The organism is Pseudomonas sp. 2835, assembly GCF_050435905.1.
Lineage (GTDB): Bacteria > Pseudomonadota > Gammaproteobacteria > Pseudomonadales > Pseudomonadaceae > Aquipseudomonas.
Genome location: NZ_JBNDLE010000008.1, coordinates 56,415 through 111,991 on the forward strand (window position 1 = coordinate 56,415; position 55,577 = coordinate 111,991).

At 61.8% G+C, this 55,577-nt stretch carries 53 protein-coding genes (2 of these 53 cut by a window edge); 21 read left to right on the top strand and 32 right to left on the bottom strand.

What is annotated here, in order from left to right:
* Positions 1 to 1,018, top strand: partial view of an ATP-dependent DNA helicase RecG gene (gene recG, locus ABIE20_RS13635; protein WP_429505534.1) — the end only. It extends 1,058 nt beyond the left edge of the window; the window shows 1,018 of its 2,076 coding nt (coding positions 1,059-2,076); its start codon lies beyond the left edge, outside the window; its stop codon occupies positions 1,016 to 1,018.
* A 78-nt stretch (positions 1,019 to 1,096) separates the two neighbouring features.
* The gene (locus ABIE20_RS13640; protein WP_429505535.1) at positions 1,097 to 2,497 is read left to right on the top strand and encodes an aminoacyl-tRNA deacylase and HDOD domain-containing protein; all 1,401 of its coding nucleotides are present in this window, start codon (positions 1,097 to 1,099) and stop codon (positions 2,495 to 2,497) included.
* A 22-nt stretch (positions 2,498 to 2,519) separates the two neighbouring features.
* On the opposite strand, the gene ABIE20_RS13645 is transcribed toward ABIE20_RS13640, so the two are convergent.
* From ABIE20_RS13645 to ABIE20_RS13690, 10 genes are all read right to left on the bottom strand, one after another.
* The gene (locus tag ABIE20_RS13645; protein WP_045199547.1) at positions 2,520 to 2,894 is read right to left on the bottom strand and encodes a helicase; all 375 of its coding nucleotides are present in this window, start codon (positions 2,892 to 2,894) and stop codon (positions 2,520 to 2,522) included.
* A gap of 117 nt (positions 2,895 to 3,011) precedes the next feature.
* Entirely contained in the window at positions 3,012 to 3,350 is a 339-nt protein-coding gene (locus tag ABIE20_RS13650; protein ID WP_429505536.1) for a hypothetical protein, read from the bottom strand.
* A 41-nt stretch (positions 3,351 to 3,391) separates the two neighbouring features.
* Positions 3,392 to 4,399 (bottom strand): hypothetical protein, encoded by a 1,008-nt coding sequence (locus ABIE20_RS13655; protein ID WP_429505537.1) that lies wholly within the window; start codon positions 4,397 to 4,399, stop codon positions 3,392 to 3,394.
* Positions 4,396 to 4,926 (bottom strand): hypothetical protein, encoded by a 531-nt coding sequence (locus tag ABIE20_RS13660; protein WP_429505538.1) that lies wholly within the window; start codon positions 4,924 to 4,926, stop codon positions 4,396 to 4,398. The genes ABIE20_RS13655 and ABIE20_RS13660 overlap by 4 nt, the downstream gene beginning before the upstream one ends.
* A complete protein-coding gene (locus ABIE20_RS13665) occupies positions 4,923 to 5,303 on the bottom strand; it encodes a hypothetical protein (RefSeq protein ID WP_429505539.1) in 381 nt (126 codons plus the stop codon). Before ABIE20_RS13665 ends, ABIE20_RS13660 begins: the two co-directional genes overlap by 4 nt.
* A complete protein-coding gene (locus tag ABIE20_RS13670) occupies positions 5,300 to 5,632 on the bottom strand; it encodes a hypothetical protein (protein WP_429505540.1) in 333 nt (110 codons plus the stop codon). Before ABIE20_RS13670 ends, ABIE20_RS13665 begins: the two co-directional genes overlap by 4 nt.
* Positions 5,629 to 5,847 carry a hypothetical protein gene (locus ABIE20_RS13675; RefSeq protein WP_429505541.1) on the bottom strand — a complete coding sequence of 73 codons (219 nt, stop codon included), beginning with the start codon at positions 5,845 to 5,847 and terminating at the stop codon, positions 5,629 to 5,631. Before ABIE20_RS13675 ends, ABIE20_RS13670 begins: the two co-directional genes overlap by 4 nt.
* 181 nt (positions 5,848 to 6,028) lie before the next feature.
* Positions 6,029 to 6,304: an HU family DNA-binding protein gene (locus tag ABIE20_RS13680; protein WP_003213368.1), complete on the bottom strand. Its 276-nt coding sequence runs from the start codon at positions 6,302 to 6,304 to the stop codon at positions 6,029 to 6,031.
* A gap of 188 nt (positions 6,305 to 6,492) precedes the next feature.
* Complete coding sequence (locus tag ABIE20_RS13685; RefSeq protein WP_429505542.1) at positions 6,493 to 7,641, bottom strand: NAD(P)/FAD-dependent oxidoreductase; 1,149 nt, start codon at positions 7,639 to 7,641, stop codon at positions 6,493 to 6,495.
* Between the two features lie 34 nt (positions 7,642 to 7,675).
* Complete coding sequence (locus ABIE20_RS13690; RefSeq protein WP_030138222.1) at positions 7,676 to 7,843, bottom strand: rubredoxin; 168 nt, start codon at positions 7,841 to 7,843, stop codon at positions 7,676 to 7,678.
* A gap of 167 nt (positions 7,844 to 8,010) precedes the next feature.
* On the opposite strand from ABIE20_RS13690, the gene ABIE20_RS13695 reads away from it, so the two are divergent.
* Positions 8,011 to 8,574 carry a chorismate lyase gene (locus ABIE20_RS13695; protein ID WP_429505543.1) on the top strand — a complete coding sequence of 188 codons (564 nt, stop codon included), beginning with the start codon at positions 8,011 to 8,013 and terminating at the stop codon, positions 8,572 to 8,574.
* Positions 8,574 to 9,461, top strand: a complete 888-nt coding sequence (ubiA, locus tag ABIE20_RS13700; protein ID WP_429505544.1) for a 4-hydroxybenzoate octaprenyltransferase — start codon at positions 8,574 to 8,576, stop codon at positions 9,459 to 9,461. The genes ABIE20_RS13695 and ubiA overlap by 1 nt, the downstream gene beginning before the upstream one ends.
* A gap of 60 nt (positions 9,462 to 9,521) precedes the next feature.
* Here ubiA and ABIE20_RS13705 read toward each other — a convergent pair whose 3' ends face one another.
* Entirely contained in the window at positions 9,522 to 9,896 is a 375-nt protein-coding gene (locus ABIE20_RS13705) for a COG4315 family predicted lipoprotein (RefSeq protein WP_258608647.1), read from the bottom strand.
* Positions 9,897 to 10,042: 146 nt separating this feature from the next.
* On the opposite strand from ABIE20_RS13705, the gene phoB reads away from it, so the two are divergent.
* The 3 genes from phoB to ABIE20_RS13720 all read left to right on the top strand — a co-directional run bounded on the left by phoB (position 10,043) and on the right by ABIE20_RS13720 (position 13,605).
* Entirely contained in the window at positions 10,043 to 10,732 is a 690-nt protein-coding gene (gene phoB / locus ABIE20_RS13710; RefSeq protein WP_010225936.1) for a phosphate regulon transcriptional regulator PhoB, read from the top strand.
* A 144-nt stretch (positions 10,733 to 10,876) separates the two neighbouring features.
* On the top strand, positions 10,877 to 12,151 hold the full coding sequence (phoR, locus tag ABIE20_RS13715; RefSeq protein ID WP_429505685.1) for a phosphate regulon sensor histidine kinase PhoR: 1,275 nt from the start codon (positions 10,877 to 10,879) through the stop codon (positions 12,149 to 12,151).
* Between the two features lie 113 nt (positions 12,152 to 12,264).
* Complete coding sequence (locus tag ABIE20_RS13720) at positions 12,265 to 13,605, top strand: hemolysin family protein (protein WP_045199523.1); 1,341 nt, start codon at positions 12,265 to 12,267, stop codon at positions 13,603 to 13,605.
* A 6-nt stretch (positions 13,606 to 13,611) separates the two neighbouring features.
* Here the strand turns inward: ABIE20_RS13720 and ABIE20_RS13725 are convergent, their stop codons facing one another.
* The 8 genes from ABIE20_RS13725 to ABIE20_RS13760 form a co-directional block, all read right to left on the bottom strand.
* Positions 13,612 to 14,508, bottom strand: a complete 897-nt coding sequence (locus ABIE20_RS13725; RefSeq protein WP_429505545.1) for a peptidoglycan DD-metalloendopeptidase family protein — start codon at positions 14,506 to 14,508, stop codon at positions 13,612 to 13,614.
* Between the two features lie 244 nt (positions 14,509 to 14,752).
* Positions 14,753 to 15,649 (bottom strand): response regulator, encoded by an 897-nt coding sequence (locus tag ABIE20_RS13730; RefSeq protein WP_429505546.1) that lies wholly within the window; start codon positions 15,647 to 15,649, stop codon positions 14,753 to 14,755.
* A gap of 153 nt (positions 15,650 to 15,802) precedes the next feature.
* Positions 15,803 to 16,561: a phosphate signaling complex protein PhoU gene (gene phoU, locus ABIE20_RS13735; protein WP_010225942.1), complete on the bottom strand. Its 759-nt coding sequence runs from the start codon at positions 16,559 to 16,561 to the stop codon at positions 15,803 to 15,805.
* Positions 16,562 to 16,682: 121 nt separating this feature from the next.
* Positions 16,683 to 17,516 (bottom strand): phosphate ABC transporter ATP-binding protein PstB, encoded by an 834-nt coding sequence (pstB, locus tag ABIE20_RS13740; protein ID WP_038997984.1) that lies wholly within the window; start codon positions 17,514 to 17,516, stop codon positions 16,683 to 16,685.
* A gap of 97 nt (positions 17,517 to 17,613) precedes the next feature.
* Complete coding sequence (gene pstA / locus ABIE20_RS13745) at positions 17,614 to 19,230, bottom strand: phosphate ABC transporter permease PstA (RefSeq protein ID WP_429505686.1); 1,617 nt, start codon at positions 19,228 to 19,230, stop codon at positions 17,614 to 17,616.
* A gap of 71 nt (positions 19,231 to 19,301) precedes the next feature.
* On the bottom strand, positions 19,302 to 21,590 hold the full coding sequence (locus ABIE20_RS13750) for an ABC transporter permease subunit (protein WP_429505547.1): 2,289 nt from the start codon (positions 21,588 to 21,590) through the stop codon (positions 19,302 to 19,304).
* 139 nt (positions 21,591 to 21,729) lie between these two features.
* Positions 21,730 to 22,728, bottom strand: a complete 999-nt coding sequence (locus tag ABIE20_RS13755) for a phosphate ABC transporter substrate-binding protein PstS (RefSeq protein WP_123566981.1) — start codon at positions 22,726 to 22,728, stop codon at positions 21,730 to 21,732.
* Positions 22,729 to 22,889: 161 nt separating this feature from the next.
* Positions 22,890 to 24,179, bottom strand: a complete 1,290-nt coding sequence (locus ABIE20_RS13760) for an MFS transporter (protein WP_123566982.1) — start codon at positions 24,177 to 24,179, stop codon at positions 22,890 to 22,892.
* A 371-nt stretch (positions 24,180 to 24,550) separates the two neighbouring features.
* Here ABIE20_RS13760 and ABIE20_RS13765 point away from each other — a divergent pair, with 371 nt between their 5' ends.
* Both ABIE20_RS13765 and ABIE20_RS13770 read left to right on the top strand, forming a co-directional pair.
* A complete protein-coding gene (locus ABIE20_RS13765) occupies positions 24,551 to 24,952 on the top strand; it encodes an acyl-CoA thioesterase (RefSeq protein WP_009402429.1) in 402 nt (133 codons plus the stop codon).
* Between the two features lie 72 nt (positions 24,953 to 25,024).
* Complete coding sequence (locus ABIE20_RS13770; protein ID WP_429505548.1) at positions 25,025 to 25,921, top strand: D-hexose-6-phosphate mutarotase; 897 nt, start codon at positions 25,025 to 25,027, stop codon at positions 25,919 to 25,921.
* 10 nt (positions 25,922 to 25,931) lie between these two features.
* Here ABIE20_RS13770 and ABIE20_RS13775 read toward each other — a convergent pair whose 3' ends face one another.
* From ABIE20_RS13775 to ABIE20_RS13800, 6 genes are all read right to left on the bottom strand, one after another.
* The gene (locus tag ABIE20_RS13775; protein WP_429505687.1) at positions 25,932 to 27,689 is read right to left on the bottom strand and encodes a S8/S53 family peptidase; all 1,758 of its coding nucleotides are present in this window, start codon (positions 27,687 to 27,689) and stop codon (positions 25,932 to 25,934) included.
* A 66-nt stretch (positions 27,690 to 27,755) separates the two neighbouring features.
* Positions 27,756 to 28,289, bottom strand: a complete 534-nt coding sequence (locus tag ABIE20_RS13780; RefSeq protein ID WP_429505549.1) for a DUF3299 domain-containing protein — start codon at positions 28,287 to 28,289, stop codon at positions 27,756 to 27,758.
* A gap of 50 nt (positions 28,290 to 28,339) precedes the next feature.
* Positions 28,340 to 28,588 (bottom strand): GlsB/YeaQ/YmgE family stress response membrane protein, encoded by a 249-nt coding sequence (locus tag ABIE20_RS13785; RefSeq protein ID WP_045199503.1) that lies wholly within the window; start codon positions 28,586 to 28,588, stop codon positions 28,340 to 28,342.
* 93 nt (positions 28,589 to 28,681) lie between these two features.
* On the bottom strand, positions 28,682 to 29,764 hold the full coding sequence (locus ABIE20_RS13790) for a 5-(carboxyamino)imidazole ribonucleotide synthase (protein WP_429505550.1): 1,083 nt from the start codon (positions 29,762 to 29,764) through the stop codon (positions 28,682 to 28,684).
* A 10-nt stretch (positions 29,765 to 29,774) separates the two neighbouring features.
* Positions 29,775 to 30,266 carry a 5-(carboxyamino)imidazole ribonucleotide mutase gene (purE, locus tag ABIE20_RS13795; RefSeq protein ID WP_101293868.1) on the bottom strand — a complete coding sequence of 164 codons (492 nt, stop codon included), beginning with the start codon at positions 30,264 to 30,266 and terminating at the stop codon, positions 29,775 to 29,777.
* Between the two features lie 201 nt (positions 30,267 to 30,467).
* Complete coding sequence (locus ABIE20_RS13800; RefSeq protein ID WP_429505551.1) at positions 30,468 to 31,376, bottom strand: LysR substrate-binding domain-containing protein; 909 nt, start codon at positions 31,374 to 31,376, stop codon at positions 30,468 to 30,470.
* Positions 31,377 to 31,553: 177 nt separating this feature from the next.
* Here ABIE20_RS13800 and aspA point away from each other — a divergent pair, with 177 nt between their 5' ends.
* From aspA to ABIE20_RS13830, 6 genes are all read left to right on the top strand, one after another.
* Positions 31,554 to 32,978 carry an aspartate ammonia-lyase gene (gene aspA / locus ABIE20_RS13805; protein ID WP_045199650.1) on the top strand — a complete coding sequence of 475 codons (1,425 nt, stop codon included), beginning with the start codon at positions 31,554 to 31,556 and terminating at the stop codon, positions 32,976 to 32,978.
* 222 nt (positions 32,979 to 33,200) lie between these two features.
* Positions 33,201 to 34,610 (top strand): alanine/glycine:cation symporter family protein, encoded by a 1,410-nt coding sequence (locus tag ABIE20_RS13810; protein WP_429505552.1) that lies wholly within the window; start codon positions 33,201 to 33,203, stop codon positions 34,608 to 34,610.
* Between the two features lie 62 nt (positions 34,611 to 34,672).
* Positions 34,673 to 35,665: an asparaginase gene (locus tag ABIE20_RS13815; protein WP_429505553.1), complete on the top strand. Its 993-nt coding sequence runs from the start codon at positions 34,673 to 34,675 to the stop codon at positions 35,663 to 35,665.
* 60 nt (positions 35,666 to 35,725) lie between these two features.
* Entirely contained in the window at positions 35,726 to 36,718 is a 993-nt protein-coding gene (locus ABIE20_RS13820; protein WP_429505554.1) for an AraC family transcriptional regulator, read from the top strand.
* A gap of 141 nt (positions 36,719 to 36,859) precedes the next feature.
* Positions 36,860 to 37,906 (top strand): histone deacetylase family protein, encoded by a 1,047-nt coding sequence (locus ABIE20_RS13825; protein WP_429505555.1) that lies wholly within the window; start codon positions 36,860 to 36,862, stop codon positions 37,904 to 37,906.
* Positions 37,903 to 39,003: a polyamine ABC transporter substrate-binding protein gene (locus ABIE20_RS13830; RefSeq protein WP_429505556.1), complete on the top strand. Its 1,101-nt coding sequence runs from the start codon at positions 37,903 to 37,905 to the stop codon at positions 39,001 to 39,003. Before ABIE20_RS13825 ends, ABIE20_RS13830 begins: the two co-directional genes overlap by 4 nt.
* Before the next feature lie 49 nt (positions 39,004 to 39,052).
* On the opposite strand, the gene ABIE20_RS13835 is transcribed toward ABIE20_RS13830, so the two are convergent.
* Both ABIE20_RS13835 and ABIE20_RS13840 read right to left on the bottom strand, forming a co-directional pair.
* The gene (locus tag ABIE20_RS13835; protein WP_429505557.1) at positions 39,053 to 39,517 is read right to left on the bottom strand and encodes a hypothetical protein; all 465 of its coding nucleotides are present in this window, start codon (positions 39,515 to 39,517) and stop codon (positions 39,053 to 39,055) included.
* Between the two features lie 259 nt (positions 39,518 to 39,776).
* Positions 39,777 to 41,315 (bottom strand): PLP-dependent aminotransferase family protein, encoded by a 1,539-nt coding sequence (locus ABIE20_RS13840; RefSeq protein ID WP_429505558.1) that lies wholly within the window; start codon positions 41,313 to 41,315, stop codon positions 39,777 to 39,779.
* A gap of 90 nt (positions 41,316 to 41,405) precedes the next feature.
* Between ABIE20_RS13840 and ABIE20_RS13845 the strand changes: the two genes are divergently transcribed.
* From ABIE20_RS13845 to ABIE20_RS13855, 3 genes are read left to right on the top strand one after another with little or no spacing between them, the layout of a single operon-like run.
* Entirely contained in the window at positions 41,406 to 42,035 is a 630-nt protein-coding gene (locus tag ABIE20_RS13845) for an FMN-binding negative transcriptional regulator (protein WP_429505559.1), read from the top strand.
* Between the two features lie 12 nt (positions 42,036 to 42,047).
* Positions 42,048 to 42,494, top strand: a complete 447-nt coding sequence (locus tag ABIE20_RS13850) for an N-acetyltransferase family protein (RefSeq protein WP_429505560.1) — start codon at positions 42,048 to 42,050, stop codon at positions 42,492 to 42,494.
* A gap of 17 nt (positions 42,495 to 42,511) precedes the next feature.
* A complete protein-coding gene (locus ABIE20_RS13855; RefSeq protein WP_429505561.1) occupies positions 42,512 to 43,183 on the top strand; it encodes a GNAT family N-acetyltransferase in 672 nt (223 codons plus the stop codon).
* A gap of 117 nt (positions 43,184 to 43,300) precedes the next feature.
* Here ABIE20_RS13855 and oadA read toward each other — a convergent pair whose 3' ends face one another.
* Together oadA and ABIE20_RS13865 are read right to left on the bottom strand one after the other, a co-directional pair.
* Positions 43,301 to 45,109: a sodium-extruding oxaloacetate decarboxylase subunit alpha gene (gene oadA, locus ABIE20_RS13860; protein WP_429505562.1), complete on the bottom strand. Its 1,809-nt coding sequence runs from the start codon at positions 45,107 to 45,109 to the stop codon at positions 43,301 to 43,303.
* Positions 45,110 to 45,207: 98 nt separating this feature from the next.
* Positions 45,208 to 46,623 (bottom strand): acetyl-CoA carboxylase biotin carboxylase subunit, encoded by a 1,416-nt coding sequence (locus ABIE20_RS13865; RefSeq protein ID WP_429505563.1) that lies wholly within the window; start codon positions 46,621 to 46,623, stop codon positions 45,208 to 45,210.
* A 203-nt stretch (positions 46,624 to 46,826) separates the two neighbouring features.
* On the opposite strand from ABIE20_RS13865, the gene ABIE20_RS13870 reads away from it, so the two are divergent.
* The gene (locus tag ABIE20_RS13870; RefSeq protein WP_162195917.1) at positions 46,827 to 47,774 is read left to right on the top strand and encodes a LysR family transcriptional regulator; all 948 of its coding nucleotides are present in this window, start codon (positions 46,827 to 46,829) and stop codon (positions 47,772 to 47,774) included.
* Here the strand turns inward: ABIE20_RS13870 and ABIE20_RS13875 are convergent.
* On the bottom strand, positions 47,716 to 47,934 hold the full coding sequence (locus ABIE20_RS13875) for a PA3496 family putative envelope integrity protein (protein ID WP_429505564.1): 219 nt from the start codon (positions 47,932 to 47,934) through the stop codon (positions 47,716 to 47,718). The genes ABIE20_RS13870 and ABIE20_RS13875 overlap by 59 nt on opposite strands.
* 100 nt (positions 47,935 to 48,034) lie before the next feature.
* The gene (hexR, locus tag ABIE20_RS13880; RefSeq protein WP_038616018.1) at positions 48,035 to 48,901 is read right to left on the bottom strand and encodes a transcriptional regulator HexR; all 867 of its coding nucleotides are present in this window, start codon (positions 48,899 to 48,901) and stop codon (positions 48,035 to 48,037) included.
* A 104-nt stretch (positions 48,902 to 49,005) separates the two neighbouring features.
* Between hexR and zwf the strand changes: the two genes are divergently transcribed.
* Positions 49,006 to 50,448 (top strand): glucose-6-phosphate dehydrogenase, encoded by a 1,443-nt coding sequence (zwf, locus tag ABIE20_RS13885; protein WP_429505565.1) that lies wholly within the window; start codon positions 49,006 to 49,008, stop codon positions 50,446 to 50,448.
* Here zwf and ABIE20_RS13890 read toward each other — a convergent pair.
* The gene (locus tag ABIE20_RS13890) at positions 50,445 to 53,315 is read right to left on the bottom strand and encodes an EAL domain-containing protein (RefSeq protein ID WP_429505566.1); all 2,871 of its coding nucleotides are present in this window, start codon (positions 53,313 to 53,315) and stop codon (positions 50,445 to 50,447) included. The two genes, zwf and ABIE20_RS13890, sit on opposite strands and share 4 nt — an antisense overlap.
* 223 nt (positions 53,316 to 53,538) lie before the next feature.
* Here ABIE20_RS13890 and uvrD point away from each other — a divergent pair, with 223 nt between their 5' ends.
* Positions 53,539 to 55,577: the 5' portion of a DNA helicase II gene (gene uvrD / locus ABIE20_RS13895; protein ID WP_045199464.1), read on the top strand. It continues 145 nt past the right edge of the window; only the first 2,039 of its 2,184 coding nucleotides appear in the window; its start codon is at positions 53,539 to 53,541; its stop codon lies beyond the right edge, outside the window.

A 55,577-nucleotide genomic window follows, 5' to 3' on the forward strand; every position in this document is an offset into this window, starting at 1 on the left:
CAAGCTCAAGGGCAAGGCGCGCGCTAGCGCCCTGGAACAGATCGCCGCCGGCGCACCGATGGTGGTCGGCACCCATGCCTTGTTCCAGGAAGAGGTGAAATTCAAGAATCTGGCCCTGGCGATCATCGACGAACAACACCGCTTCGGCGTGCAGCAGCGCCTGGCCCTGCGCCAGAAAGGCGTGGGCGGCCAACTCTGCCCGCACCAGCTGATCATGACCGCCACGCCAATCCCGCGTACCCTGGCGATGAGCGCCTACGCCGACCTGGACACCTCGATCCTCGACGAACTGCCGCCAGGGCGCACCCCGGTCAACACCGTACTGGTTACCGACAGCCGGCGCTTCGAAGTGGTCGAGCGGGTGCGCGCGGCCTGCGCCGAAGGGCGCCAGACCTACTGGGTCTGCACCCTGATCGAAGAATCCGAAGAACTCACCTGCCAGGCCGCCGAAACCACTTTCGAGGAACTCAGCAGCGCCTTGGGCGAGTTGCGTGTCGGCTTGATTCACGGGCGCATGAAGCCTGCGGAAAAAGCCGCGGTGATGGCCGAATTCAAGCAGGGCAACCTGCAACTGCTGGTGGCGACCACGGTGATCGAGGTCGGTGTCGACGTGCCCAATGCCAGCCTGATGATCATCGAGAACCCCGAGCGCCTGGGCCTGGCGCAGTTGCACCAGTTGCGCGGCCGGGTTGGCCGGGGCAGTGCGGTGAGCCACTGCGTGCTGTTGTATCACCCGCCGCTGTCGCAGATCGGGCGCGAACGCCTGGGAATCATGCGCGAAACCAACGACGGCTTCATCATCGCCGAGAAAGACCTGGAGCTGCGTGGCCCTGGTGAAATGCTCGGCACCCGCCAGACCGGCCTGCTGCAGTTCAAGGTCGCCGACCTGATTCGCGACGCCGACCTGCTGCCCGCCGTACGCGACGCCGCCCAGGCCCTGCTGGCCCGCTGGCCGTCACATGTCAGCCCCTTGCTGGAACGATGGCTGCGCCACGGCCAGCAATATGGCCAAGTGTGACGCCCGTCCCAGATTGCGGCCAGCCCGGGGTTCAAGCTGGTTATACTCATGCGATTGAAAAATTTTTGGATACAGACCATGACTGAAGTTGCTTTGGACACCGCAACCCCCCACGCTCCGTCTGTTATCCGGTTGCTGCTCGACAAGCTCGGCATCGCCTACCGCGAAGTGACCGACCATCCGCAGCTGCCGACCGCCGCCAAAGTGCAGGCCGTACTGCTGGACGACGAAGTCGGCGCGTTGATGGTGCTGTTCCCGCAAAACCAGTTGCTCGACCTCAGCCGCCTGACCGAGCTGACCGGCCGCAAGCTGGCTGCCGTACCGCTGGAGCGCCTGCGCCACATGCTGGAAAAGCACGGCCTGAAGATCCTCCCGGGGATTCCGGCGCTGACCAGTTCACCGTGCCTTTACGAAGAAAGCCTGCTGCGCCCCGAGCGCCTGCTGATTCATTCCGGTGAAGCCGGGTTGTTGCTGGAGATCGAACGCGACGACTTCAAGAAGATGCTCAGCAAAGCCAGCGCCGGCAACTTCGGCGAACTGCTGACCAGCATCCGCCCCAACCTCGACCGCCCCCACGACGACCGCGAAGAAATTTCCCAGGCCGTCCAGGCATTCACGGCCCGGCGCATCCAGCAACGCCTGGAAAGCACCATCGAGATCCCGCCCCTGGCGGAAACCGCGCAAAAGATCATCAAGCTACGGGTCGACCCCAACGCTACCATCGACGATATCACCGGCGTGGTCGAAACCGACCCGGCCCTCGCTGCGCAAGTGGTCAGCTGGGCGGCTTCGCCCTACTACGCCTCACCGGGCAAGATCCGCTCGGTGGAAGACGCCATCGTTCGCGTGCTGGGATTTGACCTGGTGATCAACCTGGCCCTGGGCCTGGCGCTGGGCAAAACCCTGAGCCTGCCCAAGGACCACCCGCAACAGACCACGCCGTACTGGCAGCAATCGATCTACACCGCTGCGGTGATCGAAGGCCTGACCCGGGCCATGCCGCGAGCCGAGCGCCCGGAATCGGGCCTGACCTACCTGGCCGGGCTGCTGCACAACTTCGGTTACCTGCTGCTGGCGCATGTGTTCCCGCCGCATTTCTCGCTGATCTGCCGGCACCTGGAGGTCAACCCGCACCTGTGCCACAGCTATGTCGAGCAACACCTGCTGGGCATCAGCCGCGAGCAGATCGGCGCCTGGCTGATGCGCTACTGGGACATGCCGGATGAGCTGTCCACCGCCCTGCGCTTCCAGCACGACCCGACCTATGCCGGCGACTGTGCAGCCTTCCCCAACCTGGTGTGCCTGGCGGTGCGTTTGTTGCGCTCACGCGGGATCGGCTCGGGGCCGCAGGAAAGCATCCCCGACGAGCTGCTCGAGCGTCTGAACCTGACCCGCGAAAAAGCCGAGGATGTGGTCAACAAGGTGCTGGAAGCCGAAGCCATGCTGCGTGAGCTGGCGTCGCAGTTCAGCCAGCACTGAGGCGAGAGCCTGACCTTGCTGGTCAGGCCTTCTTTTTCGGTTTCAGGTACTTCATCAGGCCCTGGAACCAGATCACCAGCGCCGGGTTGCCCTTGATCTGGATGCTCTTGTCCTGAATTCCCTGCATGAAGGCCAGTTGCTTGTTCTTGGCCTGCAGGGTGGCAAAACCGAAAGCGGCATCCTTGAAGGCAATGGCAAAGGCCGGCGCAGGGTGAGTGCCGGATTTGCTGCTGATACGCAGGTCCTTGACGATGAAGTGGCGCGCTGCCTTGCCATCGAGGGTCTGCAGCTGGAACACCAGGTCCTTGTCGGCCAGTTGCTGCTGGAAGGCAGGGTTGTTGCGACTGGCCTTGGCCATCAGCAGGCCCATGGCCCAAAGGAGAAAGCGAAACTTCATGTGCACGCCTCGGCTAAAAAGTGACTGGCGAAGCAGTTTATAGTCTCGCTACAAAAACACCATAGTTCTCTGCGCTTTGCCCGATGATAGCCGCCGTTGGCCTTGTAACCGGGTTATTCACTGACGCCTGAACCTGCTCAATGCGTACAGAATCAACTGGTTCGCGCCGATAGCCGCCAGTGCTGTAGACAACCCCAGCACGCTGCAAAACAATGCGCGCAACGGATGCTGTGGCAACAGGTAGAGCAAGATCGCGGCAGGAATGGCCGCCGCCAGCAGCAACCGCCACTTGAGCCGCGGCACCAGCGCTATCACCAGGTTCATCAGCACCACGAAGTAGAAAATCAAATACATGCCCATGCCGATCGCGACGCCGCGCGACATCAGCCCGCCGGCCATCTGCCGGTACATTGTCATGCCAGTGTTGTGCAGCCACAGGTAAGTGACAATGGCCAACAGGTGCACAACCAGGGCGATTGCCAGGCGGTAAGGGCGAGTTACAAGCATTTCTGTGTCTCGTCTTCGACCACGCCCTTGTCGCTCAGGCGCTTGATACCGTCCACGGCGCTGTCGCGGTAACCGCTGGCCTCCAGTGCCGCTTGCTGGTAGCAAGCCATGGCGCGGTCATTGTCCTGCTGGCCAAGCTTGCCTGCCTCGTAAGCAAAGCCAAGATCCACCAGCCCCCGCGGCGACTCCAGCTTCGCCGATTGCTGCAAGGCCTGAAGCGCTTTGCCCGGGTTCTGGCAGACCCGGTCCTCGGCATACTCTTCGCCGTAGCAAACGAAGTGCGCCAGCATGGCCCCGGCGTCCCGTTCAGTGACCATCGCAGCCTCCAGGAGCTGAACGATGGTCGAGTCCGGCAGCCGTTCGGCATCCCCTGAAAAAATCAGGATGACCGCCTGTACTGCAGCATCGTTGTTGCCCTTGGCAGCGGCACTGAGCAGGCTGTTGAGGGCGGCGTTCATCAGTTGCCCTGGGTTGTCGTAGAGCCCTGCCCTGCCCAGGCCCTCATAGAGCCTGGCGCGCTCGACATCCAGCTCGCCGGCGACCTTCTCCTTACGCCCGCTGAAGAAGCCTTCCAGGGACCAGTCGTCGATCCGGCTCAACACCCAGCACTGGCCGCGGGTAAAGGTGTAGACCTTGAGCAGTTCACCCTTGCTGTCGCGCAGCACCATTTGCCGTGTGCCCTCCTGTTCGACTACCAGGCCCCTTTCGGCGCGTTTGGCCGGCTGCAGCAAGGCCAGCGACGGGCGCTGCTCCGGGGTCAGCTTGCGAATCGCCACACGCGGTTGCTTGCGCCCAGGGTAGATCCGCTGTTCGATCAGCGGGTCGGCCACCAGCGCCTGCTGCAGCGCCTCGCTCTGGGCAAAAGCCGCGAAGAAGGCAGCGAAGTCGTTGTTGGTGCAGTCCGGCATGTCCGCCGGGGCGGCAGCACAGGTTGTCGCCCCGGCCAGCAGCAGAAACGAGCAGAGCCACTGCCGCAAGTTCGTCGCAAAGCCCTTCATGGTTTGCCTCTATCGATCAGTTGTTGAGTGGGGGTACACCAGTACTCACTGAAGCCCAGCCAGTAACTCAGCACATCCCGGATGAAGCGCAGGGCGTTTTCCGGCTTGCGGCAATCGGCCTGCTCGTTGGCTACTTCATAGGGCGTATTGCTGATGAAGTAGTTGAGCCAATGGGGTTCCCAGTTGGGCATGGCGATCTCGATATGACCATCGGCCTTGAACAAGCTGATCCAGACGATGCCGACAGTGCCGTCGTCTTCGTAGTCGCGCATATCCAAGGGGGTCTGGGAGAACAGCGGCGTACGGAAAACCTGCTTTTGATTGCTGCGGTCAATGAAACGCAGGTAGGCCAGGTCATCGAAAGGCACCAGCCAGCCACCAACCGGCACGTTTTCCATAAGATAACGGCCTGATTCACTGACCACCCTGACTTCGCCTGGCCGGTCGATCAGTACCTGGATGTTGTGTCCCACCCAAAGTACCAATGCCCCAACCAGCGCCAGGACAAAATAGTGCCTACGTTTCAAGACTGTTCCTTTTTGAATACCTTCAGCCGGCCCAACCAGTGGGCAACCATTATCGCCAGGAAAGTCAGGCCTCCGGCCAGGGGGCTGAAAAACATCGTACGCACCGGGTGATCCGGCATCAGCCAGTAGATGATCAACGCCACCAACGCGCCATTGATCATGAGTTTGTGCTTGAGCCGCGGCACCAGAATGATCACCACGCTGAAGATCACCATCACGTCGAAAACCAGCCAGAAAATGGCGCCCGACGCCACGCCCCGGGCGGTGAAACCACCGTAGATCTGCTTGTAGTAATGAACCCCGATGTCGTTGAACACCAGGAACAGGAAGCAAGCCAGCGCATGCACGACCAGGGCGATCATCCAGCGTTTGATCATCGGGTGTTTCCTTGCAAGGCCTGACACCAGCTACGAACATCGTTCCTGTCGAAGCCCGGGCAATTGTTGTCGCGGGCGATATAGCGATAGGGGTGCGCAGCTTCGTAGGTGAAGTGGTAGTAGTTGTGCTTGTCCTGACCGTACAGCCAGTACGACGAGGAGCCCTGGGAAATCTGGTAGGGCTCGAAGGTCAGCATTGAGGATTCGGCGGGGATGAAGTTTTCAGGCTCCATCCACAGCAGCAGCGCGTTCGAGTACAACGGCGTGGTAACGCCTGGCAGCAGCAGGAGTATCAGCAACGCCAGGGCGAACCACCTGCCTTTGCTCATGCCGGCGGCAGGTTCGCATAGTAGGAACCCACCAGTTCCATGACCACCACGGTAGTCAGGCAAATGAATGTCAGCAGGCGATGCCAGAGCTGGTCACGCCAGCGCCGGTGCAGGCCGGTGAGTATCAGGATCAGACAGACGAAGGCCAGGCTGCCGAACAGATCGCTGTCGGCGACGCCCGCCAGGTAGTTGGGCAAGGTCAGGCCGTCATACATGGCGTTGGCCTACGCTAGCGGTTACTGCGAATCCTTCGATCTTCATCACGGCCCTCCCTGGACACATCCCCGTCCTTGCGACGGCGGCCGCGTATGCTAGCCAGATGCCAGGGCGACGGCAATAAAAAACGGGCACCTTGTGCGGTGCCCGTTTTTCACTGCAATCGATCTGTGCGAGGCATCACGGATTGACGCTGTCCTTCAGGGATTTGCCTGGTTTGAAAGCAACGGTGTTGCTGGCCTTGATCTTGACCGGCTCGCCGGTTTGCGGGTTTTTACCCGTGCGGGCACCGCGGTGACGCTGCAGGAAAGTACCGAAGCCGACCAGGGTCACGCTGTCCTTGCGATGCAGGGCGCCAGTGATTTCTTCGAGCACGGCGTTGAGCACGCGGTTGGCTTGCTCTTTGGTGAGATCAGCCTTTTCCGCAATGGCGGCGGCGAGTTCTGGTTTACGCATAGTGAAGCCTCTTTGACGGTTTTTTTGTTGTTATGCCGTGCTGCTCTTGAAGAACAGCGCCCAAGGCACCGCAGGCTCTAAACTGCGGCAGACGGGAGTGAGAATGGCATGCCCTCAGGGGTCGCGCCAGTCTCTGGGCGGCCATTGTTGGGACAATGGCAGGGGAAATCCGACAGAACGCCGGTTATTTACGCCATTAGCGCCGGAAGTTGCCGATTTAGAGCCAGTTTCTCCATGACCGCGGTACCGGTCAGGGCGTAGCCCAGCAGCTGACCGTCCGCGTCATGGCAGAGCACCTTGAGGTCGGCGCCCTGCCCTTCAACGCTCCACTGGCCTTCGCGGCCATGGGGCACAGGCGACACCACCAACGGGCAAGCCGGAGTTTTAACCGTGACCGGCATCGGCCCATAGGCCACTGCTGTCGGGTTCCCGGCCAGGGTTTGTGCCAGCGCGCGGGCGCAACTCATCAAGGGCATCACGTACAGCAGATTGAGACCATCAACTTCGGCGCAGTCGCCCAGAGCGAAGATATTGGCGTGAGAAGTACGTAGCTGGCGATCAACCACTACGCCGCGGTTGACCTGCAAACCGGCTGCCGAGGCCAGATCGATGCGAGGTCGCAGGCCGACCGCCGACACCACCAGGTCACAAGCGATCACGCTGCCGTCGGACAAATGCGCCTCAAGTTCCTGCCCCAGCCGCTGCAGGCGGGTCAGTACCGGGCCCAGGTGGAAACGCACGCCCAGCCCTTCCAGGCCTGCTTGCACGGCCGCTGCCGCCATCGGGTGGAGCAAGGTCGGCATGACCTGCTCGCACGGCGCCACCAGCTCTACCTGATAACCCCCCAGGCTCATATCGTTGGCGAATTCACAGCCGATCAGCCCGGCACCGAGAATCAACACCCGCTGCTTGCCAGCCGCTGCAACACGGAAACGGGCGTAGTCTTCGAGGTCGTTGATCGGGAAGATCAGCTCGCAAGCGTCGCCTTCGACCGGCACCCGCACGGTTTCGGCGCCCCAAGCCAGGATCAGGTCGCGATAAGGCACCTGCTCTTCACCGATCCACAGACGCTTGTGGCCCGGGTCGATGCCGCTGATGCGGGTGTGGGTGCGCACTTCGGCCTTGAGCTGATCGGCCATGGCGCCCGGCTCGGCCATGCTCAGGCCGTCGGCATCCTTGTTCTTGGCGAAACCGGTGGAAAGCATCGGCTTGGAGTAGGAACGGCCGTCGTCGGCGGTAATCAGCAACAACGGCGTATCGCCGTCGAGCTTGCGAAACTCGCGAGCCAGGTTGTAACCCGCCAGACCTGTACCGACAATCACCACTGGAGCCGTCATGCGCTGCCTTCCTTGAAATCTGATTGAAATGTGATCAGTTGATTTCGATCATCTCGAAATCCATCTTGCCGACACCGCAGTCCGGGCACAGCCAGTCTTCGGGTACGTCTTCCCACCTGGTGCCTGGAGCGATGCCGTCGTCCGGCCAACCGTCAGCTTCGTTGTAGATCAGGCCACAGACGATGCATTGCCACTTTTTCATAACGCACTTCCTCAAAAGACTCAGGCATTGGAGTGGCCGCTCTCATGAAGATTACAGTGGCGACCATCAAAGAAAGGCTTTGTACTGGAGCCAGGTGCCAGCATGCAAGCCGGATCGGGCAATCATGCTAAGCTCGGCGTCTCTCTGGCCTGTTATTCGATACCGCCGTGCCGTACGAAACATTGCAAGCGCCCGCTGCACTCTGGCTGCAGCACCCTGACGTGGCAGACAGCACATCGCCCGCAACCCTCGACTGGTTGTACGACCAGGGCTCCCTGACCCGCCGCCTGATTCAATTATCTGCCGATCAGTTTTCCGTGACACCCCTTTGCGAGGGTTGGCAGCGCCTGCGCGAAGACGAATGCCAAGCCCTGGACCTGCCTGTTGGCAGCGAAGGCTGGGTGCGCGAAGTGTATTTGCGCGGTCACGGCCAGCCCTGGGTGTTTGCCCGTAGCGTGGCCGCGCGCAGCTCGCTGGAAAGTGGCGGCCTGGACATGGAAGCCCTGGGCAGCCGCTCTCTGGGCGAGCTGTTGTTCTGCGAAAAGGCTTTTGTCCGCCGGCCCATCGAGGTCTGCCACTATCCGCAAGCCTGGCTGCCGCCGGAGCAGAGCCATGAAGGCTTGTGGGGACGCCGCTCGCGCTTCGATCGCGGCGCCTTGAGCGTACTGGTGGCCGAGGTGTTCTTGCCTACACTGTGGGCTGCAGCCGAAACCGCTTCGGAGACCCGCTGATGTACCTGCAGTTGCTCAAGTCGTTCAATCGCCTGCACCCACGGGCCTGGGACTTCATCCAGCTGAGCCGGATGGACCGCCCGATCGGTATCTACCTGTTGCTGTGGCCCACCCTTTCGGCGGTGTGGATTGCCGCCAAGGGCGCTCCGACCCTGGCCAACGTGCTGATTTTCACCCTCGGCGTGGTACTGATGCGCGCCGCCGGTTGCGCCATCAATGATTTTGCCGACCGCAAGGTCGATGGCCACGTCAAACGCACCGCCGACCGACCGCTGGCCGCCGGGCGAATCAGCGCTCGCGAGGCACTGACCCTGTTTGCGGTGCTGGTCGGGGTGAGCTTCTTGCTGGTGCTGTGCACCAACGCTACCACCGTGTGGCTGTCGTTCGGCGCGGTGGCGCTGGCGGCCTGCTACCCGTTCATGAAGCGCTACACCTACTACCCGCAGGTGGTGCTGGGGGCGGCCTATTCCTGGGGCATCCCCATGGCCTTCACCGCCGCCACCGGCGAGCTGCCGGCCATTGCCTGGCTGCTGTATATCGCCAACCTGCTGTGGACCGTGGGTTATGACACGTACTACGCGATGGTCGACCGTGATGACGACCTGAAGATCGGGGTCAAATCCACTGCCATCCTGTTCGGTGAAGCCGATCGGGTGATCATCCTGACTTTGCAGGTGTTGTCGCTGGGTTGCCTGCTGCTGGCTGGCAACCGCTTCGAGCTGGGCAACTGGTTCCACCTGGGGCTGGTGGCGGCGCTGCTGTGCTTTGCCTGGGAGTTCTGGACGACGCGCAAGCTCGACCGCGAATCGTGCTTCAAGGCCTTCTTGCATAACCATTGGGCCGGGCTGCTGATCTTTATCGGCATCGTGCTGGATTACAGCTTCTGATTCATCGCGGGGCAAGCCCGCTCCTACCTGTAGGAGCGGGCTTGCCCCGCGAAAAAGCCACTACGGTTTGGCAACGTGCCAGACGTCCTTCATACCGTCGCCCACAGTGTCCCCCGCCTTCTGATCCTTGACGAAGGTGTACAGCGGCTTGCCGTCATAGGCCCACTGCATGCTGCCGTCATCGCGCTTGATCTGTGTCCACTTGCCTTCGGCTTTCTCGCCATCCTTGACCATCAACGGCGGCCAGTTCTTGGCACAATCACCGTTACACATGGATTTGCCACCAGCGTCCTTGTCAAAGGTGTACAAGGTCATACTGTTATGGTCGACCCACATGCCGTCCTTCTCCATGGCATGATGAGCCGAGGCCACTCCCGGCAGCGCCAGGGCTACTGCAGCGAATAGACCCATCCAGTTCAGCGTATGTCGTGTCATTGGATTCACCGTAATTCTCGGGAGAGGGAATTTAAGCCTAGTCCAGTAACAGAATGTTGCTGCTATGGCCCACGAGCTGTCACACGACTGCAATAATTCCGTTATCTAATGCGGGCCAAGACACCTTTAATGGAAGAGGTTTAAGCATGGTTGGCAGAAACATTCTGATCGTTGACGACGAAGCGCCAATTCGCGAGATGATCGCCGTTGCATTGGAAATGGCCGGCTATGACTGCCTGGAAGCCGAAAACTCCCAGCAGGCCCACGCCATCATCGTCGATCGCAAGCCGGACCTGATCCTGCTCGACTGGATGCTCCCGGGCACCTCCGGCATCGAGCTGGCTCGCCGCCTCAAGCGCGACGAGCTGACCGGCGACATCCCGATCATCATGCTCACCGCCAAGGGTGAGGAAGACAACAAGATCCAGGGCCTGGAAGTCGGCGCCGATGACTACATCACCAAACCCTTCTCGCCGCGCGAGCTGGTGGCCCGGCTCAAGGCCGTGCTGCGCCGTGCCGGCCCGAGCGATGGCGAAGCGCCAATCGAAGTCGGTGGCCTGCTGCTGGACCCTATCAGCCACCGGGTGACCATCGACGGCAAGCCCGCCGAAATGGGCCCGACCGAATACCGCCTGCTGCAGTTCTTCATGACCCACCAGGAGCGTGCCTACACTCGCGGCCAGTTGCTCGATCAGGTCTGGGGCGGCAACGTCTATGTCGAGGAGCGCACCGTCGACGTGCACATACGCCGCCTGCGCAAGGCACTGGGTGATGCCTACGAAAATCTGGTACAAACCGTCCGCGGTACCGGTTACCGGTTCTCAACTAAAAGTTGAGAAAGCTGCAAGCCCCAAGCTGCAAGAAAGAGCAAAAGCACACGCAGATCCGCTTCAACCTTGCAGCTTGTAGCTTGCAACGTGCAGCTGATCCGCTAAGGATCCCAATTGAACCAGAACTGGCATGGCACCCTGATTCGCCACATGCTGTTGCTGATCACCGTCTGCCTGCTGGCCGGTCTGATCAGCGGCTACTATGGCTGGAGCCTGGCCCTGGGCCTGGCGATCTACCTGGGCTGGACCCTCAAGCAACTGCTGCGCCTGCATGAATGGCTGCGCCTGCACAAACCCGATGAAGCACCGCCCGATGGCTATGGCCTGTGGGGCGAGGTGTTCGACAGCATCTATCACCTGCAACGCCGCGACCAACGCGTGCGTGGCCGCCTGCAGGCAGTGATCGACCGGGTGCAGGAGTCCACCGCCGCGCTCAAGGACGCGGTGATCATGCTCGACAGCGATGGCAACCTGGAGTGGTGGAACCGCGCTGCAGAAACCTTGCTGGGCCTCAAGACCCCGCAGGACAGCGGCCAGCCGGTGACCAACCTGGTCCGTCACCCGCGCTTCAAAGAGTACTTCGAGCAGGAGAACTACCTCGAACCGCTGGAAATCCCCTCGCCGATCAATGACCGCATGCGCGTGCAACTGCACATCACCCGCTATGGCAACAACGAGCACCTCATGCTGGTGCGCGATGTCACCCGCATCCACCAGCTGGAACAGATGCGCAAGGACTTCGTCGCCAACGTCTCCCACGAGCTGCGCACGCCGCTGACGGTGATTGCCGGTTACCTGGAAACCCTGCTCGACAACGTCGAAGAAGTGAACCCGCGCTGGGTGCGCGCCCTGCAGCAGATGCAGCAGCAAGGCGGACGCATGCAAACGCTGCTCAACGACCTGCTGTTGCTGGCCAAGCTGGAAGCCACCGATTACCCCTCGGACAACCAGCCAGTGGCCGTCGACACCCTGCTGCAATCGATCAAGGGCGATGCCCAGGCATTGTCCGGGCAGCGCAACCAGCGCATCAGCCTGGAGGCGCAGCCGGGCATTCGCCTTAAGGGTAGTGAGGCGGAGCTGCGCAGCGCCTTCTCCAACCTGGTGTTCAATGCGGTCAAGTACACCCAGGACGAAGGCCAGATCCGCATCCGCTGGTGGGCCGACGAGCAAGGCGCACACCTGAGCGTGCAGGACTCGGGCATCGGCATCGACCCCAAGCACCTGCCACGCCTGACCGAACGCTTCTACCGCGTCGACTCCAGCCGCGCCTCCAATACCGGTGGCACCGGCCTGGGCCTGGCGATCGTCAAGCACGTGCTGCTGCGCCATCGCGCGCGCCTGGAAATCAGCAGCGTGCCAGGCCACGGCAGCACCTTTACCTGCCATTTCGCCCCAGTGCAGATGGCCTCGCACCAGGTCTCCTGAGCCGCCGCCCTTTAAATTTGCGCAGTCAGCCGCTACATTGGCTGACTCGCGCCAGCTCATGCTGGCATTGCTGTACTCCCTTTCTTAAAAGACGGACCCCGTAAAACTCCATCATGGACCCTTCCCCTGGTTTCAACCTCGCTGCACTTTTCGCCGATTTCGGCATGATTCTTTTTGCTCTGCTGCTGGTTCTGCTCAACGGCTTCTTCGTTGCCGCCGAGTTCGCCATGGTCAAATTACGCTCGACCCGGGTCGAGTCGATTGCCGAGCAGCATGGCTGGCGCGGGCAGATCCTGCGCACCGTACACAGCCAGCTGGACGCCTACCTGTCCGCTTGCCAACTGGGCATCACCCTGGCCTCGCTGGGCCTGGGCTGGGTGGGTGAGCCGGCCTTTGCGCACTTGCTCGAACCATTGCTGGCCGCTGTCGGCGTTGAATCGCCGGAAGTCATCAAGGGCATCTCGTTCTTCAGCGCCTTCTTCGTCATCTCCTACCTGCACATCGTCGTCGGTGAGCTGGCGCCCAAGTCCTGGGCTATCCGTAAGCCCGAACTGCTGTCGCTGTGGACGGCGGTGCCGCTGTATCTGTTCTACTGGCTGATGTACCCGGCCATCTACCTGCTCAACGCCAGCGCCAACGCCATTCTGCGAATCGCTGGCCAGGGCGAGCCCGGGCCGCACCACGAGCACCATTACAGCCGTGAAGAGCTCAAGCTGATCCTGCACTCCAGCCGTGGCCAGGACCCTAGTGACCAGGGCATGCGCGTACTCGCCTCGGCGGTCGAAATGGGCGAGCTGGAGGTGGTCGACTGGGCTAACTCGCGCGAAGACATGGTCTGCCTCGATGCCAACGCGCCGCTCAAGGAAATCCTCGCGATGTTCCGTCGGCACAAGTTCAGCCGCTACCCGGTACTCGATGCCGAGCGCGGCGAATTCATCGGCCTGCTGCACATCAAGGACCTGTTGCTGGAGCTGGCCGACCTCGACCATATCCCCGAGTCGTTCAACCTGGCTGAGCTGACCCGGCCGCTGGAGCGCGTGTCGCGGCACATGCCGCTGGCGCACCTGCTCGAGCAGTTCCGCAAGGGCGGCGCGCACTTTGCGCTGGTTGAGGAAGCCGACGGCAAGGTCATCGGCTACCTCACCATGGAAGACGTGCTGGAAGTGCTGGTTGGCGACATCCAGGACGAACACCGCAAGGCCGAGCGCGGCATCCTCGCCTACCAGCCGGGCAAGCTGCTGGTGCGCGGCGACACCCCGCTGTTCAAGGTCGAACGGCTGCTTGGCGTAGACCTGGACCACATCGAGGCAGAAACCCTCGCCGGCCTGGTCTACGAGACCCTCAAGCGGGTGCCGGAAGAGGAAGAGCTGCTGGAGGTCGAAGGCCTGCGCATCATCATCAAGAAGATGAAAGGGCCGAAGATCGTCCTGGCCAAGGTGCTCAAGCTCGATTGAGCTGCCTCAGGGGTTGCCGGCGGTAAAGTTCGGCAACCCGCCGACGGGCTGGTTGAACTGGTAGGGAATCGACTCCAGCGCCAGCCCGACGTTGCGCTGCACCACAAAGTGCAAGTGCGGGCCGCTGCTGTTGCCGGTATTGCCGGATTTGGCCAGCGGCGTGCCGTACACCACCCGCTGCCCTTCCCTGACCACCACCGAGCCGCGCATCAGGTGCAGGTACACGCCCATGGTGCCGTCTTCGTGAAGGATCCGCACAAAGTTGCCAGAAGGATGGCTACCACGGCCGCTCTGGCTGTTTTCGGTCTTGATCACCACTCCTGCTCTTGCAGCGATGATCGGCGTGCCCTCGGGCATGGCGATGTCCATGGCATAGCGGCCCTTGGGCCCGAAATGGCTGTAGCGACCATTGGGGCCCTGGGTCAGGCGAAAGGGCCCGCCGCGCCAGGGCAATGGGTAACGGAACGCCTGTTGACGCTTGCCCGGGTTGCCCAGGGCAAAGTCGAACTTGCTCTTGTAGCTCACCGGTTTACCGGGCTGGCGTGCACTGAGCAACGTCAGCGGAACCGTGCTGCGCGCCGGTATCACACGCCGTATCAGCCGCGACGCGCCACCCTGGACATTGCCCAGGCGCTCCAGGCGCAGCTCCACCTCAACCGGCGCGTAAGTGTCATTGCGCGCACTGAAGCGTACCCCACCGGCAAACCGGTTGGCCTGCAACTGCACCTGGGTTTCCAGCTGTTCGACCATCCGGTCGCCAAAAACAAACGCCCGGCTGCCGGGAATCGGCCGATCGGAATAGGACACCACGCCATAAGCGTCGGTACTTTTGTAGAGGGTCATGGCCAGCACAGGGCCGCAGGCCATGAGCAAGGCGCAGAACAGCAGCGTGCGTGCAGGCATGAGTAGTGGCTTTTTGACAGTTAGTGGTCTGTCGAAGCCTAGCAGCGGATTTTGGCGGGGGTATGGCGAGAGTGTTTCAGGGGTGTGCTAGGAGACGAACGGTGCATTGATCGCCGGCAAGGCCGGCTCCTGTAGGAGCCGGCTTGCCCCGCGAAGAGGCCAGCCCAGTCAATACATCAGGTGTTGTCTGGATTGCGACCGCTGCGCGCTCGATCGCGGGGTAAGGCCCGCTCCCACAGGGCCATCAGGCCCCTGGCACGAAGTGCTTCTGCGCCGAGCCGCGGGCGATCAGGCGCGACAGGTAGTCGAGCTTCTGCGCATCCTGGTCAACGAACTTGAAGGTCAGTTGCAACCAGTCACTGTCGGGTTTCGGCTCCAGCGCGGCAACCGCATGCAGGTAGCCGTTGAGGCGGGCGATCTCGGCGTTCTCACCTTGCTCCAGGTCGAGCACCGCGCCTTCCAGCACCTGTGGCAGGGTTTCGCCACGGCGCACCACCAGCAGCGCTTCCTTGAGGCTCAAGGCCTTGATAACGCATGGCTGAACACCGCTTGGCAGGCGCAGTTGGCCCTGGCCACGGCCGGCCGGCGCTGCAGCTGCAGGCTTGGGAGCGCTCACCAGTGGTTTGGCTGCCGCCACCGGGGCAGCCGCTGGCGCAGGCTTGACCGTTTCGGCACGACCGCCGGTCAGGGCACTCAACGAGTCGTTGGCGAAGGCCGATGTAGCGCGGGTCGGCGCACTGGCCAGCAAGGTGTCGAGCTTGCCGACCTTGGTCAGGGCTTTTTTCACCTTGGTCAGCAGTTGCTCGTTGGTGAACGGCTTGCCGACAAAGTCCGAGACCCCGGCCTGAATCGCCTGGACCACGTTCTCCTTGTCGCCACGGCTGGTGACCATGATGAACGGCAGGGTCTTCATCGACTCTTGCTGACGGCACCAGGTCAGCAGCTCAAGGCCGGACATTTCCGGCATTTCCCAGTCGCACAGAACCAGGTCGAAAGCCTCGCGGCTCAGCAATGTCTGGGCCTTGCGGCCATTGACCGCATCTTCGATGACGATACCGGGGAAGTAGTTACGCAGGCACTTCTTGACCAGGTCGCGAATGAACGGCGCATCATCCACAACCAACACACTGACTTTACTCATCGCCACTCCTATTGAATCCCGACTAGCATAACGCTGACTGATGGCCATTTGCCAAACATTGGGTCACGCCGGGACTCGTTGTTTCGTTCGCGGCTGCCTCACCCGCAAACGAAAACGCCCGGCCAGGGCCGGGCGTTCATTCTCGGGGCAGTCTTAGTTATCGTCAGATTTGCCCGGAACATTAGCGCTTTCGCCGCTACGCTGAACCTCTTCCTGCATACGCTTGAGGCCCAGGTGACGGACGTCGGTACCGCGCACCAGGTAGATCACCAGCTCGGAGATGTTGCGCGCGTGGTCGCCGATACGCTCCAGCGAACGCAGGGCCCAGATCACGCTGAGAACGCGCGAGATCGAGCGCGGATCTTCCATCATGTAGGTGACCAGCTCACGCAGGGCGGTCTTGTATTCGCGGTCGATGGTCTTGTCGTATTGCGCCACCGACAGCGCCAGGTCGGCGTCGAAACGGGCAAAGGCATCCAGGGCATCACGAACCATGTTGCGCACCTGGTCGCCAATGTGGCGCACTTCGACATAGCCACGAGGCGACTCGCCTTCTTCGCACAGCTGGATGGCGCGGCGGGCAATCTTGGTTGACTCGTCGCCGATGCGCTCCAGGTCGATCACCGACTTGGAAATGCTGATGATCAGGCGCAGGTCGGACGCCGCCGGCTGGCGCCGGGCCAGAATGCGCACGCACTCTTCGTCGATGTTGCGCTCCATCTGGTTGATCTGCTCGTCGACTTCACGCACCTGCTGGGCCAGGCCCGAATCGGCCTCGATCAGCGCGGTGACCGCGTCGTTGACCTGCTTCTCGACCAGGCCGCCCATCGCCAGGAGGTGGCTGCGAACCTCTTCGAGTTCGGCGTTGAACTGCTGGGAGATATGGTGGGTAAGGCTGTCTTTATCGATCATGCTTTCGCTCCGCGAAAAAGCTTCAAGTAGCAAGCTTCAAGCTTCAAGTTTGTTCGTGTCGTTCCCGGGCTTCACGCTCGCCACTTTCTTGCAGCTTGCGGCTTGAAGCTTGCAACTGCCGCTAGCCATACCGGCCGGTGATGTAGTCTTCGGTCTGCTTCTTCGCCGGGTTGGTGAACAGCGTATCGGTATCACCGAACTCCACCAGCTTGCCCATGTACATGAACGCGGTGTAGTCGGAGACCCGCGCCGCCTGCTGCATGTTATGGGTAACGATGACGATGGTGTACTTGGACTTGAGCTCATAGATCAGCTCTTCGACCTTGAGCGTCGAAATCGGGTCGAGTGCCGAGCAAGGTTCGTCGAGCAGCAGTACTTCCGGCTCCACAGCGATGGTACGGGCAATCACCAGACGCTGCTGCTGACCACCGGACAGGCCCAGCGCCGATTCGTGCAGGCGGTCCTTGACCTCATCCCACAACGCCGCGCCCTTGAGCGCCCACTCCACGGCTTCGTCGAGCACACGCTTCTTGTTGATACCCTGGATACGCAGGCCGTAAACCACGTTCTCGTAGATGGTCTTGGGGAACGGGTTGGGCTTCTGGAACACCATGCCGACCCGGCGGCGCAGCTCGGCAACGTCTTCGCCCTTGCGGTAGATGTTGTTGCCGTAGAGGTTGATCGCGCCTTCCACGCGGCAGCCGTCAACCAGGTCGTTCATGCGGTTGAAGGTCCGCAGCAAGGTCGATTTACCGCAGCCGGACGGGCCAATGAAGGCAGTCACGCGCTGCTTGGGGATGTTCATGCTGACATCGAACAGTGCTTGCTTGTCGCCGTAGTACAGGCTCAGGCCAGGCACTTCGATGGCTACGGTTTCTTCAGCCAGGCGCAGGCTCTGTTTGTCGCGACCCAGGGCCGACATGTCTATACCGTGAGAATGGGTTTCATGTTGCATGATTTCACTCCGTTTGTAGCTGCAAGCTTCTCGCTGCAAGCTGCAAGTTTGAGCAAAAGCGGCTTGTAGCTTGCCGCTTATGGCTAATAGCTTTCAGTCAGCTGTCCAGCGCCTTGTACTTCTCGCGCAGGTGGTTACGAATCCATACCGCCGAGAGGTTCAGGGTGGCGATTACCAGCACCAGCAGCAGCGCAGTGGCGTACACCAGCGGCCGCGCGGCCTCGACGTTCGGGCTCTGGAAGCCGACGTCATAGATGTGGAAGCCCAGGTGCATGATCTTCTGGTCCAGGTGCAGGTACGGGTAGTTGCCGTCCACCGGCAGCGATGGCGCCAGCTTGACCACACCTACGAGCATCAGCGGTGCCACTTCACCCGCGGCGCGGGCCACGGCGAGGATCATGCCGGTCATCATCGCCGGACTGGCCATGGGCAGGACGATCTTCCACAGGGTCTCGGCCTTGGTTGCACCGAGCGCCAGCGAACCTTCGCGGACCGTACGCGGAATTCGCGCCAGGCCTTCTTCGGTGGCCACGATCACCACCGGTACCGCCAGCAGCGCCAGGGTCAGCGAAGCCCAGAGCAGGCCCGGAGTGCCCAGGGTCGGCGCCGGCAACGCTTCGGGGAAGAACAGGCGGTCGAGCGAGCCACCCAGCACATAGACGAAGAAGCCCAGGCCGAACACGCCGTAGACGATCGCCGGAACACCGGCCAGGTTGTTCACCGCAATACGGATCAGGCGGGTCACCGGGCCCTGACGCGCATATTCACGCAGGTACACCGCCGCCAGCACACCGAACGGAGTGACGATCACGGCCATGATCAGGGTCATCATCACGGTACCGAAGATCGCCGGGAAGATCCCGCCTTCGGTATTGGCCTCACGCGGGTCATCGCTAAGGAATTCACAGACCTTGGCAAAGTACACACCCAGCTTGGTGACGACGCCCATGCCGTTCGGCTGGTAGGCATGCACTACCTTGCTCAGGTTGATTTCGACCTCACGACCATTACCGTCCTTGGCCACCAGGCTGTCGCGGCCGAAGTCCTGGTGCAGGCCGCCCAGGCGCTCTTCGATGGCCTTGTAGCGGTTATTCAGCTCGGCGCGCTCGGCTTCGATATCGGCCTGGGCGGCGGCGTCCAGCTTGCCGTCCAGTTCCAGCTTGCGGGTCTGCAAGCGCAGACGCTCAAGGCCGTAGTTGATCGCACCGATGTCCTTCTTCTCGAGCTTCTGCAGCTCGCCGGCCAGCTTGTCGGCACGCTTGAGGCGATTTTGCAGCTCGCTCCAGGCCGCCTGGCCTTCGGCGATCACCTTGCCGTTTTCCTTGACGCTGACCAGGTAGCCGTAGAAGTTGCCCCACTCGCGGCGCTCCAGGGCGATCAGGTCGACCGGCTTTTGCTGGTCGGTCAGCCATTCGCCGACCACCCAGGTGAAGTCGCTGCCGTTGAGGTCGCGGTTACCGACCTTGATCAGCTCGCGGGTCATGAACTCCGGACCTTCATCAGGCACCGGCAGGCCGGCACCTTTCAGACGGGCACGCGGTACTTCTTCCTTCTGCACCACTTCGCCAACGACGATGTGATTGGCCTGTCCAGGCACGTTGTAGCTGGCTTGCAGCAGGTCGGCCGGCCAGAAGTGGCCCAGGCCGCGCACGGCGATCACGGCGAGCAGACCGATGGTCATGATCACCGCGATGGCGACCGCGCCACCGCTCATCCAGACGCCGGGGGCGCCGCTCTTGAACCAGCTTTTGAGGGAATCCTTTTTCACGGATCGCTACCTTTCTATCAAAGCGACGAGTATTTCTTGCGCAGACGCTGGCGAATCAGCTCGGCCAAGGTGTTCATCACGAAGGTGAACATCAGCAGTACCAGCGCGGCGAGGAACAGCACGCGGTAATGACTGCCACCGACTTCCGACTCGGGCATCTCCACCGCAACGTTGGCCGCCAGGGTGCGCATACCTTCGAACAGGTTCATTTCCATGACCGGGGTGTTGCCGGTGGCCATCAGCACGATCATGGTTTCACCCACGGCGCGGCCCATGCCGATCATCAGCGCCGAGAAGATCCCCGGGCTTGCGGTCAGGATGACCACGCGGGTCAGGGTCTGCCACGGCGTGGCACCGAGCGCCAGCGAACCCAGGGTCAGGCTGCGCGGCACGCTGAACACGGCGTCTTCAGCGATCGAGTAGATGTTCGGGATCACCGCGAAGCCCATGGCGATACCGACTACCAGAGCGTTGCGCTGATCGTAGGTGATACCCAGGTCATTGGTAATCCACAGGCGCATGTCGCCGTCGAAGAACCAGGTCTCGATAAACGGGCTCATGTACAGGGCGAACCAGCCGGTGAAGAGGATCACCGGGATCAGGATCGCCGCTTCCCAGCCGTCTGGAACCCGCAGGCGCAGCGACTCGGGCAGGCGGCTCCAGGTGAAGCCGGCGACCAGGATGCCCAGCGGCATCAACAGGAACAGGCTGAACACACCCGGCAGGTGGCCTTCAAGGAATGGCGCCAGGAACAGGCCGGCGAAGAAACCGAGAATCACCGTCGGCATCGCCTCCATCAGCTCGATGACCGGCTTGACCTTGCGGCGCATGCCCGGGGCCATGAAGTAGGCGGTGTAGATGGCAGCGGCAATGGCCAGCGGCGCAGCGAGGATCATCGCGTAGAACGCGGCCTTCAGGGTACCGAAGGTCAGCGGCGACAGGCTCAGCTTGGGTTCGAAGTCGGTGTTCGAGGCGGTCGACTGCCAGACATACTTGGGCTCGTCGTAGTTCTCGTACCAGACCTTGCTCCACAGCGCGCTCCAGGACACTTCCGGGTGCGGGTTCTTCAGGGTCAGCGGCAGCAGCTTGCCGCCTTCTTCGATGATGATGCGGTTGGCCCGTGGCGACAGCGCCAGGATGCCCGCGCCTTCAGCGGCCGGCTCGACCAGCAGGGTACGGTGCGCGGTGCTGTGGAACACACCGAGCTTGCCGTCGGCGTCGAGGGCTATGAAGCCCTTGCGGCGCTCTTCGGCATCGATCTGCACGATCGGCGCCTTGCCCATCTGGAACTCGCGGATGCGCTTGAAGCGCTGCTCGCCATCCGGGTCGCGGGCCATGAACCATTGGGCCAGGCCACCCTTGGAGTCACCGATGATCAGCGAGATACCACCCACCAGCTGAGTGCTGGCGGTGACTTCGGCATTGCCGTCGTCGAGCAGTTTGTAGCGGCCGTTGAGACTCTTCTCGCGCAGGCTGAAGACGTCAGCCTGAGCGCGACCGTTGATCACATACAACCATTGCTGGCGCGGATCGATGAAGATCGCCTTCACCGCCTCTGTCATCTGCGGCAGCTCGATACGGCTCTGCTCGCTGGTGACTTCGCCGGTCATCATGTTCTCTTCGCGGCTCAGGGACACCACCTGCAGGTGCGCACCAGTAGAACCGGCCACCACCAGGGTCTCGCCATTGACGTTGAGGCTGACGTGCTCCAGCGCCCGGCCCTGGTCATCCAGGGCGAACGGCTCCTGGCCATAGGGGAAGTCGATAGCCGGGCTGATGGTTTTTTTGTTGTCCGGGTAGGTGATCTTGTAGCTGTGGCTGAACACCAGCGCCTGGCCGTTGGACAGGCCCAGCACAACCAGCGGGTTACCCGGCTGGTCGGCACCGATCGAGGTCACCTGGGTACCGGCAGGCACCGGTAGCTCGACGCGCTTGAGCTCGGCACCCGTCTTGGTGTCGAAGAACAATGCCTGGCCCTTGTCGGAAACCCGCATGCCGACCAGGTTCTGCTCTTCCAGGGCAATCATCAGCGGCTTGCCGGCGTCCTGTTGCAGCCAGGTTGGCTCCAGGGCCTTCTTGCTGGTCAGTTCGGCGCCCTGGAACAGCGGCACGACCACATAGGCCAGGTAGAAGAAGATCAGGGTAATGGCCGCCAGCACGGCAAGCCCGCCCACCAGTACATACCAGCGGGTCAGGCGGTCCTTGAGCGCACGGATGCGCCGCTTGCGTTGCAGTTCGGGCGTATTGAAGTCAATCCGCACGGGGGGAGAATTTTGGGTCATGGTGGAGTTGGCCAGATCATTCATGCGCACACCCTAGCGGTCCCGTATGACAAAAACATGACAATGCAGTGACGCAAAAAAGCCCGCCGCGCAGATACCCCTGGCAGCGGACTCGCAATGAGTGGCGAGACCGGGTAAAAACCCGCCCCCGCCGGTCCTTCAGTTACTTCTTCGCAACGTTGCCGTTGTGATTCAGGCCCAGGTCAGCCAGGGCTTTATCAACCACTTTGGCTGGCAGCGGGATGTAACCATCCTTCACCACCACTTGCTGGCCTGCTTGCGACAGCACCAGCTTGACGAACTCGGCTTCCAGCGGAGCCAGAGGCTTGTTCGGCGCCTTGTTGACGTAGACGTAGAGGAAGCGCGACAGCGGGTAGGTGCCGTTCAGGGCGTTGGCTTCGTTGTCTTCAACGAAAGCACCGCCGTCTTTCTTGGCCAGAGGCACGGTTTTGACACTGGCGGTCTTGTAGCCGATACCCGAGTAGCCGATGCCGTTCAGCGAGCTGCTGATCGACTGCACGACCGAAGCCGAGCCAGGTTGTTCGTTGACGTTAGGCTTGAAGTCGCCTTTGCACAGGGCTTCTTCCTTGAAGTAGCCGTAGGTGCCGGATACCGAGTTACGGCCGAACAACTGCACTGGCTTGTTGGCCAGGTCGCCGGTCACGCCCAGGTCACCCCAGGTTTTCACGTCGGCCTTAGCGCCGCACAGGCGAGTCGAGGAGAAGATCGCATCGACCTGAGCCATGGTCAGACCTTTGATCGGGTTGTCCTTGTGCACGAATACGGCCAGGGCGTCGACGGCAACCGGGATGGCGGTTGGCTTGTAGCCGTACTTCTGTTCGAAAGCCTGCAGTTCGACGTCCTTCATCTTGCGGCTCATCGGGCCGAGGTTGGCGGTGCCTTCGGTCAGCGCGGGTGGCGCGGTGGAGGAGCCGGCAGCCTGAATCTGGATGTTGACGTTCGGATATTCCTTTTTGTAGGCCTCGGCCCACAGGGTCATGAGGTTGGCCAGGGTATCGGAACCGACGCTGGAGAGGTTGCCCGACACACCGGTGGTCTTGGTGTAGGTCGGAATAGCAGGGTCAACAGCGGCAACCGCATTGGCGGTGGCAACGCCAGCGGCGACGAAAGTCAGGGCCGCCATCAAACGCTTCAGTTTCATGCCTTGCTCCTAGCAGGAATTGGGGTGAGATGGATCGGGCCCAAGTATCTGCAGGCCGTATGACTACTCTATGAATCGAATGTGACAATTAGATGAAAGGCCATCACCGGCGAGCGGTGATGGCCTTTTCAAAATGTTGCGAGGATTGATCTAGAGCGGTTTCAGCGCTTCTTAGCGGTCAGATAAATACCCACCAGCAGACCAATGGTGCAGATACCCGCAACATAATAGGCCGGCGCCATCGGGCTGACCTTGAGCAAGGCGGTAACCACCATCGGCGTCAGGCCACCGAAGATCGCGTAGGCCAGGTTGTAGGAAAACGACAGCCCACTGAATCGAACTACAGGTGGGAAGGCTTTGACCATGACATATGGCACGGCGCCGACGATGCCGACACACAGGCCGGTCAGGGCATACAGCGGGAACAGCCATTCGGGGTGGGTGGGCAGCGTGTGATAGAAGGTCCAAGAGGTCACAAGCAAGGCCAGGCTGCCAACGATGAATACCCGCCCGGCGCCAAAGCGGTCAGCCAGTGCGCCAGTGCCGATGCAGCCCAGGCTGAGCAGGACGATGGCCAGGCTGTTGGCCTTCAGCGAATCGGTCGGGCTGACCTGATAAAGGCTCTGCAGCAGCGCCGGGGTCATCAGGATCACCACGACAATGCCGGCCGACAACAGCCAGGTCAGCAGCATCGAGAGCACGATGGCACCACGGTGGTCGCGCAACACCGCGCGCAGCGGCACTTCCTCGGCCAGCGCCTTGCGCGCCTGCATCTCGGCAAACACCGGGGTTTCGTGGAGCCAGCGGCGCAGATAGACCGCGAACAGACCGAACACTCCACCGAGCAGGAACGGGATACGCCAGGCGTAATCGGCAACTTCCTGCTGGCTGTAAACCGTGTTGATCAGTGTTGCCACCAGCGAGCCGAGCAGGATCCCGGCAGTCAGGCCCGCCGTCAGCGTGCCGCAGGCATACCCGGTGTTGCGCGCCGGTACGTGCTCGGAAACGAACACCCAGGCGCCCGGCACTTCACCGCCAATCGCCGCGCCCTGGATTACCCGCATCACCAGCAGCAGGATCGGCGCCCACAGGCCGATCTGCGCATAGGTTGGCAACAGCCCCATGATCAAGGTCGGCACGGCCATCATGAAGATGCTCAGGGTGAACATCTTCTTGCGCCCCAGCAAGTCGCCGAAGTGGGCCATGACGATGCCGCCCAGCGGCCGCGCCAGGTAGCCGGCGGCAAAGATGCCAAACGTTTGCATCAAACGCAGCCATTCGGGCATTTCGGCGGGAAAGAACAGCTTGCCGACCACCGTGGCGAAGAACACGAAGATGATGAAATCGTAGAACTCCAGCGCACCGCCCAGGGCGGAGAGCGACAAAGTCTTATAGTCACTGCGGGTCAGCGGCCTCGAAGGCTGCGCGATACTGCCGGGCACGGAGGTCATAGGTTTCTCTTGTTGGCATTTCTTATTGGGGTGCAGGCCGCCTGGCGCGCGGGTTTGGGCCTGGGAAGCCTCGAAAGATAGCAAATTGGCAGAAAAAGCACATAGCAGTACAAATTCAATACAAGTATTCATGACTGCATGGTCGTCGCTGCGCTTTCGGCTCTATATACTGGCCGCTTGTAGGAAGGGGTTGCGTCTTCTGAAGGATGTTGTGCGAAAACGCCGCTAGGTATGCTTAGTCGGTTTCGCAGAGTTTCCCTTCGCCGCCTGGCAAAGCGAAAGCAGCGTAGAATAGTTGTGCTGAATCGTTTTTCGAGGCGTCTGTCATAGCGCCAACCAAAGAAGCGTCATGGGTCAGAGGCACCCCCGGCATGATTGAACTCGAACAAGAAGATCCTATCCCGCAAGGCGACCTGGCCTTGCAAATCACCGCATTGCCCCGTGAAACCAACGGTTTCGGCGATATCTTCGGCGGCTGGCTGGTCGCCCAGATGGATCTGGCCGGTACCGCCATGGCCAGCCGCGTTGCCGGTGGCCGGGTAGCTACCGTGGCGATTGATCGCATGGCATTCCTGGTGCCCGTGGCAGTCGGCGCGCAGTTGTCCTTCTATACCCAGACCCTGGAAATCGGCCGCAGCTCGATCCAGATGATGGTCGAGGTGTGGAGCGACGACCCGCTGTCCAGCGAATGGCGCAAGGTTACCGAAGCGGTATTCGTGTTCGTCGCCATCGACGGCAGCGGTCGCACCCGCTCGGTTCCTCCTCGTCGCTGAGACCGCTGCGCGGTAAACTCGAAGGTATGCAAGCGGTCCAAGGCCGTACGGCAAACCTACGAGATAAAGCGCATGTCCACACCCAAGGTCGAATCCGAACTGCACGGCGAGCTCAATTGCTGGCGCATCACCAGCGACACGGCTGAACTGCTGGTCGCCCAGCAAGGCGCGCAGGTGCTCAGCTATCAGCGCCTCGGCGAGCCACCTTTGCTGTGGCTCAGCGAACAGGCCATCTTCAGGCACGGCAAATCCGTACGCGCCGGGGTTCCGGTGTGCTGGCCCTGGTTTGGCATTTTCAAGCGCAACCCCGATGCCGTACAGGCCATGTATCACGCAGAAGACGGCCCGGCCCATGGCCTGGTGCGCGGTCGTGACTGGCAATTGCAGGGCATCGCCGTGGTGGACGGTAATGTAAACGTCGAATTCACCCTGCCAGAGGCCAAAGGCGATCTGCCCGGCTGGCCGCACATTGTCGAACTCAAGCTGACCATCGTCATGGGCGAACAGCTGAGCATCACCCTCTCCAGCTATAACCTAGACAACGTCCCGGTCACCCTCAGCCAGGCGCTGCACAGCTATTTCGCCGTCAGCGATGTGCGCCAGGTTCATGTCGAAGGGGTCAATGGCCTGAACTACATCGAAACCCTGGCCAACTGGGAGCAGCGCCAGCAGCAAGGCGCGCTGGGCTTTGCCGGTGAAACCGACCGCATTTATCTGCAGGCGCCCGAGCAACTGAGCATCGTCGACCCGGCCTGGAACCGTCGCGTGGTGATAACGGCCCAGGGTTCGCGTACGGCAGTGATCTGGAACCCCTGGACCGAGCGTGCCTTTGATCTGCCGGACATGGCCGACGATGGCTGGCAGCGCATGCTCTGCATCGAGACCGCCAATGTAGTGGATGACCTGGTCACTTTGGCGCCAGGCGCTACCCATTCGCTGAGCCTGACAATCAGCAGCCAACCGCTCTAGGACAATAACCTCAGCGCACCCGGTCGCGGCTTTGCACGGCCAGTTCCAGGGCCTTTTGCATGTCCAGCCGCGCCGAGCGCCCCAGGTCCGGGTGGTACAGTTGACCGTTGCGCTCGGACGGCAGGATCGGCGCGGTCAGGTCTTCTCCGTCCATGGCTTCGAAGTCCTGCTGCTGGCCCAGGGTCATGGCGCTGCGCCGCAACAGCATGCGCAGTTGCTCCGGGGTCAGTGCCGGGTTGATTGACAGCATGGCGGCAACCGTGGCGGTCACCAAGGGAGTTGCGTAGGAAGTGCCGCAATGCACTGCACCGGGCTGCCCAACCTGCGCGGTGGAGGCGCGAATGCAGGCAGCGGCGCTGATATCCACACGCATGTCGACGTTTGAACTGTCGCGCTTGACCACATAACCGGGTTCTTCCAGTCGGGCACCCTGTTCTGCGCGCTGATGGCCGCCAACGACCAGCAATTGATCGGTAATGAAGGATGAAGGCAGGCGATATTCGTCAGTGCCGGATCGCGACGAGCCGTTGCCCGCCGAGTTGATCACGATCACATCCGGATGCTTGGCCCGCAGCCACAGGAAGAACTCTTCGAGCAGCTCTTCGTAACCGCTCATGGCCAGCCCCGAGCGCACCAGCGAATCGACTTCATCGCCCTGAATGTCCTTCGCCCCGACCCGGTGAATACCCCAGCTCCAGTTCAGCACGCGCACGCCGTCTTCGACCAGGTTCACGGATGCGGCGATGTTGGCGGTAATGCCAGCATCGGAATTGCGCTCAACTATTACCTCGAAACCAGGGCTGGCCTTATCCAGGCCGAACAGGAAGCCGCTGTTGCCACCCGCCTGCCAGTCCGCGGCGAGTATGCCGGCGACGCTGGAGCCGTGGTTGTCGGGCTTGCCGGCATCGCGGGCAAACACACACAAGCGTCCGACGCCGGCGGTGCACCCGCCGCTGTACCCTGCAAAATCAGGCGCATCGAAATCAACGTTACGTTCAATCACGCCGACCCGCACCGGCTGTACCTTGATTGGCGCCTGCGCGGCAGGAATGCGTTTGCGGTAGTAGTACACCGCATCCATGAAGCGGTTGGCCGCCCACTCGTCTCGCTCCAAGACAGGCTGCGCGCTATCGGCTGAGCCCTCTTCACCGCGCTCCGGCGCCGATTCTTCGACAATGACCGCATCGACGCTGGCCTCGCTGCCCATGCGCAGCAGCAACGCATCGCGCTGCATCAGGTCGCCGGCAGGCAAGCGCAGTTGGTAGGTGTTGAGCGGCGGGATTGCGCCCACCACCCGGGCGCCGTACTTATCGGCAATGCGCCGGGCTTCAGCCAACCCGTCGTGCTGCTCTTCGATCAACAAGCTGACCAGATCGACATAGGTGGTCAGGCCATCCATGTTCTTTGCCACTTCATCGGGCCGGGCCGCCAGCACATGGCTGCTATTGAGCGATAGCCACACCGGATTGCTGCGCTGGCCCGGGGCTTCCAGCCACAACGGCGCGCTGCGATGCTGGCTGGCTTGCAGGTGCAAGGTAATGACCTGGCCCTGGCGCTGCACGGCTTGGACTGGCAATGCCTTGTCGCCCAGCCAGACGGTCGGGCGCTGCTCACCCAGGCCACTGACCTGCAGGCACCACTGCTGGTTTGTGCCGGTCAGCAGGTCACCGCAGCGTTGCAGCTGGGTGATACGCAAAGGTGCTTCTGCCGCCAATGCCAGCGGCGAAACCAGGCCCATCCAGGCCAACAGCAGAACAAAGCCTTTCATCGCGACAAGACGCTCCATGGCAGTCGTTGAACATCCGACTGCCAGCGCCAGGCAACGTTCAGCGCCTTACAGGTCGCCTTCCTCGACCACCTTGACCTTTGCCGCATCCAGCGCATAAGCCGCATCGGCCAGGTCATTGCTGACTTTCTCGACTTTTAAGGTGCCGTTGACCCACAGCGGGGTATAGATGTCGTCGAGCTTCAGGCCCTTGGGATAGCGCACCAGCACCAGCTGGTTCGGTGGCGGTGGCGGCACGTGAATGCAGGCGCCCGGGTAGGGCACCAGGAAAAACAGCGTGCTGTTGCCCTTGGCGTCGGTTTCCAGTGGAACCGGATACCCGCCCAGGCGGATCTGCTTGCCGTTCATGGCCGCCACGGTCTTGGTCGAATACATCACCGCCGGCAGGCCTTTGCTCTGCTTCAGGCCACCCTTGTCGGTGAAGGTGCCCATGGCTTCCGGGGAGTTGTGGTCGATTTCGGGCATCTGCTCGAGGGCTTTCTGGTCCGACTTTGGCATCAGTTCCAGCCAGTCGGTCTCCGGCAATTCAGCCCAGGCTAGGCCGCTTAGCAGCAACAGGGAGAGGAGTAATACACGGCGCATGAAAAAGCTCGGCAACGAAGGAATTCGGTGCCGAGCATTCTAGCCTGCCGTCAGCTCTTTTTGACGACCAGCCCGTAGATCACCAACAGGATAATCGCGCCCACCAGCGCACCGAGGAAACCTGCACCCTCTCCAGCCTGATAGATGCCCAGCGCCTGGCCGCCGTAGGTCGCAGCAAGCGAACCGGCAATACCCAGCAGAATGGTCATGATCCAGCCCATGCTGTCGTCGCCAGGCTTTAGGAAGCGTGCCAGCAGACCGACGATCAAGCCGATGAAGATGGTTCCGATGATACCCATGGCAATCCCTCTGAGTTGAATGGCGCATGCCAAAGCCTAGTCAGCGCTTTGGCATCCTGCCATCAGAGGGACAGCGGGGTGGGAAGGTTCCCTTCAGCCCTTGATCAGGGCTTCGACTTGCTGGATTTTTTGCTCCAGGGTCGCCAGGTCGTCGCAGCGCAGGGTGGCGTGGCCAACCTTGCGGCCGACCTTGAAGGCCTTGCCGTAGTGGTGCAGATGGCATTCGTCGATGGCAACAACCTGCTCGACTGCCGGCACTTCGCCGATGAAATTGAGCATGGCGCTTTCGCCGACCTTGGCAGTCGAGCCCAGCGGCAGGCCGGCAACGGCGCGCAGGTGGTTTTCGAACTGACTGCACTCGGCGCCTTCGATGGTCCAGTGCCCGGAGTTGTGCACCCGCGGAGCGATCTCGTTGGCCTTGAGGCCGCCATCGACTTCGAAGAATTCGAAGGCCAGCACGCCGACGTAGTCGAGCTGCTTGAGCACGCGGCCGGCGTAATCTTCGGCGAGGCCCTGCAGCAGGTGGTCTTCGCTGGCTACCGAGAGGCGCAGGATGCCGTTCTCGTGGGTGTTGTGCACCAACGGATAGAAACGGGTTTCGCCATCGCGGGCGCGCACGGCGATCAGCGACACTTCACCCGTGAATGGCACGAAGCCTTCGAGCAAGCACGGAACGCTACCCAGTTCGGCGAAGGTGCCCACAACATCTTCGGCAGTTCGCAGCACTTTCTGCCCTTTGCCGTCATAACCCAAGGTGCGGGTCTTGAGCACGGCAGGCAGACCGATGCTGGCGACGGCGGCATCCAGGTCGGCTTGCGACTGGATATCGGCGAAGGCCGGGGTGGGAATACCGAGGTCCTTGAACATGCTCTTTTCGAACCAGCGATCGCGGGCGATGCGCAGGGATTCGGCGCTTGGGTAGACCGGCACGAACTGCGAGAGGAAGGCTACGGTTTCAGCCGGGACGCTTTCGAACTCGAAGGTCACCAGGTCAACTTCGTCGGCCAACTGCCGCAGGTGGTCCTGGTCACCGTAATCGGCGCGCAGGTGCTCGCCCAGGGGCGCCGCGCAGGCGTCCGGAGCCGGGTCGAGGAAAGCGAAGTTCATGCCCAGCGGAGTACCTGCCAGGGCCAACATACGGCCCAGCTGGCCGCCACCGATTACACCGATTTTCATGCTTTTGACCTCAGGCCTGGCGCGGATCTGGATTGTCCAGAACGTTGTCTGTCTGCTCAGCGCGGAACTGTTTGAGCACAGCGTGGAACTGCGGGTGCTTGGCGCCGAGGATGCTCGCCGAGAGCAGCGCGGCGTTGATCGCGCCAGCCTTGCCGATGGCCAGGGTAGCAACCGGAATGCCGGCGGGCATCTGCACGATCGACAGCAGCGAATCGACACCCGAGAGCATCGACGACTGCACCGGCACGCCCAGCACCGGCAGGTGGGTCTTGGCCGCGCACATGCCCGGCAGGTGGGCAGCGCCACCGGCTCCGGCGATGATCACCTCGATGCCACGGCCTTCGGCCTCTTCGGCATACTGGAACAGCAGGTCCGGGGTACGGTGGGCAGAGACCACCTTGACCTCGTAGGGAATGCCGAGTTTTTCCAGCATATCGGCGGTGTGGCTAAGGGTGGACCAATCGGACTTGGAGCCCATGATCACGCCAACCAGTGCACTCATCGTCGAGCCTCTTCTCTTGGGCGCCCGCAGGCGCGTCAAAAAACAACAAGCCACGCGGGACGACCGGCGTGGCTTGTTATACGAATTAGGGCCGGGTGAAACCGACCGAAGGCCGCGCAGTATATCGCAAAGCGGTGCGTTTAATGCACTCCGACGACCAACTGTCGGCCTTATTTTTCGGGGCTTTGGCTGACTTTCGGGTCAAGCCGGCGTCGCCGGCCCACCCTCCAGCTTGCGCCACAGCAGGCGCACGTTGGCCTTGCGCACCAAGGCGCAGCGATACAGGCGGATTTCCAGCGGTACGTGCCACTGGCTGCCGCCGCAAATAACCAGCTCACCGCGTTCAAGTTCGGCCCGCGCCGACAGCCGCGGCACCCAGGCGATGCCCAGGCCTTCGAGGGCCATGCTCTTGAGGCTGTCGGCCATCGCCGTTTCATAGACAGTGGTAAAGCGCAGATTGCGTTGGCGCAGCAGCAGATTGACCGAACGGCCGAGGAACGCCCCAGCGCTATAGGCCAGTAGCGGCACGCTGCCCTCGCCTTCCAGGTCGAACAGCGGCTTGCCCTCGGCATCGGCGGCGCACACCGGCAGCATCTCGGTATGGCCCAGGTGCAGCGAGGGGAAGATCTCCGCATCCATCTGCAAGGCGGCATCGGGGTCGTAGAAGGCCAGCATCAGATCACAACCGCCTTCGCGCAGGGCATGCACGGCGTCGCCGACGTTGGTCGCCACCAGGCGCGTGGCGATGTTCAGGCCGTCGTTGCGCAACTGCGCGATCCAGCGCGGAAAAAACCCCAGCGCCAGCGAGTGCGCCGCCGATACCTGGATCACCTCGCCCTGCCCGCCTTCCAGGTGATGCAGGTGGCGCAGCACCTCGCCCAGCTGATCAACCACCGTACGCGCCGTCACCAAAAACAATTGCCCCGCCGCCGTCAGCTCGATCGGCGTGCGCGAGCGGTTGACCAGGGTCAGCCCCAATGCCGCTTCCAGGCTGCGAATGCGTCGGCTGAAGGCCGGCTGGGTGACAAAGCGGCGCTCGGCGGCCTGGGAAAAGCTGCGGGTGGCAGCCAGGGCACTGAAATCTTCCAGCCATTTGCTCTCAAGGTTCATGGGCTCTCCAGGCATGCACCAAAATTGAACACGCTCGATCGGCAGTTGGCGTCACATCAACTCGTATGCCGTTTGTGCATAGGTTAGCGTGCAACAGCATTGGCCGCAAAATCGGCGCAGGCCTAGGATTGGCGCCATTCCGGCATGTGCCGGGTCAAAATCGAGATGATATCCATCATGTCCGCTGCTGCATCGTTCCGTGTCGAAAAAGATCTGCTTGGCACCCTCGAAGTTCCTGCCGATGCCTACTACGGTATCCAGACTCTGCGTGCTGCCAACAACTTCCACCTCTCCGGCGTTCCGCTGTCGCACTACCCTAAACTGGTTGTGGCCCTGGCCATGGTCAAACAGGCTGCTGCTGACGCCAACCGCGAGCTGGGTCACCTGAGCGATGCCAAGCACGCTGCCATCAGCGAGGCTTGCGCCCGTCTGATCCGCGGCGACTACCACGAGCAGTTCGTGGTCGACATGATTCAAGGCGGTGCTGGTACTTCTACCAACATGAACGCCAACGAAGTAATCGCCAACATCGCGCTGGAAGCCATGGGCCACCAGAAAGGCGAGTACAAGTACCTGCACCCGAACAACGACGTGAACATGGCGCAGTCGACCAACGACGCCTACCCGACCGCGATCCGCCTGGGTCTGCTGCTGGGTCACGACGCCCTGCTGGCCAGCCTCGACAGCCTGATCCAGGCCTTCGCCGCCAAAGGCCAGGAATTCGACCACGTACTGAAGATGGGCCGTACCCAGCTGCAGGACGCCGTGCCGATGACCCTGGGTCAGGAATTCCGCGCCTTCGCCACCACCATGACCGAAGACCTCAACCGTCTGCGTTCGCTGGCACCAGAGCTGCTGACCGAAATCAACCTGGGCGGTACTGCCATTGGTACCGGCATCAACGCCGACCCTGGCTACCAGCTCCTGGCTGTTCAGCGCCTGGCCACCATCAGCGGTCAGCCGCTGGTACCGGCTGCCGACCTGATCGAAGCTACTTCGGACATGGGCGCCTTCGTCCTGTTCTCGGGCATGCTCAAGCGCACTGCGGTCAAGCTGTCGAAGATCTGCAACGACTTGCGCCTGCTGTCCAGCGGCCCACGCACCGGCATCAACGAAATCAACCTGCCAGCGCGTCAGCCAGGCAGCTCGATCATGCCAGGCAAGGTCAACCCGGTAATCCCGGAAGCGGTCAACCAGGTGGCCTTCGCCATCATGGGCAACGACCTGGCCCTGACCGTCGCCGCTGAAGGTGGCCAGCTGCAGCTGAACGTCATGGAGCCGCTGATCGCCTACAAGATCTTCGACTCGATCCGCCTGCTGCAACGCGCCATGGACATGCTGCGCGAGCACTGCATCGTCGGCATCACCGCCAACGAACAGCGCTGCCGTGAACTGGTCGAACACTCGATCGGCCTGGTCACCGCCCTGAACCCGTACATCGGCTACGAAAACGCCACCCGTATCGCTGCCATCGCCCTGGAAAGTGGCCGTGGCGTGCTGGAACTGGTACGTGAGGAAGGCCTGCTGGACGAAGAGATGCTCAACGACATCCTGCGTCCGGAAAACATGATTGCTCCGCGTCTGGTGCCGCTCAAGGCGTAACCGATGCTGTAACACGCTCACCAGGTCGAGGGACTAGACACCTCTCACCTTTTGAGGGCCCAGGGATCATTCCCCGGGCCCTTTTTTTATGCCCCTTCAGATGGCATATCCGCCACGCCAAGGCAGACGCGCGGCGCTCGCATCGGTATAGTGCCCGCCCTCTTGCGTGCCAGCACCCTGGCGCTACACGCAGCAAAAGTCATCAAAAGCGAGGAACACTCCATGCTTGAAGTCATCAACGACTTCCTCTCGGGCAAGGTACTGATCGTGCTCATTGTCGGTCTGGGCAGTTACTTCACGATCCGCTCGCGTTTCGTTCAGTTGCGTTACTTCACCCACATGTTCGCGGTATTTCGCGACAGCCTGCGCAGCAGCAGCGAGCAGTTGAGCTCGTTCCAGGCGCTGATGCTCAGCCTGGCCGGCCGGGTCGGTGCCGGTAACATTGCCGGGGTCGGTATCGCCGTGACCCTCGGCGGCCCCGGTGCGGTGTTCTGGATGTGGGTGACCGCACTGGTCGGTATGTCCAGCAGCTTCATCGAATGCACCCTCGGCCAGCTGTACAAGCGTTGCGACAGCGAAGGCCAGTACCGCGGCGGCCCGTCGTACTACATCGAGCATGGCCTGGGCAAACGCTGGCTGGGCATGGTCATGGCCTTCCTGCTGCTGGTGACCTTCGGCTTCGCCTTCAACGGCCTGCAGGCCCACGCCGTGACCCACTCGCTGAACAACGCCTTCCAGTTCGACACCACCTACACCGGCATCGCCCTGGCCGTTCTGCTGGGCCTGGTGTTCATCGGCGGCATCAAGCGCATCGCTGCCGTCGCCGACCTGCTGGTACCGGTCAAGACCCTGGCCTACATCGCCGTGACTCTGTACGTGATCGTGCTGCAGTTCGACCAGGTGCCGGACATGCTGATGACCATCGTCAAGAGCGCCTTCGGCCTCGATCAAGCGTTCGGTGGCCTGGTTGGCAGCGCGATCATCATGGGCGTCAAACGTGGCGTGTTCGCCAACGAAGCCGGCCTTGGCAGCGCACCCAACGTCGCCGCCGTGGCCGAAGTCGACCACCCGATCGCCCAGGGCGTGGTCCAGGCGTTTTCGGTGTTCCTCGACACCTTCATCATCTGCACCTGCACCGCCTTGCTGATCCTGCTCTCAGGCTTCTATACCCCGGGCTTCGAAGGCGACGGCATTGCACTGACCCAGAACTCGCTGGCAGCGGTGGTCGGTGACTGGGGGCGGATCTTCATCAGCGTCGCCCTGGCGCTGTTCGTGTTTACCTCGATCCTCTACAACTACTACCTGGGCGAGAGCAACCTGCGCTTTCTGGTCGGCGACAACCGCAAGGCCCTGATCGGCTACCGCGCCCTGGTGCTGTTGCTGATCTTCTGGGGCGCGGTGCAGAACCTGGGCACGGTGTTCGCGTTCGCCGACATCACCATGACCTGCCTGGCCTTCGTCAACCTGATCGCCCTGGCCCTGCTGTTCAAGGTGGCCATGCGTGTACTGCGTGACTACGACGACCAACGCGCTGCCGGGATAAAAACGCCGGTGTTCGATTCGGCCAAGTTCGCTGACCTGGACCTCGACACCAAAGCCTGGCCTGCCAAGTCCGAAGACGCCAAGCGCTGACAGCCTGCGCGGTGATGGCGTACTGTGGTCGGTCTTCCTCAAGCTGACCACGGAGACAGGCGATGGCAACTGCGCAACCGGCCCGCAACATCATGGTGCTGTACACCGGCGGCACCATCGGCATGCAAGCCAGCGCCAACGGCCTGGCCCCGGCCTCGGGCTTCGAGCAACGGATGGGCGAGAAACTGGCCGCTCAGGCCGGCATTCCCACCTGGCAGTTCCGTGAACTGCTGCCGCTGATCGACAGCGCCAACATGACCCCGCAGTACTGGCAGCGCTTGCGCACGGCGATCGTCGAGGCGGTCGACGGGCAAAGCTGCGATGCCGTGCTGGTGTTGCATGGCACTGACACCCTGGCCTACAGCGCCGCCGCCATGAGCTTCCAGTTGCTTGGCTTGCAGGCCCCGGTACTGTTCACCGGCTCCATGCTGCCGGCCGGCGTGGCCGACAGCGACGCCTGGGAAAACCTCACGGGCGCACTGCAGGCCCTGGCGGCAGGGGTCTCACCGGGCGTGCAACTGTACTTTCACGGCGAGCTACTGCCCCCGCATCGTACAGCCAAGGTTCGCAGCTTCGGTCGGCATCCGTTCGTCACCCTCAAGCGCTTGGCCAGCGCTGCCGCTACGCAGTCCTTGCCTGCAGCACTCGATTATCGCCAGCCGAAGCAGGTCGCCAATGTCGCGGTGCTGGCGCTGGTACCGGGGTTTGCCGCCCCGCTATTGCAGGCCGTGCTGGCCAGTGGTGCACAGGCCTTGATCCTCGAGTGCTTTGGCAGTGGCACCGGCCCGTCCGACAACCCCGACTTTCTTGGCGTCCTGGCCCAGGCTCAGGCACGCGACATCGTCGTGGTCGCCATCACCCAGTGCCATGAAGGCGGGGTCGAGCTGGATGTCTATGAGGCCGGTAGCCGCTTGCGTCAGGTCGGCGTGCTGTCGGGTGGCGGCATGACCCGCGAAGCGCTGTTCGGCAAGCTGCAATTGCTGTTGGGCAGTGGCTTGCCGGTTGCCGAAGTACGACGCCTGGTCGAGCAGGATCTTTGCGGGGAATTGCTGTAAGCGGCTCAAGGCATACAAATTGCTCGACTTGTTCGGCCAACCTGTCGAAAGAAGCCGAGCATGCTCCATTCACACCTCACTACCCTCAACGCTGTGTCCCTGGTTCTGCAAGCCTTTCAAGGCCAGGGTCCCGGCGATCAAGCGCTGCTGGCCGGCAGCGGTATCAGCCCGGCAGACCTGGGCCGCGCCGACTCGCGCATCACCACCCGCCAAGAGATGCTGGTGTGTGCAAATGCCGTCGCCCAACGCCGTGAAGTGGGCCTGGAGCTGGGCCGGCGCATGCATGTTTCCTGCTACGGCATGCTCGGTTACGCCCTGCTCTCCAGTGCCACCTTAGGTGACGCTTTGCGCCTGGCGATGCAGTACCCGGCGCTACTGGGAACACTTTTTCAGCTGCGCCTGGTCGAGGATGGCGAGCGGGTCTGGTTCAGCGCCAGCGATTATCGCGAAGAACCCCAGTTGGCGGCGTTCAACGCCGAGTTCTGCCTGACCTCGTTGAAAGTCATCTGCGACGATCTGCTCGGCCAGCCGCTACCGTTGCTGGCCGCACGCTTTGCCCACCCGACGCCCGATTACCATGCGCTGTATGGCGACAGCTTTGCCTGTCCGTTGCGTTTTGAGGCCGCCGACAATGCCTTCGCCTTCGCCCGCTCGTGGTTGGACCAGCCGCTACCGCTGGCCGACCAGATCACCCACCAGGCCATGAGCGAGCGCTGCCGGCGGCTTAACCTGGAGTTCACCGGCCGCCAGGCCTGGCTCGGGCGGATCCGCCAACTGCTGCTCGAGCAACTCGATGCAGCGCCCGGCCTCGAGGGCCTGGCGCGGCAGATGAACTGCTCGTCACGCACCTTGCGCCGGCACCTGCAAGAGCTGGGCAGCAGTTATCAACAGCTGCTCGATGAACTGCGTTTCGAACGCGCCAAGCAGCTACTGGCCGAAGATCAGCTACCCATCTACCGCATCGCCGAACTGCTCGGTTTTAGCGAAACCGCTAGCTTTCGCCACGCCTTCATGCGCTGGAGCGGGGTTGCGCCGAGTCACTTTCGCGCCTGAATGCTGCAGTTGCACCGCCAGGGGGCGAGATCCGGACAGCCAGGTTGGCCATATCGATCCCCTTTTGGCCGTTTCCGTCGTTCTGCGCCGAGCCCGCGCCACCAACAATGGAGCGACGCCAGTGACCCGGAGAACAACAACATGCTGACGATCTATTCCGACGACCACCGCCTGCACCACGGCCGCTGCGAGCTGATCGACGGGCAATTGATGCCCTGCTTCGAGATGCCCTCGCGCGCGGACCATGTTCTGGAGCGGGTAAAAACCCGTGAGCTGGGCGCCATCAAAGGCCCTGCCGACTTCGGCCGCGCACCTTTGCTGCGTGTGCACAGCGCCGATTACCTGAATTTCTTCGAGGGCGCCTGGCAACGCTGGACCCAACTGGGCCACGAAGGCGACCTGCTGCCCTTCACCTGGCCGGCGCGCACCCTGCGCAGCGTCAAACCCAGCGGCCTGCATGGCGAGCTTGGCTACTACAGCTTCGATGCCGGCGCGCCCATCACCGCGGGCACCTGGCAAGCCGCCTACAGTGCCGCGCAAGTGGCACTCACCGCCCAAGCCGCGATCCAGACTGGCGCCCACAGTGCCTTCGCCCTCTGCCGGCCACCTGGACACCACGCCGCCAGCGACGTCATGGGCGGCTACTGCTATCTGAACAATGCCGCCATCGCCGCCCAGGCGTTCCTCGACCAGGGCCGACGCAAGGTGGCAATCCTCGATGTCGACTACCACCACGGCAACGGCACTCAGGAAATCTTCTACCAGCGCAGCGATGTGTTCTTCGCCTCGATTCATGGTGACCCGCAGGCCGAATTCCCGTTTTTCCTCGGCTATGCCGACGAGCAAGGCGAAGGTGAAGGCCTGGGCTATAACGTCAACTACCCGCTGCCTGCTGGCAGTGACTGGCCAACCTGGAGCAACGCCCTGGATCAAGCCTGTGAACGAATCGCCGCCTATGACCCGGACGTGCTGGTGATTTCCCTGGGCGTCGACACCTTCAAGGACGACCCGATTTCCCAGTTCAAGCTCGACAGCCCCGACTACCTGAAGATGGGCGAACGCATTGCCCGCCTCGGCAAGCCGACGCTGTTCGTCATGGAAGGCGGTTATGCGGTCGAGGAAATCGGCATCAACGCGGTGAACGTACTCGAAGGCTTCGAACGCGCCCAACAGGAGGCTCAAGCATGACCCGACTCACGCGCCTGCTTGCCCCGCTGCTGTGCAGCACCCTGCTCGCCGGTAGTCTGCAAGCTGCCGAACAACGCACCCTGCGGGTCTACAACTGGTTCGACTACATCACCCCGCAAACCCTGGTGGACTTCCAGAAAGACAGCCAGGTCAAACTCATCTACGACATCTTCGACACCAACGAAGCCCTGGAAGCCAAGCTTCTGACCGGCAACTCCGGCTACGACGTAGTGGTGCCGTCCAACGTGTTCCTGGCCAAGCAGATCGAAGCCGGGGTGTTCCAGCCACTGGACCGCAGCAAGCTGCCGAACTGGCAGCACCTGGACCCAAAACTGATGAAGCTGATCGAGGCCAACGACCCCGGCAACAAGTTCGCCGTGCCCTACATGTACGGCACCGTGCTGATCGGCTTCAACCCGGCCAAGGTCAAGGCGGCGCTGGGCGATATCGCCCCGGTCGACAGCTGGGACCTGATCTTCAAGGAAGAGAACATCGCCAAGCTCAAGCAGTGCGGCGTGGCCTTGCTCGACTCGCCGTCGGAGATCCTGCCACTGGCCCTGCAGTACCTGGGTTTGCCACCGAACAGCACGAAACCTGCGGACTACAAAAAGGCCGAAGAGCTGCTGCTGAAGATTCGCCCGTACGTCACCTACTTTCACTCTTCCAAGTACATGGCAGATATCGCCAATGGCGACATCTGCGTAGCGGTCGGCTACTCCGGCAGCTTCTCCCAGGCCGCCAACCGCGCCAGCGAGGCGAAGAACGGCGTGGTCGTCGACATGCGCCTGCCCAAGGAAGGTGCGCCAATCTGGTTCGACATGCTGGCAATCCCCAAAGGCGCGGCCAACCCGGAAGATGCCTACACCTTCATCAACTACCTGCTACAGCCAAAGGTGATTGCGCCCATCAGCGACTTTGTCGGTTACCCCAACCCGAACAAGGACGCCACCGAACGGGTTGCCCCGGCGATTCGCAATAACCCCAACCTGTACCCCACCGAAGAAGCCATGGCCAAGCTCTATACCCTGCAACCGCTGCCGCGGGATGCGGAGCGGGCGCGCACCCGCGCCTGGAGCAAGATAAAGTCAGGCAAGTAACGAGAATATTTCCCGCCAGCAATGGCGGGAGATATCTAGCGCCTACCCGTCAGGAAAGTTCGACAGTTTGACCCACCTTGAAACAGGCTTCGGTAATCTCCTGGTATGGCGAACTTTCGACCAATGTTGCATTGAACTGTCCGGAAAATTCGATATTTTCCGCACTCGACATAGTGATACGGCCCGCCTCAGCGGAATACTCGTTATTACCGCCAGCGTTCTCGACGACATAACCGATGGTAACTTCTCCTTCAAGCGTTACATCATATTCGCCGGCCGCAAGGTAATCATCAGCTGCCACCGTTATGTAGCGACGCTCTCCACCCTCATCAATCAACCCTACGACAATTCTTACACCAAAGCTGTGGAAACCACGTACGTCTGTTGCGGTGAACGGTTGACCATCGATCAACGCGGTGAAACTATCACCTGCAGGTATCGAAAAACTTCGTTTTCCAGGCTTCTTGAATTCCTTCAAGGCCGCTTTCATGCAGTGTTGGTGGGATTCTTTCATTACTGGCTCCTTGATATTCAGCAAAAATCATCACGCGTGCAAATACGCCATCACCACTAAACCACTAAAAGGTGCCAAATGATTTTCGAATAAAATAAGTATTAAGTTTTGACTGAGAACTGACTTAACCTAAGCCCATGAAAGTTCTACCCACGCAAGAAGGCAGCGTCAACCAAGAGAATGTTTTAACTTGTAACTTAAAATTTAGCTCAGCGAATATGTAACATACACACAGCAACTAAACTCATTGTAAATCCCTTCAGTTTCTTGAAAGTCCCCAAACTTCAGCCAAACGCTGCACCGCAGCCTTGATAGCGGCTTCCGGCACCGCTGCGAACCCCAGGACCAACCCCGCACGTTCATCCTCCGACGCATCCGAGTCTGGCAGCCAGAAATCACTCAAGCCGTTAATCTCCACGTCAACGCTCTCGGCTTGCTCGATCAACACACGTTCGAGCGCAAGCGAATCAACGCGCACTGTCACATGTAAACCTGCTGCTACATGCGGTAGCGGGCGGATGCCGCTGATGCCTTCCGGCCACCCTGCCATCAGCGTATTTCTTCGACTGAGCGCCGCTTTGCGCATGCGCCGGATATGCCGTTGAAAATGCCCCCGGGCCATGAACTGCGCCATAACAGCCTGGGTGCCTACCTCCGAATGCCGCACGGCCAGTGCCCGGCAACGGGAAAAGGCCTGCACCAACTGCCTGGGCAGCACCAGGTAACCCAGGCGCAGTGCCGGAAAGGCGATCTTGCCGAACGTGCCGACATACAGCACCCGCCCACTGCGATCCAGCGCCGCCAGAGGCGCCAGCGGGTCGCCGCTATAGCGGTACTCACCATCGTAGTCGTCCTCGATGATCCACCCGTCCTTGCGCTCGGCCCAGGCCAGCAACTGCAGACGCCGGGCCAGGCTCATGGTGACCCCAGTCGGGTACTGGTGCGACGGCGTCACGTAGCTCAGGCGGCAATGCTCCACGGCGTTGAGCGCTGCGCAATCGAGCCCTTCGTGGTCCACCGCCACGCCTTGCACCTTCGCCCCGGTCAGCGCAAAGGCATTGCCAGCGGCGCGGTAACCGGGGTTTTCCACAGCCACCACTTCACCAGGCTCCAGCAGCAGCTGTGCACAAAGGCTAATTGCCTGCTGTGCACCACTGGTGATCACTATTTGTTCAGCTGTGCAGGAAAGCCCGCGAGATCGGCGCAAATAGGTCGCTATCAGCTCACGAAGCTGCGGTTCGCCGGCAGGATCGCCATACCCCAGCGCGGCCGGATCGGGATTGCGCCAGAAACCCGCCTGAAGCTTGGCCCAAACGTCGAACGGGAACAAATCGAACGCCGGCAAACCGACACGAAAAGCGCGCGGCGAACCGCTTTTGGGCGGCGGCAAATGGTGGTTTTCCAGGCGACCTAACGGTCCACTGTGGATAACTTTACTGGATGAATCCTCAGTGTTAATTGCCGTTTTTGTGGATAACCCTGTGGAAAAACCCAGGGATAACCCTGTGGATACTTTTGTGGATAGTTTTGGTAGCTGGCTGACATAGGTGCCATCACCGACCCGGCTTTCGATATAGCCTTCGGCATACAACTGGTCATAGGCACGCACCACGCTGTTACGCGACAACGACAGCGCGGCTGCCATATCTCGGCTGGCCGGCAGGCGTGAACCACTGCCCAAGCGGCCGTCCAGCACCCGTACACGCAAGGCCTGGTATAGCTGACGGCTGAGCCCCTGGCGGCGATCAAGGACGATGCCGGTTGGGTCAAACGGCAAGGTGAAGGGGCGCTCGCTCATGACAATGGACCTATGAAATTAGCTGGAAATGGCTCTTACCTTAGTCCAATAGCCTGCCTAGGATTGAACCATTCGCCAAGGACAATCCACATGTTCACACCTTCGAGCTACAAGGAAACCGACCTCGACCGCCTGCATCTGCAGATCGAGCAAACGCGCCTGGCCGTACTGGTCACAAACGGCGAACAAGGCTTGCAGGCCAGCCACCTGCCCCTGCTGCTGGATCGCAACCAGGGCAGCAACGGCACCCTGTACGGCCACTTCGCCAGGGCCAATAAGCAATGGCAGGAGCTGGCCAACGGCGCCGAAGCGCTACTGGTTTTTGCCGGGCCCGATGCCTATGTCAGCGCCGGCTACTACCCCAGCAAGGTTGACGATCCGCGCACGGTTCCGACCTGGAACTACGTGGCGGTGCACGCCTGGGGCAAGGCCGAGGTTTTCCATGACGCCGAGCGTCTGCTGGAGATCGTCCGCCGCCTGAGTGATCACCACGAACAACGCCAGGCCAAACCCTGGTCGGTGGACGAGGCGCCTGCCGACTACATGGCCGGCATGCTCAAGGCGATCGTCGGCTTCGCCCTGCCCATCGAGCGCCTGCAAGGCACACGCAAACTCAGCCAGAACCGTTCGGCCATCGACATCGAAGGCGTGCGAACCGGCCTTGCGGCCAGCAGCGATCCCCTGGACAACCAACTTGCCGCCCTGATGGGCCAACCTTGAAGGAACACACCTATGCCTAACGTCACCATCCGCCCTGTCACCGCCGACGATCACAGCGCTTGGCTACCGCTGTGGCAGGCCTATCAGCGCTTCTACGAAACCCGTATCGACGACGAGGTCAGCACCGTGGCCTGGGCGCGCATGCTCGACCCGGCCGAGCCGACCAACGCCGCGCTGGCCTGGGTCGACGGCAAGGCGCTGGGCCTGGTCCACTGGATCTACCACCGCTCCAACTGGAGTATCGAGAACTCCTGCTACCTGCAGGACCTCTACGTGCAAAGTGAGCAACGTGGCCTGGGTATCGGCCGCCAGTTGATCGAATACGTCTACGCTACGGCAAAGGCGGCAGGTTGCGCCAAGGTGCACTGGCTGACCCACGAAACCAACGCCACGGCCATCAGCCTGTACGAACAGGTCGCCGAGCGGCCCGGCTTCGTCCAGTTTCGCAAACCGCTGTAAGCCAGAGGAGCCACCCCATGAGCAGCCCATTGCACTGGCATCCGGCCAAGCGCCCGCAACCTGCAACATTGACCGGGCGCTTCGTGCGCCTGGAAAAACTCGACCCCAAGCGCGACACCGAAGACCTCTGGGAAGTGTTCCAGGGCTCCCAGGCCGACCGTAAACTGTGGGACTACCTGGCCTACGGCCCGTTCACCGAGCGCGAAGACTTCGATCACTGGCTCGACACCAATGCCGCCAGCGGCGATCCGCTGTTTTACAGCGTCATTGATCTGGCCAGCGGCCAGACCCAGGGCATCCTCAGCCTGATGTCGATCGTGCCTGACCAGGGCCGCATCGAGATTGGCCACATCGCCTTCGGCGCCGCCATGCAGCGCACCCCCAAAAGTACCGAGGCGGTGTACCTGCTTGGCAAGCTGGCGTTCGAGCTGGGCAACCGTCGCCTGGAATGGAAGTGCAACAACGACAACGCCCGCTCCAAGCGCGCCGCGCTGCGCTTTGGCTTCACCTTCGAAGGTGTGTTTCGCAAGCACATGGTGATCAAGGACCGAAACCGCGACACCGCCTGGTTCTCGATTACCGATGATGAATGGCCGGCAATTGCGGCGGGGTTCGAGCGCTGGCTGGCGGCAGATAACCAGCGGCCCGAGGGACAGGTGCGGACACTGCAAGCGTGTCGCGCTGGCTAAAAATCGCCGGCAACGCCGGCTCCCACAGGGTTCTGGGCCAGGCACCGCCGCGACAGACAAAAAAAGGGAGGCATACGCCCCCCAGAGGTTAACCGTTTGTAGATGAGGGCCTGAAAATCAGCCCTCGATCTCGATCAGGATCTCGCCCGGGTTGACCCGGTCGCCCTTGGCCACATGAATGGCGGTGACCTTGCCGGCAATCGCCGCCTGCACTTCGGTCTCCATCTTCATCGCCTCGGTGATCAGCACCGGCTGGCCAGCCTTGACCGTATCGCCTTCCTTGACCAGTACATCGACGATGTTGCCCGGCATGGTGGTGCTGACATGGCCCGGCGCGCTGGCCTGCTTGCGTTTGCTGCTGCCACCGCCGACGAACTCGTTGAGCGGCTCGAACACCACTTCTTCCGGCATGCCGTCGATGGACAGGTAGAAGTGACGCTTGCCTTCAGCCTTGACGCCGACACCGGTGATGTCCACCCGGTAGGTTTCGCCGTGCACGTCGATGACAAACTCGGTCGGTACGCCTTCGCCACCAGCCGACGCCACCGCGCCTGCTTCCGGAATCGGCAGCAGCACTTCAGGGGTCAGGGTGCCGGCCTCGCGCTCCTCGAGGAACTTGCGCCCGATATCCGGGAACATGGCGTAGGTCAGTACGTCTTCTTCCGACTTGGCCAGGGCGCCGATGTCGTTGCGCAGCTTGGTCATTTCCGGCTTGAGCAAATCGGCCGGGCGCACGTCGATGACGTCTTCGCTACCAATGGCCTGGCGCCGCAGTTTTTCGTCGACCACACCTGGAGCCTTGCCGTAACCGCCTTGCAGGTACAGCTTCACCTCGTTGGTGATGGTCTTGTAGCGCTCGCCGGCGAGCACGTTGAAGAACGCCTGGGTACCGACGATCTGCGAGGTCGGGGTCACCAGCGGCGGGAAGCCGAGGTCTTCGCGGACCCGCGGGATTTCCGCCAGCACTTCGTTCATGCGGTTGAGCGCGCCCTGCTCCTTGAGCTGGTTGGCCAGGTTGGAAATCATCCCGCCCGGTACCTGGTTGACTTGCACACGGGTATCGACGGCGGTGAATTCGCTTTCGAACTGGTGGTACTTCTTGCGCACGGCATAGAAGTACAAGCCGATTTCCTGCAGCAGTTCCAGGCTCAGGCCAGTGTCGAATTCGCTACCCTTGAGGGCCGCGACCATCGACTCGGTGCCCGGGTGGCTGGTGCCCCAGGCGAAGCTGGAGATCGCCGTATCGATATGATCAGCGCCGTTTTCGATTGCCTTGAGCTGGCACATGGCAGCCAGGCCGGCGGTGTCGTGAGAATGGACGAACACCGGCAGCGACTGCTCGGCCTTCAGTGCCTTGACCAGCTCGCCGGTGGCGTACGGGGTCAGCAGGCCGGCCATGTCCTTGATTGCCACCGAGTCGCAACCCATGGCTTCCATCTGCTTGGCCTGGGCGACGAATGCTTCGATGGTGTGCACCGGGCTGGTGGTATAGGCGATGGTGCCCTGGGCATGTTTGCCGGCGGCCTTCACTGCTTCGATCGCCACGCGCAGGTTACGCACGTCGTTCATGGCGTCGAAGATGCGGAACACGTCGATGCCGTTGACCGCTGCCTTGGCGACGAAGGCTTTGACCACGTCATCGCTATAGTGGCGGTAGCCCAGCAGGTTCTGCCCGCGCAGGAGCATCTGCAGGCGAGTGTTGGGCAGTGCCGCGCGCAGTTTGCGCAGGCGCTCCCACGGGTCTTCCTTGAGGAAGCGCACGCAGGCGTCGAAGGTCGCCCCGCCCCAGACCTCCAGCGACCAGTAGCCGACCTTGTCTAGCTTGTCGCAGATCGGCAGCATGTCTTCGGTACGCATGCGGGTGGCCAGCAGGGACTGGTGGGCGTCGCGCAGGATTGTGTCAGTGACAAAGATCTTCTTGGACATTCTTATCTCCTCATAGCGGCAAGCTTCAAGCTACAAGCCGCAAGAAAAAGCCGATCCGCTTCTACTTGCAGCTTGCCGCTGGCAGCTTGCGGCTGCATTCATAGGCCTGCGTGGGCGGCGATGGCGGCGGCGATGGCCAGGGCCAGCTCTTCGGGTTTGCGCTTGATCGAGTAGTTGGTCAGTTCAGGGTGGCTTTCAACGAAGCTGGTATTGAACTGACCGCTGCGAAATTCCGGATTGCGCAGGATTTCCTGGTAATAGGCGGCAGTGGTTTTCACCCCCTGCACGCGCATGTCGTCCAGGGCCCGCAGGCCGCGGTCCATGGCTTCTTCCCAGGTCAGCGCCCAGACCACCAGTTTCAGGCACATCGAATCGTAGAACGGTGGAATGGTGTAGCCGGTGTATATCGCCGTGTCAGTGCGAACGCCCGGGCCGCCGGGGGCGTAGTAACGGGTGATCTTGCCGAAGCTGGGCAGGAAGTTGTTCTTCGGGTCTTCGGCATTGATCCGGAACTGCAGGGCGAAGCCGCGGTGCTGGATGTCTTCCTGCTTGACCGACAGCGGCAGGCCGGAAGCGATGCGGATCTGCTCGCGGACGATATCGATGCCGGTGATTTCTTCGGTGATGGTGTGTTCCACCTGCACCCGGGTGTTCATCTCCATGAAGTACACCTCGCCATCGGCGAGCAGGAACTCCACGGTACCGGCGTTCTCGTAGCCCACGGCCTTGGCCGCGCGCACCGACAGGTCGCCGATATAGGCGCGCTGTTCGGGGGTCAGTTGCGGGCTCGGGGCGATTTCGATGAGCTTCTGGTTACGGCGCTGGATCGAGCAGTCACGCTCGAACAGGTGGACAACGTTACCGAAGCTGTCACCGAGGATTTGCGCCTCGATGTGTTTCGGGTTGACGATGCATTTTTCCAGGAACACTTCCGCAGAACCGAAAGCCTTGGTCGCTTCGGAGATTACCCGCGGAAAGGCTTGCTCCAGCTCTTCACAGCTGTTGCAGCGGCGAATACCGCGACCGCCACCGCCGGAAGTAGCCTTGAGCATCACCGGATAACCGATGCGGTCGCCTTCAAGCAGGGCTTCGTGGATGTCGGCGACGTTGCCTTCGGTGCCAGGGGTGACCGGTACGCCGGCCTTGATCATGCTGCGGCGGGCTTCGGTCTTGTCACCCATGCGGCGAATGACTTCAGCCGCCGGGCCTATGAATTTGATACCGCGTTCGGCACAGATGTCCGCAAGTTCAGCGTTCTCAGACAGAAAACCATAACCGGGATGCAGCGCATCACAACCAGTTTCCACGGCCAGGTTCACCAGCTTGCGCGGGTTCAGGTAGCCGGCCAGGGGCTCGGCACCAATGCTGTGGGCCTCATCGGCACGTTTAACGTGCAAGGCATGGCGGTCGGCGTCGGAGTAGATCGCCACGGAACGGATGCCCATCTCGGCGCAGGCACGCACGATTCGAACAGCAATTTCACCGCGGTTGGCGATCAGGATCTTTTTTATCACTGGAATATTCCCAAGGCCGCTAGAACAAACGAGCCGGCAACGCCGGTCGGCGCGTGACCAATCGTCGCTGGCCAGTCGCATCTTTACCCTAGCGCTGTCTCTGGATAAACAAAAATCAATATTTATTAGGGTGTGCATAAGCAAAAGCTTATAGTGCTGTTACAAGGTTTTGCCGGGGCTTGAGAGAAATGCGTAAGTCATTGATGCGTATGACATTGCGTCAACTTCAGATCTTCAATGAGGTCTGTGATTTGCGTTCCTACAGCCGGGCGGCCGAGGAGATGAACCTGACGCAACCCGCCGTTAGTCTACAGATCCGCCAGCTCGAAGAATTGGTCGGCCAGCCGTTGTTCGAGTACGTCGGCAAAAAACTCTACCTGACCGAGGCCGCCGAAGCGCTGCAACGCGCCAGCCGCGATATCTTCGGGCGCCTGGAGAGCCTCGACATGCAGCTCTCGGACATGCAGGGCTCGCTGCAGGGGCAACTGAAGCTGGCGGTCGAGTCCAGTGCCAAGTACTTCGTCCCGCACCTGTTCGCCGCTTTCAAGCGCCTGCACCCCGAGGTCAATCTTACCCTCACGGTAGTCAACCGGGCCCAAGCCATCCGTCGTCTCTCGGACAACCGCGATGACCTGATCATCATGTCCATGGTGCCCCAGGACATGGGCCTGGAGTTCCTGCCGTTCCTCAACAATCCGATCGTTGCCGTGGCGCCACCCGATCATCCGCTGTGCAAGCTCGACAGCCTGCGTCTGCAGGACCTTGAGCCGCACACGCTATTGGTACGCGAACAGGGCTCGGGCACGCGCAAAGCCTGCGAGGAGTACTTCAAGGAAAAGCGCGTGCACTTCACCCAGACGCTGGAGGTGGCCTCGGCCGATGCCCAGCGCGAGTGCGTGATTGCCGGCCTGGGCATCGCCCTGCTGACCCGCCACGCGCTGAACCTGGAGCTGGCTACTGGCGTGCTACGCGAGCTGCCGGTCGAAGAGCTGCCGCTGTACCGCAGCTGGTGCGTGGTGCAGTCCAAGGCCAAGCGGCAGTCGCCGGTAGCCCTGGCCTTTTTAGCGTTCATTCGCAGCGAACGTGCGCAGATCAGCGGGCTTGTTGAGCGTTTCTCGGGGATTCTGCCGCCGATACCTGCCACACGCTGATACTCTGCAAGTCGGGGTAGTCGGTAATTTCCTGCAGCAGGCGGCGCTGCTCGGAGTAGCTTTCGATCGCGCGGCGAAACTCCATGCGGCGCTGGTCTTTTTCCTGCTGCTTGCGGGATTTGGCGTTGGGTTGGTACGAGCCATCGAATTCACGAGCCATTGCATATCTCCCTTATCGAGTGCGGGAGTTTCAGCCTGACGTCGTGGCATTACGGTTTGGCGGCGGGTCAATGACAAATCAATGAACCCGCACCAAAGACTCAGTCGTCCATCGCCTTGATCGACTTGGGCGACAGGCGCAGGCTGCGCAAGCTGCGTTTGACGCTCTTGAGGTGGTTGACCAGGCTCGGCCCACGGGCCATGGCCACGCCCATGGCCAGCACGTCGATCACCACCAGGTGGGCGATGCGCGAGGTCAGCGGGGTGTAAATCTCGGTATCTTCGTGCACGTCGATGGCCAGATTGACGGTCGACAGCTCCGCCAATGGGGTCTGGCTTGGGCACAGGGTGATCAGCGTGGCGCCGCTTTCACGCACCAGGTTGGCGGTGATCAGCAGGTCCTTGGAGCGCCCCGACTGGGAAATGCAGATGGCCACATCGCCCGGCTTGAGAGTGACCGCCGACATTGCCTGCATGTGCGGGTCGGAATACGCCGCCGCGGTCAGCAGCAGGCGGAAGAACTTGTGCTGGGCATCGGCCGCTACCGCGCCGGAGGCACCAAAGCCGTAGAACTCGACGCGCTGGGCCTGGGCCATGGCGGATACCGCACGCTGCAAAGCCTGTGGATCGAGGTGCTCGCGCACTTCCATCAGGGTGTGCAGAGTGGTGTCGAAGATCTTCAGGCTGTAGTCGGCAACCGAGTCGTCTTCGTGAATGGCGAACTGGCCGAAACTCGCGCCCGCCGCCAGGCTCTGGGCCAGCTTGAGCTTGAGGTCCTGGAAACCGGAACAACCGATCGCACGGCAAAAACGCACGATGGTCGGCTCGCTGATGCCGACGCTGTGGGCAAGGTCGGCCATTGAGCTATGCATGACGGCCGCTGGATCAAGCAGCACGTGATCGGCAACCTTGAGTTCCGATTTGCGTAGCAGATGGCGCGACTGGGCGATGTGTTGCAACAGATTCAAGGGCAGGACTCGGTTATGATCGACTGACCGGGTTGTAGCTTTCTTGTAGTTATACTACATGACCGGCGACCCGCCCAGCTAAACGAACTAGGAGAGTGGTGGTATTGACTATCCCTTGCGACATCATGGTGTTCGGCGGCACCGGTGACCTGGCCCTGCACAAACTGCTTCCGGCGCTCTACCACCTGTATCGCGAGGCTCGCCTGCACCCTGCCGTGCGCATCATCGCCCTGGCCCGCAGCAATCTGCCACGCAATGAATTCCTCAAGCTCGCCGAACGTCGCTGCCGGGCGCAGATCGCCCGCGCCGACTTTGACGAGGATGTCTGGGCGCGCTTCTCGGCGCGCCTCGACTACTTCCCCATGGACGCTTCGCAAAGTGCCGACTTCGTGCGCCTTGCGCGCTTCCTTGGTGAGGCCGGTGGCCTGACCCGGATCTACTACCTGGCCACCGCACCGAACCTGTTCGTGCCGATTGCCAACCACCTGAAAATCGCCGGACTCGCCGACCACGATGCGCGCATCGTCCTGGAAAAACCCATTGGCCACTCGCTGGAGTCGGCCACGGCAATCAACGAGGCCTTCGGCGCGGTGTTCGCCGAGTCGCAGGTGTTTCGAATCGATCACTACCTGGGCAAGGAGACTGTGCAGAACCTCATGGCCCTGCGCTTTGCCAATGCCCTGCTCGAGCCGGTGTGGCGCAACAACCAGGTCGATCATGTGCAGATCAGCGTGTGTGAAACCCTGGGCGTAGAGAACCGCGGCGCCTACTACGACCGCGCCGGTGCCACCCGCGACATGCTGCAGAACCACCTGCTGCAACTGCTTTGCCTGGTGGCCATGGAGCCGCCAGCACAGTTCGAGGCCGAGGCGGTTCGCGACGAGAAAGTGAAGATCCTCAAGGCCCTGCAACCTATCACCGGCCAGGACGTGCAGGACAAGACTGTGCGCGGCCAGTACAGCGCCGGCAAGATCGGCGGCCAGGAAGTACCAGCCTATTACTTCGAGAAAGATGTCGACAACGACAGCGATACCGAGACCTTCGTCGCCGTAGAAGCACATATCAACAACTGGCGTTGGGCCGGCGTGCCTTTCTACTTGCGCACCGGCAAGCGCCTGGCCAAGCGCTCGTCGCAGATCGTCATCCAGTTCAAGCCGGTGCCCCATCGCCTGTTCGAAGGTGACCAGGCCAACCAGCTACTGATCCAGCTGCAACCCGACGAGCGCATCAGCCTGCAGATGATGACCAAGACCCCGGGCAAGGGCATGCGCCTGGAGCCGGTGGAACTCAACCTCAACCTGGCCCAGGTATTCGGCCAGACTCGCCGCTGGGACGCCTATGAACGGCTGTTGCTGGATGTGCTCGAAGGCGACTCAACGCTGTTCATGCGCCGTGACGAGGTCGAGGCGGCCTGGGCCTGGATCGACCCGATCCTCAATGGTTGGCAAGAGCACTTCCAGGCGCCGCGCCCTTACCACGCTGGCAGTAACGGCCCGGACCAGGCCCATAGCCTGTTGGCCCACCAAGGCCGCGCCTGGCACCTCTAAAAGCGGTAGCGGCTGGCGAGTAAGCCTGCCAGCTCCTGCGCCGGTACCGGCCGGCTGATCAGGTAGCCCTGCACTTCGTTGCAGCCCTGCTTGCGCAGGAAATCCAGCTGCTCCTGGGTTTCGACGCCCTCGGCCACCACCTGCAGGTCCAGGCTCTGGGCCATGGCGATGATCGCCCGGGTGATGGCCGCGTCCTCACTGCCCTCGCTCAGGCCACGGATAAAGGCCTGATCGATCTTCACGTAGTCCACCGGGAAACGCTTGAGGTAGCTGAGCGATGAATAGCCAGTGCCGAAATCGTCGATCGCCAGCTTCACCCCCAGTTCATGCAACTGGCGGAAGGTGGCGATGATGTGTTCGACGCTGTCGAGCAATTGACTCTCGGTCAGCTCCAGCTCCAGCAGATGCGGAGCCAGCCCGCTCTCATCCAGCACCTGGCGCACCAGGCTGACCAGCTTGCCCTGGCGCAACTGATACACCGACAGGTTCACCGATACTCGGATTGGCGCAAGGCCCATGCGCTGCCACTCGCAGGCTTGCCAGCAGGCCTGGCGCAGGACGAATTCACCCATCGGCGCGATCAGCCCGGTTTCTTCGGCCAGGCCGATGAAATCCGACGGCGGCACCATGCCCCACTGCGGATGCTGCCAGCGCACCAGCGCCTCGGCCGCATGTAGGCGGCCGGTGGCCAGGCACAGCTTGGGTTGGTAGTAGACCTGCAATTGCCGCTCTTCGATGGCCTTGCGCAGGTGGTTTTCCAGCTGCAGGCGCTGCAGGGTGCTGGCCTGCAAGCTCTCGGTGTAGAACTGGAAGTTGTCGCCACCCAGGTGCTTGGCGTGCTGCATGGCGGTATTGGCCTGGCTGACCAGCACCGTGACATCCCGCGAGGTGTCGGCCAGCAAGCTGATACCCACCGAAGCGCTGATCACCAGTTCGTGGCCATCGACCCGCAGGGGCACGCGTAGCTTGTCGAGCAGGCGGCTGGCGACCCGTACCAGGCTCGACAGGTTGCTGTAGGCGTCGAACAGCACGGCGAACTCGTCGCCGGAAAGCCGCGCCACGGTGTCGGCCTCGGGCATGGCATTACTGATGCGCTGGGCCATCTGCTTGAGCAAATGGTCGGCAACTTCATGGCCAAGGCTGTCATTGAGCAGCTTGAAGCGGTCCAGGTCGATGTGCAGCAGGGCCAGGCCACGCCCGCTCTGGCGCAGGCGCTCGCCGGCCTCGTGCAGGCGCAGGCGGAACAAGGCGCGGTTGGCCAGGCCCGTCAGTTCATCATAGTGGGCCAGGTAGCGCAGGCGCTCTTCAGACTCGCGGCGCGCCGACAGGTCGGTAAAGAAGCCGACGATGCTGGTCAGGTTGCCGCGGGCATCACGTACACCGTTAAGCTGCAGCCACTGTGGATAGAGCTCACCGTTCTTGCGCGCCTCGACCAGTTCGCCTTGCCAGCTGCCCTGTTGCTCCAGGGCCAGCTCGATAGCCTGTGAATGTCGGCGAGCATCGAGGCTGCACGCCAGCTCCAGCAACCGCCCTTGCAGCAGTTCTTCGCGGTTGTAGCCGGTGACCCGGCAGAAGGCCTGATTGACGGCCAGCAGTACATAGTCAGGGTCAAGAATCACAATGCCTTCGCTGGCCGCTTCAAACACTGTCGCAGCCAGACGCTGTTGCTCCTCCTGGGCTTTTTGCGCGCTGATTTCCCGGCGGGTGCCGAGCATGCGCAGTACCCGCCCGCTGGCATCACGCTCCACCGCCCGGCCACGGTCCTCAATCCAGCACCAATGGCCCTGGCGGTGACGCACCCGGTAGTCAATGCGGTAGTCCTCGCTGCGCCCTTTGAGGTGTTCGACCAGGGTGCGCTTGAGCAACGGAACGTCGTCGGGATGAAGGCGTGGCTTGAGGTGCGCGAGCATTTCCTGGACCTGCTCAGGCTCCAGGCCGAACAACTCGCGCAATTGCGTGTGGTGGATTTCGTCGGTGTCCAGGTTCCAGTCCCACAGCCCCAGCTCACTGGCCTCAAGCGCCAGGGCCAGGCGCTGTTCGCTCTTGCTCAGGGCCTGGTTGGCGACATCGAGTTCCTGGCTGCGCTGGGCAACACGCGACTCCAGCCCAACCTGCGCCTCACGCAGCTGTTCCTCGATCAACCGGCGCTGTTCGACCTCTTTGGCCAATGCCTGGTTGAGGCTCTCGCTGCGGCTTTGCGCCGCTTGCAGATGCTCGATCAGCTCCTGGTTCTGAAAGCGTCGCAGCAATCCGCGTTCGATCAGCCGATTGACCTGCCAGGCCACCACCGACAGCGCAATCAACAGGATCAGCCCAAGCCAGCCCCAGCCGCGCTGCTGTTCGTCGCCATTCCAGAACAAGAAGGCAATCGGCGGCAGCAGGCACGGCAAGGTAAAACTGAGAAACGCCGGCAGGCTGACGGCATAGGCCACGCTGGCCGATAGCGTCGCCGCCCCCAGCAGGCCAAACACCCAGGCCTGCTGGACGAAGTTGTCTACAGGCACCAGGGCAATCGCCGCGCTGGCCAGGGTCAGGCCGCTGAAGGCCGAACCGAGCAAAAACATCCGCCACCAGGTCGGCTGGGCTTGCCGGTCGGGCATGGCAGCATCGAAAGCGGCCACCTGGATCACCCGCAACGCCACCAGCGCCATCAGCCAGACCACCCAGACGCTGACCAGCAGGTAACGCGCCGGGTTCCACAGCAGCCAGGCACAGACAAGGCCGTTGAGCAGCATGAACAGGGTCGGCAGCAACGAGCCTTGATACAGCAGGCGGGTGCGCTCGACAGCCAGTTGCGGTGCGAAGTGTTTGCGAATACTCCGGCGCGCTTGGGCTGGGGCGCTCAGGGAGTCGGAACCGAGTGTCATAGGCGGTGTTCTTGTAATGGTTAGCCTTAAACGTGCACGGAGCATACACAAGCAAGCCCCTGGGCCAAACTGCTCTGGATCATAATTATTTCATCGCATTTCCCGACGGCAGGTGCTCAAGCACGCAGGCCTTGGGCTGGAGCCGGTGACCGGCCGGTCGTCAGCGCCAAGTTTTTCTACTGTATATTTGCCCAAGGGTCGCCTGCGCCCCTAAAATGGCCGGATGCGCGATGATCTCTCTCTCCTGTTGAACTCTCTCAACGACGCCCAACGCCAGGCTGTAGCTGCGCCGGTCGGTCGTCAGTTGGTCCTGGCCGGTGCCGGCTCCGGCAAGACCCGTGTGCTGGTGCACCGCATCGCCTGGTTGATCCAGGTGGTGCAGGCCTCGCCGCACTCGATCCTGTCAGTGACCTTCACCAACAAGGCCGCTGCCGAGATGCGCCAGCGTATCGAACAGCTGATGGGCATCAACCCGGCCGGCATGTGGGTCGGCACCTTCCACGGCCTGGCGCACCGCCTGTTGCGCGCGCACTGGCAAGAGGCCGGGCTGAACCAGAACTTCCAGATCCTCGACAGCGACGACCAGCAGCGCCTGGTCAAACGGGTGATCCGTGAGCTGGGCCTCGATGAACAGCGCTGGCCGGCTCGTCAGGCCCAGTGGTTCATCAACGGCCAGAAAGACGAAGGCCTGCGCCCGCAACATATTCAAGCCAGTGGCGACCTGTTCCTGGGCACCATGCGCAGCATCTATGAAGCTTACGAGGCAGCCTGCCAGCGCGCCGGCGTCATCGACTTCTCCGAGTTGCTGCTGCGCGCCCTGGACCTGTGGCGCGACCATCCGGGTCTGCTCGAGCACTACCAGCGGCGCTTCCGCCATGTGCTGGTCGACGAATTCCAGGATACCAACGCCGTGCAGTACGCCTGGCTGCGGCTGCTGGCCAAAGGTGGCGACAGCCTGATGGTGGTCGGCGACGACGACCAGTCGATTTATGGCTGGCGCGGCGCCAAGATCGAGAACATCCACCAGTACACCGCCGACTTCCCCGACGCCGAGCTGATTCGCCTGGAGCAGAACTACCGCTCCACCGCCGGCATCCTCAAGGCGGCCAACGCCCTGATCGCCAATAACAGCGGGCGCCTGGGTAAAGAGCTGTGGACCGACGGTGGCGATGGCGAGCCGCTGAGCCTGTACGCCGCCTTCAACGAACACGACGAAGCCCGCTACGTGGTCGAGAGCATCGAAAGCGCGCTCAAGACTGGCCTCGCACGCAGCGATATCGCCATTCTCTATCGCTCCAACGCCCAGTCGCGGGTGCTTGAAGAGGCGCTGCTGCGCGAACGCATTCCTTACCGCATCTATGGCGGCCAGCGCTTCTTCGAACGCGCCGAGATCAAGAACGCCATGGCCTACCTGCGCCTGCTCGAAGGCCGCGGCAATGACGCCGCCCTCGAGCGGGTGATCAACGTGCCGCCACGCGGTATTGGCGAAAAAACCGTCGAAGCGATTCGCGAACACGCGCGTCACGCCCAGGTCTCGATGTGGGAGTCGATGAGCCTGCTGATCGCCAACAAAGCGCTCAAAGGCCGCGCCGCCAGCGCCCTGGGTGCGTTCATGGAAATGATCGAGAACCTTGCCGCCAAGGTCCTGGAGATGCCCCTGCACCTGATGACCCAGACGGTTATCGAGCAGTCCGGGCTGATCGTCTATCACCAGGAAGAAAAAGGCGAGAAGGGCCAGGCCCGGGTAGAAAACCTTGAGGAACTGGTCAGCGCCGCGCGCAACTTCGAAAACAGCGAAGAAGACGCCGAACTGTCGCCCTTGGCGGCCTTCCTCGGCCATGCTTCGCTGGAGGCCGGCGACGCCCAGGCCGACGAGCATGAAGACAGCATCCAGCTGATGACCCTGCACAGCGCCAAGGGCCTGGAGTTCCCCCATGTGTTTCTGGTCGGCATGGAAGAAGGCCTGTTCCCGCACAAGATGAGCCTGGAAGAGCCCGGCCGTCTTGAAGAAGAACGCCGCCTGGCCTATGTCGGCATCACCCGCGCCATGCAGCAGTTGGTGATGACCTACGCCGAAACCCGCAGGCTGTACGGCAGCGAGACCTACAACAAGGTCTCGCGCTTCGTACGCGAGATTCCGGCCGGCCTGGTGCAGGAAGTGCGCTTGTCCAACAGCGTCAGCCGCCCGTTCGGCTCCGGTCAGCAGCAGAACTCGAGCAGCCTGTTCGCCAACGCCAACATCCCGCAGACCGCCTTCAACCT

What these genes read in the sequence shown, in the direction of transcription:
- ABIE20_RS13785 (WP_045199503.1), bottom strand. Translation starts at nt 28,588, where the DNA reads ATGGGTATCATCGGAACCATCTTCATCGGCTTGATCGTCGGTCTGCTG.
- purE (WP_101293868.1), bottom strand. Translation starts at nt 30,266, where the DNA reads ATGAGTGCACTGGTTGGCGTGATCATGGGCTCCAAGTCCGATTGGTCC.
- ABIE20_RS13835 (WP_429505557.1), bottom strand. Translation starts at nt 39,517, where the DNA reads ATGAAAGAATCCCACCAACACTGCATGAAAGCGGCCTTGAAGGAATTC.
- ABIE20_RS13725 (WP_429505545.1), bottom strand. Translation starts at nt 14,508, where the DNA reads ATGCCTGCACGCACGCTGCTGTTCTGCGCCTTGCTCATGGCCTGCGGC.
- ABIE20_RS13730 (WP_429505546.1), bottom strand. Translation starts at nt 15,649, where the DNA reads ATGAGTAAAGTCAGTGTGTTGGTTGTGGATGATGCGCCGTTCATTCGC.
- ABIE20_RS13655 (WP_429505537.1), bottom strand. Translation starts at nt 4,399, where the DNA reads ATGAAGGGCTTTGCGACGAACTTGCGGCAGTGGCTCTGCTCGTTTCTG.
- ABIE20_RS13850 (WP_429505560.1), top strand. Translation starts at nt 42,048, where the DNA reads ATGCCTAACGTCACCATCCGCCCTGTCACCGCCGACGATCACAGCGCT.
- pstB (WP_038997984.1), bottom strand. Translation starts at nt 17,516, where the DNA reads ATGCAACATGAAACCCATTCTCACGGTATAGACATGTCGGCCCTGGGT.
- ABIE20_RS13825 (WP_429505555.1), top strand. Translation starts at nt 36,860, where the DNA reads ATGCTGACGATCTATTCCGACGACCACCGCCTGCACCACGGCCGCTGC.
- ABIE20_RS13690 (WP_030138222.1), bottom strand. Translation starts at nt 7,843, where the DNA reads ATGAAAAAGTGGCAATGCATCGTCTGTGGCCTGATCTACAACGAAGCT.
- phoB (WP_010225936.1), top strand. Translation starts at nt 10,043, where the DNA reads ATGGTTGGCAGAAACATTCTGATCGTTGACGACGAAGCGCCAATTCGC.
- aspA (WP_045199650.1), top strand. Translation starts at nt 31,554, where the DNA reads ATGTCCGCTGCTGCATCGTTCCGTGTCGAAAAAGATCTGCTTGGCACC.
- ubiA (WP_429505544.1), top strand. Translation starts at nt 8,574, where the DNA reads ATGTACCTGCAGTTGCTCAAGTCGTTCAATCGCCTGCACCCACGGGCC.
- pstA (WP_429505686.1), bottom strand. Translation starts at nt 19,230, where the DNA reads ATGAGCGGTGGCGCGGTCGCCATCGCGGTGATCATGACCATCGGTCTG.
- ABIE20_RS13675 (WP_429505541.1), bottom strand. Translation starts at nt 5,847, where the DNA reads ATGTATGACGGCCTGACCTTGCCCAACTACCTGGCGGGCGTCGCCGAC.
- ABIE20_RS13780 (WP_429505549.1), bottom strand. Translation starts at nt 28,289, where the DNA reads ATGCGCCGTGTATTACTCCTCTCCCTGTTGCTGCTAAGCGGCCTAGCC.
- phoU (WP_010225942.1), bottom strand. Translation starts at nt 16,561, where the DNA reads ATGATCGATAAAGACAGCCTTACCCACCATATCTCCCAGCAGTTCAAC.
- ABIE20_RS13770 (WP_429505548.1), top strand. Translation starts at nt 25,025, where the DNA reads ATGTCCACACCCAAGGTCGAATCCGAACTGCACGGCGAGCTCAATTGC.
- ABIE20_RS13680 (WP_003213368.1), bottom strand. Translation starts at nt 6,304, where the DNA reads ATGCGTAAACCAGAACTCGCCGCCGCCATTGCGGAAAAGGCTGATCTC.
- ABIE20_RS13870 (WP_162195917.1), top strand. Translation starts at nt 46,827, where the DNA reads ATGCGTATGACATTGCGTCAACTTCAGATCTTCAATGAGGTCTGTGAT.
- ABIE20_RS13775 (WP_429505687.1), bottom strand. Translation starts at nt 27,689, where the DNA reads ATGAAAGGCTTTGTTCTGCTGTTGGCCTGGATGGGCCTGGTTTCGCCG.
- ABIE20_RS13845 (WP_429505559.1), top strand. Translation starts at nt 41,406, where the DNA reads ATGTTCACACCTTCGAGCTACAAGGAAACCGACCTCGACCGCCTGCAT.
- ABIE20_RS13720 (WP_045199523.1), top strand. Translation starts at nt 12,265, where the DNA reads ATGGACCCTTCCCCTGGTTTCAACCTCGCTGCACTTTTCGCCGATTTC.
- ABIE20_RS13815 (WP_429505553.1), top strand. Translation starts at nt 34,673, where the DNA reads ATGGCAACTGCGCAACCGGCCCGCAACATCATGGTGCTGTACACCGGC.
- ABIE20_RS13705 (WP_258608647.1), bottom strand. Translation starts at nt 9,896, where the DNA reads ATGACACGACATACGCTGAACTGGATGGGTCTATTCGCTGCAGTAGCC.
- ABIE20_RS13875 (WP_429505564.1), bottom strand. Translation starts at nt 47,934, where the DNA reads ATGGCTCGTGAATTCGATGGCTCGTACCAACCCAACGCCAAATCCCGC.
- ABIE20_RS13640 (WP_429505535.1), top strand. Translation starts at nt 1,097, where the DNA reads ATGACTGAAGTTGCTTTGGACACCGCAACCCCCCACGCTCCGTCTGTT.
- ABIE20_RS13685 (WP_429505542.1), bottom strand. Translation starts at nt 7,641, where the DNA reads ATGACGGCTCCAGTGGTGATTGTCGGTACAGGTCTGGCGGGTTACAAC.
- ABIE20_RS13830 (WP_429505556.1), top strand. Translation starts at nt 37,903, where the DNA reads ATGACCCGACTCACGCGCCTGCTTGCCCCGCTGCTGTGCAGCACCCTG.
- ABIE20_RS13645 (WP_045199547.1), bottom strand. Translation starts at nt 2,894, where the DNA reads ATGAAGTTTCGCTTTCTCCTTTGGGCCATGGGCCTGCTGATGGCCAAG.
- ABIE20_RS13890 (WP_429505566.1), bottom strand. Translation starts at nt 53,315, where the DNA reads ATGACACTCGGTTCCGACTCCCTGAGCGCCCCAGCCCAAGCGCGCCGG.
- phoR (WP_429505685.1), top strand. Translation starts at nt 10,877, where the DNA reads ATGCTGTTGCTGATCACCGTCTGCCTGCTGGCCGGTCTGATCAGCGGC.
- ABIE20_RS13810 (WP_429505552.1), top strand. Translation starts at nt 33,201, where the DNA reads ATGCTTGAAGTCATCAACGACTTCCTCTCGGGCAAGGTACTGATCGTG.
- ABIE20_RS13670 (WP_429505540.1), bottom strand. Translation starts at nt 5,632, where the DNA reads ATGAGCAAAGGCAGGTGGTTCGCCCTGGCGTTGCTGATACTCCTGCTG.
- ABIE20_RS13790 (WP_429505550.1), bottom strand. Translation starts at nt 29,764, where the DNA reads ATGAAAATCGGTGTAATCGGTGGCGGCCAGCTGGGCCGTATGTTGGCC.
- ABIE20_RS13755 (WP_123566981.1), bottom strand. Translation starts at nt 22,728, where the DNA reads ATGAAACTGAAGCGTTTGATGGCGGCCCTGACTTTCGTCGCCGCTGGC.
- ABIE20_RS13665 (WP_429505539.1), bottom strand. Translation starts at nt 5,303, where the DNA reads ATGATCAAACGCTGGATGATCGCCCTGGTCGTGCATGCGCTGGCTTGC.
- ABIE20_RS13765 (WP_009402429.1), top strand. Translation starts at nt 24,551, where the DNA reads ATGATTGAACTCGAACAAGAAGATCCTATCCCGCAAGGCGACCTGGCC.
- ABIE20_RS13750 (WP_429505547.1), bottom strand. Translation starts at nt 21,590, where the DNA reads ATGAATGATCTGGCCAACTCCACCATGACCCAAAATTCTCCCCCCGTG.
- ABIE20_RS13800 (WP_429505551.1), bottom strand. Translation starts at nt 31,376, where the DNA reads ATGAACCTTGAGAGCAAATGGCTGGAAGATTTCAGTGCCCTGGCTGCC.
- ABIE20_RS13855 (WP_429505561.1), top strand. Translation starts at nt 42,512, where the DNA reads ATGAGCAGCCCATTGCACTGGCATCCGGCCAAGCGCCCGCAACCTGCA.
- ABIE20_RS13820 (WP_429505554.1), top strand. Translation starts at nt 35,726, where the DNA reads ATGCTCCATTCACACCTCACTACCCTCAACGCTGTGTCCCTGGTTCTG.
- ABIE20_RS13840 (WP_429505558.1), bottom strand. Translation starts at nt 41,315, where the DNA reads ATGAGCGAGCGCCCCTTCACCTTGCCGTTTGACCCAACCGGCATCGTC.
- ABIE20_RS13760 (WP_123566982.1), bottom strand. Translation starts at nt 24,179, where the DNA reads ATGACCTCCGTGCCCGGCAGTATCGCGCAGCCTTCGAGGCCGCTGACC.
- oadA (WP_429505562.1), bottom strand. Translation starts at nt 45,109, where the DNA reads ATGTCCAAGAAGATCTTTGTCACTGACACAATCCTGCGCGACGCCCAC.